We start from the raw sequence: 46,555 nt of genomic DNA, 5'->3' as shown, positions 1-46,555 counted from the left end.
GGACACAGCAGCCCTTGTGAAGGAACACGAGTCTTGGCGGACCCGAGAACCCCTACAAGGGCTGCACCCGTATCACCAGCCGAAACGCCGAGCATCGAACCTCTAACCGAACGGCATTGGCCCTAGGGGGTCTCTTACGGATCACTGGTGGAGGTTCGATCGCAGGGCCTGCTGGCGTCGGCAGAACTGCTGCCTGCGACGATGCGCCTGTGAGCTATGACCTTGCTGTGTGGGACGGCGACCGTCCACTCGACAACCACCAAGCTGGCTCGACCTACGACGAGCTCTACGAGCGCTACCTGGAGTCGGACGATGTCGTCGTGCCTCCGGCGCCGCGCATCACGGCGTACGTGGAAGCACTCGTCGCGCGATACCCGGACGACATCGACCTCAGTGTCGTATGGGCGTCGCCACCGGTCATCGATGAGGCATCGGGCCCGATCGTGTACCTGCTCATGTCATACGGCAAGGCTGAGGAGGTGTCCGAGTACGCAGCTTCGCTGGCTCGCGACCATGGGCTCATCTGCTTCGATCCACAGGGAGAGTGCCTCCGGCCGTAAGCGATCATTTCAGCAGGCGGACCAGAGGAAGATGGCCGCGACGAGGAGGCCGGCACGGTAGACCGTGGCGGTTTTCTCGTAACGGGTGGCCAGACCACGCCATTGCTTGATTCGATTGATGCAGCGTTCGACGGTGTTGCGTTGCTTGTATGCCTCGCGGTCGAATCCGGGTGGGCGCCCACCGCTGCGGCCTCTGCGCTTGCGGTTGGCGATCTGGTCGGCAGGTTGCGGGATCACGGCCCGTACTCCGCGCCGTCGCAGGTGGTCCCGGATGGCTCTTGATGAGTACGCCTTGTCCGCCAGCACCATGAAGGGCCTGGTCCTGGGCCTGCCAACCCGGCGAGGGATCCGAATGGCAGCCATCACGTGATCGAACGCCGGCGCGTCTCCGGCCTGGCCGGGCGTGAGTACGAAGCCCAACGGGCGACAGCGGCTGTCAGCAGCGAGATGGATCTTCGTGGTCAAGCCACCACGAGACCGTCCAATCGCGTGGTCTTCGGGTTCGTCAGCCGGAGCCCCTTTTTGCGGGCGCCGGCGCCGTTCTGGTGCACGCGCACGATCGTGGAGTCCACCGCGACTACCCAGTCCACGTCGCCTTCGGCATCGGCCTGGGCGAGAAGCGCGGTGAAGACCCGTTCCCATGTGCCATCGATGGCCCAGTTCCGCAGCCGCGTATAGACGCCCTTCCACGAGCCGTACTCGGCCGGGAGGTGCACCCACTGCGACCCGGTCTGGAACTTCCAGGCGATGGCATCGATCATCTGCCGGTGATCACGCCACCGCCCGCCTCGTCTTGGCGTCCGATCAGGCAACAACGGCTCTATCCGCGCCCACTGGGCGTCAGTCAACGGCACGACTAAACCAACGATCCGATGATCGGAAAGAAACGCCCTAGCCGAGGAGAGCGGCTGCTACAAGGTGCAGTTGCTGGCAGCGGATGAGGCGTACGTCCACACCTTCTACGAAGCGTGCGGCTTCAAGGCAGCGGCACAGGGCTTCCGCCGCTACGTTCCCTCGGACCGTCACTGACAGGGTGGGGCAACCCTGCGAAATTCGGCTGCGCGCATCACCTGGCCTCCGCATACTGGGCGAACTTCGACTTCCCAGCCACTAAGGAACTCCCCAGCGTGCAGGCCGCCGTCACCGTCACTCCCGCCCAGATCCCCGAACTGCTGCTGGGGCTCGCCACCGTGCGCCCGGTGTTCCTCTGGGGAGCACCGGGGATCGGGAAGTCGTCGCTCGTGCGGAAGTTCGCCGATTCACTGGGTATGGACTGTGTCAGCCTCCTCGGGACGCAGCTCGCACCGGAGGACCTGATCGGGGTGCCGCAGATCCGCGACGGGCGTTCCGTGTTCTGCCCGCCGGAGGCCATCGCCCGCGACGAGCCCTACTGTCTCTTCCTCGACGAGCTCAACGCCGCCACCCCCGACGTCCAGAAGGCCTTCTACTCGCTGATCCTGGACCGGCGGATCGGATCGTACGAACTGCCCGCCGGCTCGATCGTCATCGGCGCCGGCAACCGTGCCACGGACAACGCGCTGGCGAGGCCGATCGCGTCCGCGCTGGTCAACCGGCTCACCCACGTCCACCTGCGGGCCTCGGCAGCGGACTGGCTGGTGTGGGCGGGGGAGAACGGCATCCATCCGTGGGTGACGGACTACCTCGTCGACCGCCCGGACCACCTGTGGTCGCAGCCGCCCAAGAGCGAGGAGCCGTTCTCCACCCCCCGGTCCTGGCACATGCTCTCCGACGCCCTGCACTCCTTCGGCCCGGACATCGACGAGGAGACGCTGAAGGTCCTCGTGCACGGCACGCTCACCCCCGCGCACGCCGTCTCCTTCTGCGGCTACGCGAAGATCGTGCGCCACGCCTTCGGCATCGAGGCGATCCTGAAGGGCGATGCCTCCTGGCCCGCCCGGCTCGAGGACCGTGACCTGCTGTACTACCTGGCAGAGGCGTTCCGCGGACGGCTTGTGAAGGAGCTGCCGCGGCGCAAGGAGCACGTGTCGGCGTCGATGCGGCAGACGGCCTACCGGGCCAAGTCGCTGCTCGTTCAACTGGCCGAGATCTCCGTCGAGGTCGCGCAGACCGTCATCGCGGACGACGTCGACGGCCAGCCGGTGCTGCCCGCCTGGTTCCTCGTCGAGGCCGCACGCGACATGCCCAGGCTGGTGGAGGCCCGGCGATGAGGACCACGACGGGCCGTCAGGCCAACGGCAAGGGCGGAAAGGGAAGCAAGGGCCCCGCGTCCGACCCGGCCGCCGAGGCGTTCGCCGCCGGGCTCGCCATGGTCAAACGCAACCCCGCCTTCGCCGCCGTCGAGGCATCCGTGTGCCGGCAGACGGCATGCGAACTGACCCCGGCCGGGGGACTGGCCGCCGTCACCTCCAACGGCACCGTCCACCTCCACCCCGCCAAACGCGCCGATCCGGCCGAATGGGCATGGGTCCTCGCCCACTGCCTGCTGCACCTGGGCTTCGGCCACGTACCGGCCTCGGCGGACGAGCCGCGCGAGCAGCCCGACCGGTTCGACCTCGCGGCACGCTGCGTGGTCGTCAACCGTTTCCTGCTCACCCACCCGACCGGACGTGTCCCCACCGACCTGCCGGAGTCCTACCCAGGCGGTGACGAGGAGCAACTCGCCGCCCGCTGGCGTCGTGACGGGATCCCCGCCCTGTACGAACACTGCGGAACCGCGGGCGAGCACCCGGACCAGATCCTCACCACCTGGCGGACATGGAACAACTCCGCCGTCCCCGACTGGGAGACCTCCTTCGCCCGCGCCCTCACCCGCAGCGTCTCCGCCGCGATGGACGTGGCGGGCGGCCGCCGCGACAGCGTCACCGGAGTGCGCGCACCGCAGCAGCCCTGGGACCGGGCCCTGAACTGGTTCGTCTCCTCATACCCCTTGCTCGGTGGGCTCGCAGCCGGTCTCACGGTCGTCGCCGACGACGAACTGGCCCGGTCGCAGCGCATCGACATCGCCGCGGTGAGCTCCGTCGCGGGCGAGATCTACATCAACCCGCTGCGGACGTTCACCGACGAGGAATGGCGCTTCGTCCTCGCCCACGAGATGCTGCACGCCGCCCTGCGCCACGGCGAGCGCCGCGGTGGCCGCGACCCTTTCCTCTTCAACGTCGCGGCGGACTACGTCGTCAACGACTGGCTCGTGCAGATGCGTGTGGGCGAGATGCCCGAAGGGCTGCTGTACGACCCCGGCCTGCGCGGGCTGTCCGCCGAGGAGGTGTACGACCGCATCGCGGGCGACCTGCGCCGGCAGCGCCGCCTCGCCACCCTGCGGGGCAGGGGTACCGGCGACATCCTCGGCGAGCCGCTGCCGCACGCCGAGGCCCGCGCGTACACCGATCTGGACGAGTTCTACAGGCGCGGGCTGGTCCAGGGCTTCGACCTGCACCAGTACGGGGAGCGCGGCCTCCTGCCCGCCGGACTCGTCGAGGAGATCCGGGCGCTCGCCCACCCGCCCGTGCCGTGGGACGCGAGACTGGCCCGCTGGTTCGACGAGTACGTGCCCAGGCCGGAGCCCGTACGCTCCTACGCGCGCCCCGCGCGGCGGCAGGCGTCGACGCCCGACATTCCGCGTGCCGGCCGGTACTTCCCACCGCAGGAGACGGCCCGCTGCACTTTCGGCGTCGTCCTGGACACCTCCGGCTCGATGAACAGCGCCCTGCTGGGCAAGGCGCTCGGTGCCATCGCCTCGTACGCGGAAGCACGGGACGTACCCGCGGCGCGCGTCGTCTTCTGCGACGCGGCAGCGTACGACGCCGGCTACCTGCCACCGTCCGAGATCGCCGGCCGGGTGCGGGTCCGGGGCCGTGGTGGGACCGAACTCCAGCCGGGCGTCGACCTGTTGCAGCGGGCCGACGACTTCCCGCCGACGGCCCCGCTGCTCCTCATCACCGACGGGTGGTGCGACACCCTGCGGATCCGGCGCGAGCACGCCTTCCTGATCCCGCAGGGTGCCTCGTTGCCGTTCATGCCGCGCGGCCCGGTGTTCCGCCTGAGCTGAGACCGGGCCCGACGGGCCCGCCCGCGTACGTACGGGCGGGCCGGAGCGTCAGCCGACCTCGATGAGCAGATCACCGGCCTCGACCTGCTGCACCTTGCCGATCGCCAGGCGGCGCACCACCCCTGCTGCCTGAGCGGTGATGGAGGCCTCCATCTTCATCGCCTCGATGGTGGCGACCGTCTGGCCGGCCGACACCGACGTGCCCTCCTCGACCTGCAGCGTCACGACGCCGGCGAACGGTGCGGCGACGTGGCTCTCGTTGCCGCGGTCCGCCTTCTCCGCCGCCTTCACATCGGTCGCCACGGACCTGTCCCGTACCGAAACAGGCCGCAACTGCCCGTTGAGGGTGGCCAGTACGCTCCGGAAGCCGCGCTCGTCGGGTTCGGAGATCGCCTCCAGCTCGATCAGCAGGGTGACACCGGGGTCGAGCGTCACCGTGTGCTCGGTCTCCGTCTCCAGGCCGTACAGGAAGTCCTGCGTCGGCAGCACGGACGTGTCCCCGTACGCCTCGCGGTGCGCGTTGAACTCCTTGGTCGGGCCGGGGAACAGAAGCCGGTTCAGCGTCGCGCGAGGCGACTCGCGCAGCGCTTCGAGGTCCTCGTCCGAGAGGTGCGGCGTCTGCGCCTTCGCCGGCCGGCCCTGCAGCGCGCGGGTGCGGAAGGGCTCCGGCCAGCCACCGGGCGGGTCGCCCAGCTCACCCCGCAGGAATCCGATCACGGAGTCCGGCACGTCGAACTTACCGGGGTCCGACTCGAAGTCCGACGCCTCGACCCCCGCCCCCACCAGATGCAGGGCCAGATCGCCGACCACCTTCGACGACGGCGTCACCTTCACCAACCGGCCGAGCATGCGGTCGGCCGCGGCGTAGCAGTCCTCGATGAGCTCGAAACGGTCGCCCAGACCGAGGGCGATGGCCTGCTGGCGCAGGTTGGACAGCTGCCCGCCGGGGATCTCGTGGTGGTAGATCCGGCCCGTCGGCGAGGCCAGCCCGGACTCGAACGGCGCGTACACCTTGCGGGTCGCCTCCCAGTACGGCTCCAGGTCGCCGACAGCCTGGAGGGAGAGGCCGGTCGCGCGCGGGGTGTGGTCGGTGGCGGCCACCAGCGCCGACATCGGGGGTTGGCTGGTGGTCCCGGCCATGGAGGCGACGGCCGCGTCCACCGCGTCCACACCCGCGTCGATCGCGGCGATCAGCGTGCCCAGCTGCCCGCCGGCGGTGTCGTGGGTGTGCAGGTGGACCGGCAGGTCGAACCGTTCGCGCAGCGCGGTGACGAGGGTGCGGGCCGCGGGCGGACGCAGCAGCCCGGCCATGTCCTTGATGGCGAGGACATGGGCGCCCGCCTCCACGATCTGCTCGGCTAGACGCAGGTAGTAGTCCAGCGTGTACAGGGTCTCGCCGGGGTCCGAGAGGTCCGCGGTGTAGCAGAGGGCGACCTCTGCGACCGAAGTACCGGTGGCGCGGACGGCGTCGATCGCCGGACGCATCTGGGACACGTCGTTGAGGGCGTCGAAGATCCGGAAGATGTCCATCCCGGTGGACGCGGCCTCGGCGACGAACGCCTCGGTGACCTCGGTGGGATAGGGCGTGTAGCCGACCGTGTTGCGCCCGCGCAGCAGCATCTGCGTACAGATGTTCGGCACGGCCTCCCGGAGCTTGGCCAGCCGCTCCCACGGGTCCTCGGCCAGGAAGCGCAGCGCCACGTCGTACGTGGCCCCGCCCCAGCACTCGATGCTCAGCAGCTGGGGCACGGTCTGCGCGACGTGCGGGGCGACGGCCAGCAGGTCGCGGGTACGGACCCGGGTGGCCAGGAGGGACTGGTGGGCGTCGCGGAACGTGGTGTCGGTGACGGCGACGGCCGGCTGGGCGCGCAGCTCGGCGGCGAAGGCCTCCGGGCCGAGGGCCGCGAGGCGCTGCCGGGACCCGGCCGGCGGTGTTCCGGCCGGCAGGGCGGGCAGCTTGTCGGCGGGCTCGATGACCGAGGGGCGGGGGCCGTACGGCCGGTTGACCGTGGTCTCGGCGAGATAGCCGAGCATGCGACTGCCCCGGTCGGCCGAGGGGCGGGCCCGGATCAGTTCCGGATGCTCCTCGATGAAGCTGGTCGTGATGTGCCCCGCCCGGAAGTCCGGCTGATCCAGCACGGCTCCCAGGAACGGCAGGTTCGTCGCCACTCCGCGGATGCGGAACTCCGCGATCGCCCGGCGTGCACGGCGGGCCGCGTTGGTGAAGTCGTGCCCGTGACAGGTCAGTTTGACCAGCATCGAGTCGAAGTGGGCCGACACCTCGGCGCCGGTGTGGACGGTGCCGCCGTCCAGCCGTACGCCGGGCCCGCCGGGTGAGCGGTACGCGGAGATGGTGCCGGTGTCCGGCCGGAACCCGTTGGCCGGGTCCTCCGTCGTGATGCGGCACTGCAGCGCCGTGCCGTTGAGGCTGATGTCGTCCTGCGTGAGATGCAGATCGGGCAGCGTCATGCCGGCGGCGATGCGCAGCTGCGCGATCACCAGGTCGCGTCCGGTGACCTGCTCGGTGACGGTGTGCTCGACCTGGATGCGCGGGTTCATCTCGATGAACACGTGGTTGCCGCGCTCGTCGACGAGGAACTCGACGGTGCCCGCGTTCACGTACCCGATGTGGCGCGCGAAGGCGACCGCGTCGGCACAGATCCGGTCCCGCAGTTCCGGGTCCAGGTTCGGGGCGGGCGCGATCTCGACGACCTTCTGATGGCGGCGCTGCAACGAGCAGTCCCGCTCGTAGAGATGGACGACGTTGCCGTCGGCGTCGGCGAGGATCTGCACCTCGATGTGGCGGGGGTTGATCACCGCCTGCTCCAGGAAGACCGTCGCGTCGCCGAACGAGGAACGCGCCTCACGCATGGCCGCGTCGATTGACTCGCGCAGCTCACCGGGCTGCGCGACCCGGCGCATGCCGCGCCCGCCGCCGCCGGCGACGGCCTTCACGAAGACCGGGAAGCCGATGTCCTCGGAGGCCGCGACGAGCGCGTCGACGTCCTCGGAGGGTTCGGACGACTTCAGCACCGGAACGCCGGCCTCCCGTGCGGCCGCGACCGCCCGGGACTTGTTCCCCGTCAGGTTCAGTACCGATGCCGGCGGCCCGACGAACGTGATCCCGGCCTCGGAACACGCGGCAGCGAGGTCCGGATTCTCCGACAGGAAGCCGTACCCCGGGTAGACCGCGTCCGCGCCAGCCTTACGGGCGGCCTTGATCACCTCGTCCACCGAGAGATAGGCCCGTACGGGATGCCCGGGCTCCCCGATCCGGTAGGCCTCGTCGGCCTTGGCGCGGTGCAGGGAATTGCGGTCCTCGTGCGGGTACACGGCCACGGTGGAGATGCCGAGCTCGAACGCCGCGCGGAACGCCCGGATCGCGATCTCCCCGCGGTTGGCGACCAATACCTTGTCGAACATCAAACTCCCCAGTCGTGTCACGGGCGCGTGGCCTCAGGACAGGCGATGTCGCACGGGATGCACGGATGGCATCCGGTGGTCACGTGGCGGTGGCGAAGTGCTCCGTGGTTCTCGGGCCCGGAGCGTTCGACACCGTACCGGAGACCTTCCCAGAGATCGCGGGCGCAAAGGATGGCGTGCGTCACGTGCCGCGATCGAGGCCCGCCGTGCTGCCCAGGGCGCCCGGGACCGGGGGCCGGACGCGCCGAAGCGACCTCGAACGCATGACCCCGGACACCTCACGCCCCGTCACCCGCCCCCGGCCCCCGACGCTTCCACGACACCGAACATGGACAGGAAGGCCGTGGCAGCGGGGGAGGGCCGGCCGCTGCTCCAGACCAGGTGCTCAACCCGGACCGGCGCGTCACGGAGCCGGACGACGGGCAGGTCGGAGAACTCCTCGACGAAGGCGGCGGGCAGCATCCCGATCCCGAGCCCCTGCCGGATCAGACGGGCCATGGGCTCGGGCGCCGTCACCTCGAAGGCGACCTCGCGCCGCACCCCCGCCGCCGTGAAGGCATCGTCCGTCTGCACCCGCCCGGCTGTGCCCGCGGGGAAGTCGACGAACGGCTCGTCCGCCAGCCGCGCCAGGTTCACCTCCTCCTGGCTCGCCAGTGCGTGACCGGGCGGAACCACGGCGACGAGGTGACCTCGCGCCAGCTCCCTGCCACGCACCCCCTTGGGCCGCGGCCCCAGGGGCAGTCCGAGGAACGCGGCGTCCAGGGTGCCCTGCCGCACCCGTTCGACCAGTTCCTCGCTCGCGCCTGCGCGCAGGCTGATGCGTACCTCCCGATGACGCAGGTGGAACCGCTTGAGTGCGGCGGGCAGGTCGACTGCCGTCACGGTGGGAATGGCTCCGACGGCGAGCGGGCCCCGGATCTCCCCGGCAACGGCCGCCACCTCCGCCCGTGCCCGCTCGGCGGCGTCGAGGGACTGACGGGCCGCGGGGAGGAACGCCTCGCCGGCGGCGGTCAGCCGGACCCGGCGGCTGGTCCGCTCGAACAGCCTGGCACCCAGCTCACGCTCCAGCCGGGCGATCTGATGGCTCAGCGCGGACTGGACGACCAGGCACTGTTCGGCGGCCCGGGTGAAGTTCTTCGTCTCCGCGACTGCGACGACGTAGCGCATCTGCTGAAGGTCCATGGACCCATCGTGATTCACGATCGTTGGGATGCACAGCATGTGTTGGACTCATCGATGACCCGTCACTGACGATGAGGTCATGACAAAGACAAGACCGGGTGCGAGCGGTGGCTTATCGCGCGGGCTGCTCCTGCTCATGTCCGTGGCGACGGGACTGGCGGTAGCCGGCAACTACTTCGCGCAGCCCCTGCTCGATCTCATCGGCCGGGAACTGGGACTCGGGACCACGACGGCGGCACTGGTCGTGACGGTGGCCCAGGGCGGGTACGCGCTCGGCCTGATTCTGCTGGTGCCGCTCGGCGATCTGATGGAGCGCCGACGGCTGGCAGTGCTCCTCTACGCGGCGACGGCGCTGTTCCTGCTGGTGTCGGCCACCGCCGTCAACGGAGCCGTGCTGCTTGCCGGAACGGCCCTGACCGCGCTGACCTCCGTGGGAGCGCAGGTGGTGGTGCCGTTCGCGGTGTCACTTGCGGCCCCGGCCGAACGCGGCAAGGTGGTCGGCACGGTGATGACCGGTCTGCTGCTCGGCCTCCTGCTGGCCCGCACCGCTTCCGGAGCGCTGTCGGAGGTGGGCGGCTGGCGCACGGTCTACTGGGTGAACGCGGTCCTGATGGCGCTGATGGCCCTCCTCCTGCGGCTCTTCCTGCCCCGGCTCGGCGGGGGCGGCAGCGGCCTGACCTATCCCGGCTTGTTGCGCTCGACGGTCGCGATGTTCCGGTACGAGCCGCTGCTGCGGTGGCGCTCGGGCATCGGCGCTCTGAGCATGGCTTCGTTCAGCGTGCTGTGGACGGCGCTGACGTTCCTGCTGGTGCGGTCCCCGTACGACTGGCAGGAGTCGGCCATCGGCCTCTTCGGTCTGGTCGGCGCCGCGGGCGCGCTGGCCGCCACGGTCGCGGGGCGGCTGGCTGACCGCGGGCACGTCCAGATCGTGACCGGCGCCGGAACGCTCCTGCTGCTGGGCTCCTGGGCGGCCGTCGCAGCCGGCGCCGACTCCCTCGTCTGGCTGCTCATCGGCGTCATCGCGCTGGACCTGGCACATCAGGCGGTGCTCAACAGTACCCAGAACGTCATCTACGCCCTCCGCCCCGAGGCCCGCAACCGGATCAACTCCGCCTTCATGACCGCCTTCTTCGTCGGCGGTGCGGCAGGGTCCGCGCTCACCTCGGTGGTCTGGGTGCGCGGTGGCTGGAGCGGCGTGTGCGTCCTGGGCGCCTCCCTCTCGGCCGGGACCGTCGTGCTCTGGGTCCTGGAACGCATCACCCTCGGCGGGTCACTGCGGCGTACCGACGTCCCTGCCGGGCACGCGCCGACAGCCCGCCGGACACAGGTGTGACCGGCGGGCGCGAGCGCGGGGAGTCAGGCCGCGTACTGATGGGCCGGGTAGGTCAGGTAGCCCGCATCGCCGCCCTGGTAGTACGTGGCCTCGTCGACAGGGGCGATCGGCAGTCCGCGGCGCAGCCGCTCGACGAGGTCGGGGTTGGCGATGAAGGCGCGGCCGAAGCTGATCAGGTCGGCCCCGAGGCCGAGCCAGTGGTCGGCGTCGTCCCGTCCGGTCTGCTTGGGACCCATGGGAAGGGTGGGGTTGATGACCAGGGTGCCGGGCCACGCGCGGCGCAGCGTGAGGAGCGCCTCCTCCTCGACGGTGGCCTCGAGATGTACGTAAGCGACGTCGAGGCGGGCCAGTTCGGTCAGAAGCGCGGTGTAGAGCTCGATGGTCTCGCTGTCCTCGACCCCCCAGAACAGCCCGCCGGGCGAGAGGCGGATTCCGGTCCTGTCACCGCCGACGGCGTCGACGGTGGCGGCGGCTGCCTCGACCGCGAAGCGGATCCGGTTGGCGACGGAGCCGCCGTAACGGTCCGTGCGCAGGTTGGCGTTGGTCGAGAGGAACTGGGAGATCAGGTAGCCGTTGGCGCCGTGCAGCTCCACCCCGTCGAAACCGGCGTCGACGGCACGGCGGGCGGCCCGGGCGTACGACTGTGCGTGTTCGGGGACCTCGGCGGTGTCCAGGGCACGGGGCAGCGGGGCGGGCTGGGGCCCGGTCGGGGTGAACACGTCACCGACGGCGGGGACGGCCGAGGGGCCGACCGGCTGCAGGCCGGTGGTGTCGGGGTGCGAGACGCGGCCGCCGTGCATGATCTGGGCGAAGATCCGCCCGCCGTTGGCATGGACGGCCGCGGTCACGGGGCGCCAGGACGCGACCTGCTCGTCGGTGTGCAGCCCCGGAGTCCCGGGATTGGACTGCCCGATCGTGCTCGGCTGGACCCCTTCGCTCACGATCAGCCCGGCGCTGGCACGCTGGGCGTAGTAGGCGGCCATGGACGGTGTCGCCAGCCCGCCGGCAGCGGCCCGCACCCGGGTCATCGGTGCCATGACCACTCGGTTGGGCAGCGTCAGACCGGCAAGACGGTAGCCGGTGAATAGGGATGTCACGGCAGGACTCCTTCGCGTTCAGCGGTGCCCGAACCCCGGGCACGCAGTTACGCTAAAACCTCACATTGATGTCAGAGGCAAGTCCTGTGACGCAGGACACGACCGGGAGGCTTTCGTGCGCATCGGGGAGCTCGCGTCACGGGCAGGGGTCAGCGTCCGGTCCGTGCGCTACTACGAGGAGCAGGGGCTGCTCACCAGCACCCGCAGTTCCAGCGGGCAGCGGCACTACACGGACGACGACGTCGAGCGGGTCGCGTTCGTCCAGCGCCTCTACACCGCAGGCCTCTCCAGCCGGACCATCGTCGAACTGCTGCCCTGCGTCGACGCGCCCAGCAGAGAGAACTCCGACTCCGCGCTGGAGCGGATGGCGCAGGAGCGCGATCGGCTCTCCGCGCACATCGCCGACCTCGTACGGACCAGGGATGCACTCGACGCGCTGGCGGCGACGGCCCGGGCGTACCGGGAACAGCTGGGGTCGCCGGTGGCCGGCTGACTGCGACCGATCGCCCCCGTGCCCTCGTGAGGGTTTGAGTACGGCGGCACGCTGCCAGGTGCGCGCGCCGTCGCAGGAGGCGAGGCGCGCCAGCCATTCCCTCAGGAGCGCTGCTCCGAGGCGCTGAGGGTCGTCCGATCGGGGAGCGCCGCACGCAGGGTGCGTGCGACGCCGGCCGGGCCCGCGCTCCGCACCGCCGGTTCCTGGTCGGTGACGGCGGCGACCATGGATTCCCGCAGCGAGGTCAGCAGGGCCGGGTCGCGGCGGTCCTCCGGCACGGACGGCCAGGTGAGCACCGCTCCGTGCCCCGCGGCATGGATGATCATGGCCGCCGGTTCCTCGTCCACGCGGAGCCTGCCGCCGGTGGCCAGGCGCCGGATCGGCCCATCGGAATCTCCATCCCGGCCTTGAAAGCGGCCGATGCCGGGTCCGTGGGCTCGCTGTACATCAGCGTGTACCGGGCCGGGTTGGTCAGCCCGAACTCGACCGCCAGATCCCAGCCGGCCCGCAGGTCCTCGATGGGATCCCGGGGGTCGGGGTCGACGTGCTCGGCCGCGAGGAACCTGGCGAAGCCGTGCTCGGCCACCGCTTCGAGCAGCCCGTCCTTGTCGCCGAACAGCCGGTAGATGGCCGGCGGCTGGAGGCTCGCCGCGACCGCGACCGCCCGGGTGGTGACCGCTTCGCGGCCCTCGCGTGCCAGCAGGTCGGCGGCGGGCTCGATGACCCTCTGCCGTGGCTGCTCGGGATCGGGGGCCGAGTGTCGGACTCGGCGCCGGTGGCGCTGCGTGAACGTGATGGCGTGTATCGACGATACGGCAATGGTGGTTCCAGCGTTAGTATCGGTGTTACCGTTAAGGGGATTCCATTGGAACTGTACGGACGTGGGAGTGCATCATGATCATCGTTACCGGAGCCACCGGACAGCTCGGGCGGCAGATCGTCGAGAGGCTGTTGGTACGCGTACCGGCGGACCGGGTCGGCGTCAGCGTCAGGGACCCGCAGAAGGCGCAGGCGTTCGCCGACCAGGGGGTTCGGGTCCGGCGCGGCAGCTTCGACGAGCCCGCCGGTCTCGCCCATGCCTTCGAGGGCGCCTCGCAGGTCCTCATCGTGTCCGTCGACCGGATGGGTGAGGAGGCGGTGCGGCTCCACCGAACCGCCATCGACGCGGCCGTCGCCGCGGGTGCCCGTCGCATCCTCTACACCAGCCACATGGGTGCCCACGCCTCGTCGCACTTCCAGGCCTGCCGCGACCATGCCGCCACCGAGCAGGCGCTGAGCGCCTCGGGCGTGCCGTTCACCGCTTTGCGCAATGGCTTCCATGCCGCTGTCGCGGTGCAGTTCCTCGGCCATGCCGCCGAGTCCGGCGACCTGGTGCTCCCCGAGGACGGTCCGGTCAGCTGGACGACGCACGGTGACCTGGCCGACGCGGCCGCGGCCGTCCTGGCCGACGAAGGGCGGTTCGACGGCCCCACGCCGCCGCTCACCGCCGCGCAGGCGCTGACCTTCGACGACGTGGCCGGTATCGCCTCCGATGCTTCGGGCCGCACGGTCACGAGGGGCATCACGTCCGACGGCCGGTTCCGCGACCAACTGCTGGGCAACGGTGTGCCTGCCGATGCGGCCGACCAGTTGCTGGGCGTCTTCGCGGCCGCCCGCGCCGGCGAGTTCGCCGCTGTCGACCCGACTCTGGCCGGCCTGATCGCCCGGGAGCCGACGGCCCTGAGTGCGGTCCTGCGCGAGCGCCTTTCCGTCGGCGGCGGCGGCCACTGACGGGCGGCGCGGGACGGGTGCGGGACGGTGCGTCATCGCCCGCACCGGGGTGACGGGCGGCCGCGGGCGGGGTACGGCTCGGCTGCTCCGACTGGTTCACCGACCTGTCGGGCGCCGTCACGCTGATCCTCGGTGAACGCGCCATCCGGGTCGAGACGGGCCAGGCAGCTGAGTTCTCCACCATGATTTCCCACGCCATCAAGGCGCACGGCGGGCCGGTAGAGATCCTGTGCATCCTCGATCACGACGGACGGCGCACCCACCTCGACCCGTCCTCGGCGCCCCGCCGCCCGTAGCCGCGTGGCCCTGCGGAACTCCCTACCGTTGCGCCGAGGAATGACAGAGACTCCTTACGTGGCTGACATGGGGTTGTTCCGAGAGGCTGTCATCGCGTGGGCGGCCGGCGGCCCGGGTGAACCCGCGCGCGAACTGGCCGCGCGGCTGTCCGTCCGGGCAGCCGTCCTGCTGGAAGGGCCGAGCGACTCCGCGGCGGTCAACGCCCTGGCCGCGCGCAGGGGCCGGGACCTGGCGGCCGAGGGAATCTGCGTCCTGCCGATGGGGGGCGCCATGAGCGTCGGGCGCTTCGCCCGCCTGCTCGGGCCGCCCGGGCTGGACCTCCGGCTCACCGGGCTCTGTGACGAGGCCGAACGGCCCTACTACACACGCGGTTTGGAACGCGCGGATGCAGCCCGGGAGAAGTTCTTCGTCTGCTCGGCGGATCTGGAGGACGAGCTCATCCGCGCGCTGGGTGTGACGCGCGTGGAGGAGCTCATCCAGGCCGAGGGCGACCTGCGCGCCTTCCGTACCTTCCTGCACCAGCCCGCCCAGCAGGGCCGTACTCCGCAGCGGCACCTGCGGCGGTTTCTCGGGTCGAAGAAGGGGCGCAAGATCCACTACGGCCGCGTCCTCGTCGAGGCGCTCGACCCCGACCGCGTACCCGCCGCGCTCGACGGCCTGCTCGCCGCCCTCTGACCGCCGGGCTCCGGCGGCCCTGTTGCCGGCCGATCCCATCGACGACCGACGGAACGCGGCTCGTTCCGCAGAAGCGGCAGAACCGACGGACGCCCCTGTCGCAATGGCGTAATGGTTCAGCGCGGCTGCGCTGCACTCGGGTCCGGCCGACCGAACGGGCCGTCGAGGGCGGCCCATTGGAGCAGCAGGATGGTCTTCGCGTCGACGATCGTGCCGTTGCGCACCATGGCCAGCGCCTCGGTGAACGGGAGTTCGGCGGTGGGGAGCGGCCCCTCAGCCGAGCCGGTCGCTGGGGTCCGTAGCCGGGGCGCGGGTCGCCGCCAGGCTGGCGAGGAGCTTGAGGCGGTCCTCGGAGGTGCTGCCCGGCTCGGCGGTGTAGAGGGTCAGGTCGTGAACCGCACGCGGGGACACGGGAAGGTCCAGAGACCGGTAGGTCAGCTCCAGGTCGCCGACGTCCGGGTGCCGAAGCAGTTTGACCCCGTCGTGGCGGATGCGGACGTCGTGGGCCGCCCACACGGTACGGAAGTCGGGGCTGAGGGTGGACAGCTCGCCGATGAGATCGCGCAGCGCCCGGTCGTGCGGCTCCCGTCCGGCTTCGGCCCGCAGCAGGGCGGCGGTCGCGACAGCGGCGGCGTCGAAGTCGACGAAGAAGTCCTGAGCTCCGGGGTCGAGGAAGATGTAGCGGGCCAGGTTGGGTCGGCCGTGCTGGTCGGTCGTGCTGCTGTCGAGCACCGGGGAGTGCAAGGCCCTGCCGAGCGGGTTGGCGGCGACGATGTCCTGGCGGCCGTTGCGCACGAAGGCCGACGACAGCGTCACGGAGTCGAGCAGCCACTGGACCGGGGGCGGGACGTCGACGTCCTTGCGTCGCGACGGACGGCGGCGGGCGGGCCGGGCCGCACGGGCCAGATCGAACAGGTAGGTGCGCTCGTCGTCGTCCAGCCGCAGGGCGCGAGCGACCGCTTCGACGACGTCGTCGGACACCCCCGCGATGTGCCCCTTCTCCAGCCGGGTGTACCACTCGGTGCTCACCCCGGCCAGCACGGCGACCTCCTCGCGACGCAGCCCCGGCACCCGGCGCCGGCCGCTGGTCGGAAGCCCGGCCTGCTCCGGGGTGATCTTCGCGCGGCGGCCCGTGAGGAAGTCGCGGATCTCGGCGCGGTGGTCGGAGCGTTCGTCGGGGCGTGGGTCCATGCCTTCCACGGTAGCCACCGGCTCGCAAACAGGGAGGTTGAGCTTGTACCCCCCATAAACGCGACCTTCCTCAAGGGCGGGGCGGCCCCTTTCCTGGGAGACGTACCCCGATCACCACCCCCAGGGAGATGAAACCTTGAGTACGCGAGGAGCAGTCCTTCACGCCCCCGCCGAGGGACGTGCCGAAAGCGGCGCGCGGCCGCCGGCCACCCGGATGCCGCTCGTCGTCCACGTGCTCGCGCTCGGCACGTTCCTGATGGGCACGACCGAGTTCGTGGTGGCCGGCCTGCTGCCGGAGATCGCGGGCGACCTGCAGGTCAGCGTCGCGCGGACCGGCCTGATGATCACCGTCTTCGCCCTCGGGATGATCGTCGGCGCACCGTTGATGGCGATGCTCACCCTGAGGATGCCCAAGCGGCTGACGCTGATGCTGGCCCTGGGCGTCTTCGCCGCCGGGCACGTCATCGTCGCCCTCGGCTCGGACTTCACCCTCGTTCTGGCGGCACGGTTCCTCACCGCGATCGCCACCGGCGCGTTCTGGGCGGTGGCCAACGTGGCCGCTGTACGCGCCGCAGGCCCTGCCGCGGCCTCCCGTGCACTGGGGCTGGTCGGTGCGGGAGCGATGCTCGCGAACGTCGTCGGCGTGCCGGTGGGCGCGTTCGCCGGACAGCTCATGGGCTGGCGCGGACCGTTCTGGGCCCTCGCGGCCCTCGCCGCGGCGGCCATCGCGCTCATCGCCCGCACCGTCCCGCACGACAGTGGCGACCAGCAGCCGGCGTCGGTCCGGTCGGAACTGACCGCGCTGGGCTCCGGCCGCCTGTGGCTGGTGCTGGCGGCCTGTGCCACCACGACCGGCGGCGTCCTGGCGGCGTACTCCTACATCTCGCCGCTGCTGACCGAGCGGTCGGGGATCGCGTCCGGGATCGTGCCCCTGGTCCTCGTCGCCTTCGGCCTCGGCGCCCTGGCCGGTTCGCTCGTCGGAGGCCGTCTGGGCGACCGCCGCCCGCACATGGTGACCGTCACGGCCGCCGCAGGAGCCGCACTCCTGCTCCTCGCGCTATCCCTGCTGGCCGGCTACACGGTGCCCACCGTCATTCTGGTCGCTCTGCTGGGCTTCTTCGGCCTCGGCGCCAACCCCGTGCTGATGTCCCTCGCCGTACGCTTCGCCCGCCAGGCACCCGTCCTGGCCTCCGCCCTGACGGTCTCGGCCTTCAACCTCGGCACCGCGGTCGGATCCTGGATGGCCGGCCTCACCCTCGGCTCGTCGCTCGGGACCACCGGCCCGGCCGTGGTCGGCACCGCCATCGCCGCCCTCACCCTGATCCCGACCACCGCCATCGCCCTCACCGAGCGGCGCCGCTCCGCGACCGGATGAAGGCACAGGGCCGCGTCGAACGCCGCAGTGGCACGGCTGCGCCCGAAGCGCCGGACGCTCCCGGAACTACCGGGGCTCCGTCAGTCCAGGCAGAATTCGTTGCCCTCGGGGTCGGTCATCACGATGAGGCCGGCACCCATCGGGGGAGCCGGCTCGTCGCGACGTACCCGCTTCGCACCCAGCGCGACGAGCCGGTCGCACTCGGCCTCCAGCGCCGCCATCCGTTCCTCTCCCTGCAGTCCGGGAGCCGCGCGGATGTCGAGGTGGACGCGATTCTTGGCGACCTTGTCCTCCGGCACCTGCTGGAAGAACACGCGTGGGCCGTGCCCGGCCGGGTCCTCGATTGCCGATCTCGAGTTGCGCTGTTCCGCCGGTACGCCGATCCGTGCGAGGAAGTCGTCCCACGCCGCCAGCGGGTCGGCGCCCTCGGGCAGGTCGACTCCGGGCGGCCCGGGGTGGACGTAGTCGAGTGCGTCGCGCCAGAAGGACGAGAGCGCCCGCGGGTCGTGGGCGTCGAAGGTGACCTGGATGTGCCGGCTCATCGGGTTGCTCCGCTCGTAGCTGGACTCGTGTGCAGGAGGAGGTCGCGCAGTGCCAGGTTCCGGTCGCGTGCGTCCACGTCCATCCCCCCACCCTGGCACCTCTGGCGGACAGGATCGGTCCGCCATCTCTGGCAGGGTGAGGGGATGGACGTGGCAGACGGTGACGATCTGGGTACGACGGAGCGGGTGCTCACCCTGCTCGGGCTGCTGCAGCAGCGCCGGGTCTGGACCGGACCCGAGCTCGCCGGCCGGCTGGGGGTGACGCCGCGCACGGTACGACGCGATGTCGAACGGCTGCGCACGCTCGGCTATCCGGTGCATGCCGGCCAGGGTGTCGGCGGCGGCTACCGGCTCGGCCGGGGGCAGGATCTGCCGCCGCTGCTTCTCGACGACCAGGAGGCGATCGCCACCGCAGTCGCGCTGCTCGCCGGTGCGGATGGCGCGGTTGCCGGCGCGGGCGACGCCGCACTCCGGGCGCTGACCAAGCTCGACCAGGTGCTGCCCACCCGGCTGCGGCACGAGGTGCGCGCACTCTCCGGCGCGGTGGAATCCTTCGGCGGAGGCCGTACGCCGGTCGATCCCGAGGCCCTCATGACACTGGCCAGAGCCTGCCGCGACGAAGTCGAGGCCGGCTTCGACTACCGGTCGGGGGCCGAGGTGCGACGGCGACGGGTCGAGCCCTACCGCTTGGTCGCCTCCGACCGGCGGTGGTACCTCCTCTCCTACGATCTCGATCGCGACGACTGGCGCACCTTCCGCGTCGACCGGATGACCGACGTGGCCGCGCGGGCCTGGCGCTTTCGCCCGCGCACGGCGCCCGACGCGGCGACGTACGTACAGGAGGGTGTGGCCAGCCGGGTCTACGCGCACCGGGCGCGCTTCCTCGTGCACGCGTCGGCCGACACCGTGCGCGCGCAGATTCCGGCATCGGCGGCCGTCGTGCGAGGGCGGGGGAGCGAGCTCTGCGAGGTGCTCAGCGGCGCTGCCGACCTCGACGCCGTGCTCATGCACGTACTCCTGCTGGGACACGACTTCGAGGTACTCGACCCTCCGGAACTCGGCACGCGCTGCCGCGTGCTGGCGCAGAGACTGCTGTCGGCCGGCGCGGCGATCCCACCGGCGCCGGACATGGAGGAGCCAGGAGCCGCCGTCACGGAGCCATGAACCGTCTCCGGCCGAACGCCTCCACCGCCGCTCCCACCCGGTCGGAGCCCTTACGGGAACAGGGCCCTCACGGCCTGCCGTCCATGCGGGCGCTCAGGGTGCGTACCACCTCGGTCAGTACCTCCTCGCGCCAGTTCTTGTCGGACTCCGGGTACTCACCGACACCGTCCGCGGTCGAGGATCCACTCACCTCGAACTCGTAAGGGCCCTGATGGCACACCAGTTGGTCGGCCTCCTTGAGGAAGCACCCTGCAGGGCCGAGTGAGGCGCCGAGGTCCCGGTACTTCTCGGGGTCCTGGCCGCCGTCCTTCGCTTCGTACGCCCGGTCCTTCGCGTATGCCTTCGCCACGAGCGCGGGGTCCGCGACGCTCTGGAACACGATGCGGACCCTGCTGTTGTGCTTGCTCTCGTACTCGGCCGGCAGGCCGAACGAGGTCGTGCAGCCACCTTTCGGGACGTCGCCCGTGGTTCCCGGCTCCGACTCCGTGAGCGGGTTGAAGTTGAGGACGGTGACCTTGACGGGCTCGCGCTCGAAGTCCTCCGCCTGCGGCAGGATCGCGAGGATCTCGTCGTCGCCCAGCGCCTCGCACGCGTCCGGCCACTGCGCCACCGGCAGCGAACTTCCTTGGGGCGGCTGCGCGTCGAGCCGGGGGCCGGACGGCTTCGCCGCCCCGAACTCCAACGCCGGCACGTCGCTGCCGCACCCTGCCAGTACGGTCACTGCGGACGCCAGGGCCGCAGCGGCCAGGGCGGTCCGGTTGCGCTGCGATCTCGCTCGGCCGCCGCGTAGTCGGTCCATGAGCACCCCAGTGTGATCGGTGAGCACATCAATGTGAGCGCTGAGTACATCGGCCCTCGGGCGGGGTGTCAAGGTGTGGTACGACTGGCTGCATGAACACCCGGGCGGCCGGACGGCCCTACCACCACGGTTCCTTGCCGGAGGCGCTGGTCGCACATGCGGTCGAACTGCTGGACGAGGGCGGCACGGAGGCGGTGACCGTCCGGGAGGTCGCCCGCAGGGCGGGTGTCTCCGCATCTGCACCGTTCAGGCACTTCCCTGACCGGGCCGCCCTTCTCGCGGCGGTCGGCGAGGCGGTCGCGGCGGACTTCGGCGCAGCCCAGATGGCCGCCGTGGACTCGGCGGACACGCTCCCCTTCCGGGCCCTCGGGGCCGCGTTCGTGCACTACGCCCTGGCTCACCCGCACCGGTTCGCCCTGCTTCGCAGGGCCGTTTTCGCCGCGGACCGCACGCCCGCGATGGAGGAGGGGCATCGGGCGTTGACCGACGGCATCACCGATCTGGTCATTGCGGGGCAACGGTGCGGCGAACTGCGGCAAGGCGATGCCGAGATGATCAGGATCGCCGCTCAGGCCCTCGTCTACGGCCTCTCCCAGATGTTCGTCGACAACTACCTCGACGCCTCGCGGGCCGATGTGCTGATCAACCAGGCCGTCGACCTGTTCGGCCTGGGTGTCCTCGCACCCGGCAGCGACAGGCGGACGGCGGCCGAGAACGCCTGACCGACCAGGCGTTGCACCGGTAGGGGGCACCGGCCGGTCTGCCGGGCGCCCATCTCCGTAGTGCCCGTCGGCCGTCACGGGCCCGGGGTGGCGTGCACCGCCAATGTTCACAGACTTGATTATGTTTCAGATACATGTCCATTGACGTGAACATGATCGATGCTTAGGGTCTATAGAAAGCGCTTGCGCGGCACATTCGGAGGTTCCTCTCCGTGTGGACCGTTCATGAACTCGAACTGACACGGTGCCACGTCCGACGCCTCGACAGAAGGGGTGCTCACGTTCTCACCTGACGCGGACTCGGCCTTGCCCGTCACCGAAATAGCCATGCCCGCACCGCAGTTGGCCGACCCGCCGCCCCACACCCAGAGGCGGACCGAGTCACCGCACGACCTCGCTGCACGAACTCGTCGAACGAACCAAACCCCACCTGGAGTCGAACGATGCAGATCAAACCCGTCATCGCCTGTGTCACCCTGCTGGCCGGCTCGCTTGCCGCCGTGTCGGGCACGACCGCCCAGGCCGCGCCCACCCCGCACCGGGCCGGAGCGTCGTCCGCGGCCCCCGGCCACAGCGTCTTCGGCCGGGCGGCAGTCGTCTCCATGCCGCTGGACGCCACCGCTCTGTACGTAGCACCCGACGGCACCGACGGAGCGGCCGGAACCGAGGCGGACCCGACGACGCTCGCCTCGGCGATCAGCCGCGTCGGCTCCGGTGGCACGGTCTACCTGCGCGGCGGCACGTACCACTACGCACAGACGGTCACCATCCCGCCGGGCAACGACGGTTCGTCGAGTGCACGCACGACGCTGTCCGCGTACCCGGGGGAGGCCCCGGTGCTGAACTTCGCGGAGATGAGTGAGGACCCGGCCAACCGCGGGCTCGCCGTGAACGGCGACTTCTGGCACATCAACGGCATCACCGTCGAGCACGCCGGTGACAACGGGATCTTCGTCGGTGGCAGCGACAACATCGTCGAACGCGTCGTGACGCGCTTCAACCATGACTCGGGGCTGCAGATCTCACGGATCGCCTCGACCACTCCGGACGACGAGTGGCCCGCCAACAACCTCATCCTGAGTTCGGAGTCGCACGACAACGCCGACTCGGACGGCGAGGACGCCGACGGGTTCGCCTCCAAGCTCACTTCCGGCCCCGGAAACGTCTTCCGCTACACGGTGTCCCACAACAACATCGACGACGGCTGGGACCTCTACACCAAGAACGAGACGGGTCCCATCGGGCCGGTGACCATCGAGGACTCCCTCTCGTACAGCAACGGCACGCTCTCGGACGGAACCGTGAACGCCGACGGCGACCGCAACGGCTTCAAGCTCGGCGGCGACGGCATCGAGGTCGACCACATCGTGCGCCGCAACATCGCCTACGGCAACGGCCATCACGGATTCACGTACAACAGCAACCCGGGTTCCATGACGGTGTCGGACAACGTCGGCATCGACAACGAAGAGCGAAACTTCTCCTTCGACAAAGGCACTTCCGTGTACCGGAACAACACCTCCTGCCGCAGCGGCAGCGGGTCCAACGACAAGACGGTCGGCGACGCCGACGGTTCGAACCAGTTCTGGACCGGCTCGAACGGCTCCCGCTGCTCCGCGTACGACGGAGCCCTGGACTGGTCGTTCGCCGCGGACGGCCGCCTCGTCGTGACGTTCGGCGGCACCGTGGTGAAGCCGTAACCGATCAACGGTGCCGCCCACCGACGGGACGGTGACCCCGCCACCGGAGGCCGCACCTGCGGGCTCCGGTGGCGCCGTTGTCCGGACCGTTCCACGTCCCTCATCCAGGGGCGAGCAGACTGCCGTTGACGTTCAGCGCAGGATGCCGAGCTGCCGGGCATCCCTCAGCCAGGACGGGAACTCCGACAGGAGCCGGTCGTACAGCTCGGCATCGGGGACCTTCTCGATGTCGTCCGCGGCGAAGAAGCCGACGTTGTCGACCCGCCGGCCGGGCAGGGTGTCGAAGCGTTCCAGTACGCCGTACTGCGACCGGCCGAGACCGATGAACTGCCAGAAGACCGGCTCCTCCACCGCCGCACGCAACTCACGCTCGATCTCGTCGTTGCGGTACACGCCTCCGTCCGAGAAGAACAGGACCAGGGTCGGGTCGGGCACCGGATGGTCGCGCACGAAGGCACGCACTTCGGCAATGACCTTCTGCTCCTCGTTCTGGATTCCGACCGCCCGCATGTCGACCTGCCCGGGGCGGAGCCCCCTCGGCGGCTTCTTCCGGCCGAACAGGCCGACCTGTCCCACGCGCACGTGCAGCGCCAGCCATTCGGGCAGTTCACCGATCACGAGGTCGGGCAACCGGGCAGGGTTGCTGGCGAACGTCCACGCCTGCATCTCGCCGTCGTCGTCGAGCTGGGCCGCGACGGCCGCCATCCGCTCGGTGACGCCCGCCACGGTGCCGCGCGTGTAGAGGCCGCCCATCGATCCGGACGCGTCGAGGACGAGGATGACGCGTGCGGTCAGCTGGGTCAGACCGTGCTTGGTCAAGCTGACAGCGACCTGCTGCTTGCGCAGCGACAGGCGCTTGCGCATGTCGACCGGCAGATTCTCCTCGCCTTTGGTGAGCCGGATCGAGGGATCGTCCCGGCCGGCGGGGGAGCGGGCCGCCGAGGGGGACGGGGCGGCAGGCGCGGCGGGAGCGTGAGCGGGGCGTGGCGGCATCGGGACGGCGACGGGCGGGGGAGCGGCGGCAGGCTGTTCCTCGTCGACGCTGATCCCGAAGTCGGACGCCAGCCCGGCCAGCCCGTCCGCATATCCCTGGCCGACGGCGCGGAACTTCCACCCGCCGTCGCGCCGGTAGAGCTCGCCGCTCACATAGGCGGTCTCCGATCCGGCCTCCATGTCGAAGCGGGCCAACTCGACACCCGACACGGCTTCGAGCAGCCGCAGATGGAGTCCGGGCACCTGCCCGAAGGTCCCCCCGTCGACCGAAGCGCACAGGGCGACCCGCTCGATGTCCCCTGCCAGTACGTCGAGATCGACGTCCAGCGCGTCGGCTCCCGCCTGCTTGCCGAGGTGGCGGACTGTACCGGAAGCATGCCGCGGCTGGTTGTAGAAGACGAAGTCGTCGTCGGAACGGACCCGCCCGCCGCTGGTCAGCAGCAGTGCCGAAGCGTCCACATCCGGCACGCCGGACCCCGGCGACCAGCCCAGGACAGCTCTGACGGCGGATGCTGTCACCGGCATGTTGGCACCCTTGCTCAGTGTCGTCACAAGGACAGTCTGCCTGCCCTCGGAGGGCGTGGCCCTCCGAGGTACGGCGACGACCGTGACCGACGTCCTCGGCCCGGTGACCCCTGGCCTTCTCGGCCACCTGACTCAGCGGGACGCCGTTGGCGCCGGAGTGCTCGTCAGCCGGGGCGCAGGCTCGTGATCAGGTCACGAGGCAGACCATGGGTGTCGTGGAGGAAGTCGAAGTCCTCTTCGGTGAGCCGGCCGCGGAACCGTGGGCGGGCGAGCACCTGCCGGCCGCGCTCCATGAGGAGCTCGAAGCGGCGCTCCTCGTCGAGCAGCGACTGACGTACGTCGGCCGGCGGCATGTCCTGCCGGAAGTGGTCCAGGGTGTGCCGGACCAGGTCGTCGGGCAGGTCGCCGAGACCGTACGAGGGATCCTTGCGCCACAACACGGTGAGGGCCCTGCGCACCAGACGGCGCAGTACGTAGCCCCGCCCGGTGTTGGCAGGGCGTACGCCGTCGCCCAGCACCACGACGGCTGAGCGCAGATGGTCGAAGACCAGACGCAGCGATGGCTCGTCCAGACGCCACAGGGGCGGAACGAGCCGGCGCCACGGCTCGAAGAGGTCGCCATCGAACACGGACGACTTGCCCTGGAGCAGGGAGGCCAGCCGTTCCAGGCCGAGTCCGGTGTCGACGTTCCGTTGGGGGAGAGCCACGAGGGAACCGTCGTCGAGCCGGCGGTGCCTCATCATCACGTGGTTCCACACCTCCACCCAGCGATCGTCCTGGGTGGGAGTGGACCGGGGCGGGCCGTCACCGTTCCACAGGAAGATCTCCGAGTCGGGACCGCACGGTCCGACGGATCCGTTGGACCACCAGTTGTCCTCCAGGGTGAGCTCGACGGGAACCCCGCGGTCCTGCCACAGCTGAAGAGAAGCGGTGTCCTGCTCGCACCGGCTGTCACCGGCGAAGACCGTGGCGTGCAGCAGGCTGCGATCGACGCCCAGGCCCTCGGTGAGCAGGCCGAATCCCCAGTCGAGGCTGAGCGGGCCCTCGTAGTCGCCCAGTGACCAGGTGCCGAGCATCTCGAAGACCGTCAGGTGAGTGGCATCGCCGATTTCCTCCAGGTCGGTGGTGCGCAGGCAGCGCTGTACGTTGACCAGCCGCCGGCCCAGTGGATGGGTGCGTCCCTCCAGGTACGGGGTGAGCGGATGCATGCCGGAGGTGGTGAACAGCACGGTGTCGCCCGGTGGCGGCAGCAGGGTCGAGCCGACGATCCGCTGGTGACCACGCTCTTCGAAGTACTCGACGAACGTACTGACCAGCTGTTCCGTATGCATGGGATGGGCTCCTTCGCGACGCAGCGGGGAGGCGCCGGAGAACGGAACCGTTCAGTGACCCGGCCGGGGCCAGAGGCGCCACGGCACTGCCGACGGACCGTTTCCGGTCGCCGGGGGAGAGAAGGTCAGGCGGCGGCAACCGGCGAGCTGGTCGCTCGCGCGGTCGCGGTGGTGCTGAGGCCGGTGACGTTCATGTGATCGACGTTAGCGCGCCCTGCTCGCCGAAGCACGCCAATTGTTCCCGGGACGTGCCCCCGCACGCGGTATCGTCCGGTCTCCCACCCCACCCGTACCCATGACCACGTTCAGAGAGCGAGCAACGCGGATGACCGGCCGGCCGGAAACGACGACCCTTTGGCGCCCCACCGGACCCAAGGAGCTGGATCTGGTCCGGGAGCTGAACTGGCGTGCCTGGCCGCCCCGGCTGCCCGAGCAGCCGATCTTCTACCCGGTCCTCAACGAGGACTACGCGGTCAGGATCGCGCGGGACTGGAACGTGAAGCACGACGGTGCCGGCTTCGTCACCCGATTCGAGGTCGAGGCGGAGTTCCTGAGCCGGTATCCCGTCCAGCAGGCCGGCGGGCGGACGATTCTCGAACTCTGGGTTCCGGCAGAGGAGCTGGACGACTTCAACGCCCATATCGTCGGCGAGATCCAGGTGGTCCGCGAGTTCCGCCGAGGCGGGGAGCCCGCCTGAGGGGAGCCGGACCGCCCCGGTCCCCCGGCGCCGGTTCCGTGATCAGCCGTCAGCGGCAGTGCCCTCGGGCGGACGGGCCGAGGGCGTGTTTCGAAAGTCCCGTCTGCCGGGCGGCGTCTGGCACTTCTCCGAGCTCTCGGCTTCGCTCGAGCAGGGGAGACCCCATTGCTCGCGGCGTTGCCGAAAAGTCCTAGTAGCTCCGCTACGAGGGCTTCCCGGCGCCTTGCGATCGCACGCACCAGACGCCGCCCGGCCCGCCCTCCGGGCGGACGGCGCTACTTTCGAAACACGCCCCAGCCACACCGGCCCGCGGTAGACGGAGGCGTCGAAGACCCGTCGCCGCGGTCGCCGGAGTCGAGGGGCCACGCCGTGATGTCGCGGTAGTGGATCGGCCCGCTGCTCCGGGCGGCGTTGCTGCCGACCAGGTGCAGACGTTCGGCAGCCCATGGGCGGCCGGTGAAGCCGGCGAGCCCCGCCGCGATCTCCGCCGCCGAGGACAGATCTCCTCGGCGGGCGCGGGCCAGCGTCAGATGCGGTCGAAGGGGCCGTTCCTCGAACGCGATTCCGCAGCCCCTGACCGCGCTGCGCACGGCGGTGGCGAGCGCGTGCAACGCGGCCATGTCTCCGTCGATCCCTGTCCACAGCACCCGGTCGTCGAAGTCTCCGCCGCCCCGCAGCGCGAGGCGCGGCGAGGTGTGTGCCGCTGCGACGCCGGCGAGCGCCGGGCGCAGGAGGGGAACCGCTTCGGCAGACAGCTCCCCGAGGAACGCCAGGGTGATGTGCCAGTCCTCGACACGATTCCACCGCATGCGCGGATGGGTGTCGTAGGCAGGGCGAAGTTCCCGGACCAGTTCCTCTTTCGCGGGGTCGGGCGGGGCGAGGGCGATGAACACGCGAATGGTCGCGGGCGGCGTCTGATCGTTCACGTCGGGCTTCGTGCCGTATCCGGGTCCTGCGGAGACCGTCAGCCGCACTCGCTGTCCGTAGCCACGGGGATCGTGCTGTCCGTGCCGTGGCGGAGCCCGTTGACGAGCAGCGTGATCATGCGCTGCGTGTAGCCCTGGTCGTCGGGTGAGACGAGATCGCCGATGGCGCGCAGCAGGTCGTACGGGGGGATGTCGGCGCGGACCCCGCCGGTTGTGGCGGCCGTGTCGAGCAGCTCCGTCACGACGGGGAGGAAGCGCTGCTGGAAGTAGGCGGGCAGGCTCTCGTAGGCGGGGTCGCCGGAGTGCAGAGCGGTCTTGAGGCCGCGTTTGGTCGCGACGAACTGCGCGAAGCGCTGCAGCCACAGGGTGAGAGCCTCGACCGGCTCGTGCTCCGCCGCGAGGGCGGGTGCGGCCTCGGCGCAGGCGTCGACCTCGTGGCGGAAGACTGCGGTGATGAGGTCGGAGCGCTGCGGAAAATGGCGGTAGAGGGTGCCCGCGCCCACCCCGGCCCTGGCGGTGATCCGTCGCACGGGGGCGTCCACGCCGTCCGACGCGAAGACCTCGGCGGCTGCGGTCAGCAGGGCGTCCAGGTTGCGTTGGACGTCGGGTCGCACGCGGCGGGCGACCGGCTCCTCGGTGGGGCGATCAGACATGGAATGGGTTCCCTTTGCGCTCCGGAACGATGTTCCGTATTGTGATTGCTGAACGGCGTTCCGGTTTCATTCTAGCCGGACCCGCGACCGGCAGCCCACGCAGGGAGAAGACTCATGCAGTACCGCACGCTGGGCCGGACCGGCATCAAGGTCAGCCCCTACTGTCTGGGCGCCATGATGTTCGGCGCCCTCGGCAACCCGGACCATGGCGACTGCGCCCGGATCGTCCACACGGCGCTGGATGCGGGCATCAACTTCATCGACACCGCCGATGTCTACGGACACGGTGAGTCCGAGGAGATCCTCGCCAAGGCGCTGAAGGGCCGCCGCGACGACGTCGTCCTGGCGACCAAGGCGCACCTCGCGATGGGGGACGACCCCAACCAGCAGGGGAATTCCCGGCGTTGGATCATCCGCGCCGTGGAGGACTCGCTGCGACGCCTGGAGACCGACTACATCGACCTCTACCAGATGCACCGCCCCGACCCGGAGACGGACGTGGAGGAAACGCTGTCCGCGCTCACCGACCTGATGCGGGCGGGCAAGATCCGGGCCATCGGCTCCTCGACCACGCCGGCCGCCGAGATCGTCGAGGCACAGTGGGTCGCCGACCGGCGCGGCCTGCAGCGCTTCCGTACCGAGCAGCCGCCCTACTCGATCCTCGACCGCGGTATCGAACGCGATGTGCTGCCGGTGTGCGAGCAGTACGGCATGGGCGCCCTGGTCTGGAGCCCGCTCGCCCAGGGCATGCTCACCGGCCGCTACCGCAAGGGCGCGGCCCCGGACAGCCACCGGGCCAGGTTCGGCTTCAAACACCTCAGCGACGAGCGTCGTCTCGACGCCGTCGAGCAGCTCATCCCCCTCGCGGACGAGGCCGGCATCAGGATGTCGCACCTGGCGGTGGCCTTCGCGATCGCTCACCCCGGCGTCACCTCCGCGATCATCGGCCCGCGCACCATGGCCCACCTCCAGGATCTCCTCGAAGGCATCGGAACCACGCTCGACGACGAGATCCTCGACCGGATCGACGCCATCGTGGCCCCGGGGACCGGCATCGGCGCCCTCGACATGGCGTACGACCCGCCCGCTCTCACCGAGACCGCCCGACGCCGCCGGCCCGCCACCACCCGCAGCGCGGCCTGACCCCGCGCAGCCCCGGAGCGCGCGGAAGCAGGCTCCGTCGGCAGCCCCGCTCATCCGTTCTCAAGCCCCGAACCCAAGCCCCGAACTTCAGCCCGAATTGAGTCCCGAAGTGGGTACCCCCATGTCCGAAACACTGACGTCCGTCGGGAAAGCCGACGCCGGCCCCGACCCGAGGCGCTGGAAGGCGCTCATCTTCATAGCCCTGGCGCAACTGATGGTCGTACTCGACGCGACCATCGTGAACATCGCGCTGCCCTCCGCCCAACAGGACCTGGGCATCTCGGACGGCAACCGGCAATGGGTCATCACCGCCTACGCCCTCGCCTTCGGCGGTCTGCTCCTCTTCGGCGGCCGTATCGCCGACCTCTGGGGCCGGAAGCGGGCCTTCCTCGTCGGCCTGACCGGCTTCGCCGCCGCCTCCGTGCTGGGCGGCGCCGCCCAGGGCGAGGCCATGATGCTCGGCGCCCGTGCTCTGCAGGGCGTCTTCGGCGCGCTGCTCGCACCCGCCGCGCTCTCGCTGCTCGCGGTGACGTTCACCGAGGCCAGGGAACGCGCCAAGGCGTTCGGAATCTACGGTGCGATCGCCGGTGGCGGCGGCGCCGTGGGCTTCATCCTCGGCGGCACCCTCACCGAGTACCTGAACTGGCGCTGGACCTTCTTCGTCAACGTCCCCTTCGCGATCGTCGCGGCCCTGGGCGCGTACTTCGTGATCCGCGAGCCGGCCGGTGGCCGTAACCGCGCTCCGCTCGACATCCCCGGCGTCCTGCTCTCCAGCCTCGGCCTGGTCTCCCTGGTCTACGGCTTCACGCACGCCGAGTCCGCAGGTTGGTCCGACGCGCTGACGATCGGGATGTTCGTCGCCTCCGCAGTGCTGATCGGCGCGTTCCTGGTCACCGAGGCCAAGGTCAAGGCGCCGCTGCTGCCACTGCGCGTACCCGCCGACCGCAATCGCGGCGGTGTGTACCTCTCCCTGGGCCTCGCGGTCATCGCGATGTTCGGCACCTTCCTCTTCCTCACCTACTACCTGCAGGTCGTCCAGGGCTACTCGCCGATCAGGACCGGTCTGGCCTTCCTTCCGATGGTCGCCGGCATGATCACGGGCTCCACCCAGATCGGCGCCCGGCTGATGACGAGGGTTCCTCCGCGACTGCTCATGGGCCCCGGCTTCCTGGTTGCCGCGGCCGGAATGCTGTTCCTGACCCGGATGGACATCGGCAGCTCGTACGCCGGTCTGGTACTGCCCGGACTGCTGCTTCTCGGCCTCGGAATGGGCACGGCGTTCATGCCCGCGATGTCGCTCGCCACGTATGGCGTCCAGCCGCGCGACGCGGGGGTCGCCTCCGCGATGGTCAACACCTCGCAGCAGGTGGGTGGCGCCATCGGGACCGCGCTCCTGAACACCATCGCGGCCTCGGCCACGACCGCCTACCTCACCGCCCACGCGGCAGGTGCGACGACTCCGGCCGCACAGAAGCTGGTTCAGGCACGGGCCATGGTCGACGGATACTCCAGTGCCACCTGGTGGGCGGTCGGCATTCTGGTGCTTGCCGCGGGCATTGCCCTGACCATGATCAAGGCCGGACACCAGGGCGGCCCCGCGGCCGCGTCGCGCACCACCGAGGACACCCGGGACGAGGTGAAGGTCCCGGCCGGCGCGCACTGAACCGCCGGAGTCCCCGGCAAGGTGCGTTCCCGGGGACTCCGTACGGACAGGGAACCGGCAGAACGTGCCGACCACCGGAATCCGGTTTACGCAGGCGGCGGCTTGAGGGCGGAGTAGGTTCCCGCGGCCGCCGCCAGCAGCATGACGCAGCCCGTGAAGATCAGCCCGGCCTCGCGCAGGCCCAGCCACGTGGCCAGGGCGCCGACGCCGACGACCGGCACCGAGATTCCGGTGTACGCGACGACGAAGAACGCCGAAATGGTGCCGCCCCGATGCGTGGCCGGAGCGGCGTCGCTGACCAGGGTGAGCGCCGCACGGAAGGACAGGCCCTGGCCCGTTCCGCCGCACAGGGCGCCGAGGACGAGCAGCGGCAGGGATTCCGCGATCAGCGACGACGCCACCAGCAGCAGGCCGACGACGAGAGCGCCGCACCCGAGCGGCAGCGCGAGGCGCGCGCCGATGCGCCGGGTCAGCGACTGTCCGACGGTCGAAGCCAGAAAGACCGAGAACACGACGGCTCCGGTCACCGCCAGATTGTCCACGCCCAGTGTCTGTGTCGCGAAGCTCGGAGCGACCGCGGTGAACAGCCCGAGCAGGGCGAAGCCGGCGAACGCCGCCAGCGCGGCGCGTGCGAACACGCCCTTCACCTCGGGCGGCACCGCCACGCCCTGAGGCTCCGGCCGCGGCCAACGCCGGGTGTGCGTCACGGTCTCCGGCAGACGCCAGGTGATCCCGCACGCCACGGTCACCAGGCCCAGGTGAACCCAGAACGGCAGCGTCAGCGGCCACGGGGTGTACTGGGCGAGGAAACCGGAGAGCAGTGGCCCGCATCCCAGCCCTCCCATGTTGGCGGCCGTGGCGGCGAACCCGGCCCGCGCCTTCTGTCCCGGGCGGGCGAGTTCCAGGACCGCCGCGGTCGCCGCTCCGCTCAGCAGACCGGCTGCGCCGCCGGACAGCAGACGGCCCGCGAAGAGCAGCGGCAGTCCGCTCTCAAGCAGGAAGCAGCCCGCACTCGCCGCCGACAGTGCCATGGCGCAGAGCAGCACGGGCCTGCGACCGACCTTGTCCGAGTAGTTGCCCGCCACCATCAACACGGTGATCACCGCCAGGGCGTACACGGCGAACACGACGGTCACCATCAGCTCGGAGAAGCCGATCTGTCGCTGGTAGAGCCCGTACAGGGGAGTGGGCAGCGTCGTCCCGGCCATCCCGATGGCGAACACCACAGCCGCAGCCGGATAGCCGGGCCGTCGGCCATCGCCTGCCTTCACCACACCCTCGCGAACGATCACCCGCGTCACCCTACGATCGGCCACCCGCCCGGACCGTGCATGGCGCGAGGCACTGCCGGGGTGAGTCGTGACCGGCGGCGGGGACCGGCACGGAGGCGGGCGCTCGTACCCGTCCTCGCCGGTGTGATCCGGGGCTCAGCGGCCGGTCCCTAAAGCGCCGAGCAGCATCGGCAGCGAGGAGTGCAACTCACGCTGCCAGTACGCCCAGCCGTGAGTGCCCGGTCCGTAGAAGTGTGTGACCACGTGCCGTGCGCCGCTGCGTTCGAGTTCGCTCGCGAGGGCCTGGTTCTGCCGGTTGAAGTCGGCCTCCAGCGCACTGGTGCTTCCGGGCGCGTCCAAGGGGCCGGTCGTGCCGTCCCCGCAGGACAGGTAGACCGGGATCGACCTGAGGCGCTTGGCCAGGTGGAACGGGTCGTGGGCCGCCCAGACATCGCGCTGCGCGACCGGGTCGCCCCAGACCCTCAGTGGGTCATTGCCCTGACCGGCGAAGAACCCCATGATGCGGTTCACCGACTCGTCGTTCAGCAGCGGGTGCACGGAGCCGGAGTACGCGGCGGCTGCCTTGAACATTCCGGGGTGCCGGGCCGCGTACAGGAGAGCGCCCTGGCCGCCCATCGAAAGCCCCGCCACGACGCGATTACTGCCGGCCCCCCAGCCGTGTTCGAGCAGGAGACGCAACTCCTTGGTGTGGAAGGTCTCCCACGCCGGGTCACTGCCCTGACCGTAGTTCCACCAGTCGCTGTACCAGCCGTTCCAGCCGGCCTCCGGCATGACCACGAGGACGTCGCGCAGGCTCTCCGTTCGCGCGACGTCGGTCTGGGCGGTCCACGACGTGTAGTCCCCGCAGCAGCCGTGCAGCAGCCAGAGAGTCGGCCAGTGCCGGCTCCGGTCGCCCGGATCCCAGCCGTCCGGCGTGAGCAGCCGCACGTTCACCGTCCGGCCGCCGAGCGCCGGTGAACGGACCGACAGGTCGACCTGTCGGTCGGCGACCCGGGTGACCCCGACGACCTCAGCCCCCGTCGACGAGGCGGGCCCGCCCGCTTCCGCGGCCTGCGGCACGGCCGAAGCGGCAGCCGGGGTGGGCGGATTCGACACCAGTGTGAACAGCAGTGCGCCAACGATGAGCAGGAGGCGGGCTCTTCGGGTCGGGACGGCGGCCATGGCGACTCCTGGTGGTGGGCGGTGAGCGGTGGGCGGTGGGCTGTGGGCGGTCGAGGGATGGGGGCCTTCTCGGCCCGGGGCGGGTCAGCCCCGGTCGGGCAGTATGAGCAGTGCGTCGCCGACGGGGCGTTCACCGGCCGCGTCGGACGGATCGTTGATCACGTCTCCGTCGACCACCATGGTGGTCGACCCGCCGCCATCGAGATTGACCGCGTCGCGCAGGCCGAGAGCCCTGGCCACCGCGGCGGTCTCGGGGATGCTCAGCCCGAGCGCGTCCGTGCTGCGTCCGTCGGCCGTGACCAGGACGGTCCTGCCTGCGGCGTCGACCCCGGCGAACGTGCGTGGATTGCGCTTGTGCATCCAGCCGTAGTAGAAGCTCGGGTTGCCGGACTGCACCATCCCGTCGGTGGCAGGCGTGACGTGCAGGCGTCCGTTGCGGACGAGTTCGGGGCCCCCATTGAGAATGCTGGTCGTCGGTGACGGCGAGACCTTGCGTCCGTCGCCGTCCCGCAACGTCTTCTCGACGCGCAGGGGCTGGCCGGCCTGTGCCAGGGCGGTCAGCTCGGCGACGCGGCTGCCGGTCGCCTGGACGGAGCTGCCGCCGTCCGGGAGCGGCCCACCGCGTGGTGACCGCAGTTCCAAGACCCGGCCGCGGCTGTCCAGCACGGCCTCGATGCCGTCGCCACGTGGCGTCTGCCGCCCGTAATCAGGTGTGAAGGCGACGAGCTCGTCGTGGTCGGCGCAGGTCACGTCGTGCAGGGGCAGTGAGGTCGGAGTGTCGTCCGCGGTGCCGCCACAGTTCCTGATCAGGCCCGGAACACGGTCGATGCCGTCCAGGGGCTGCGAAGTACCTCGGCCGAGGACACGCCCCTCCCAGGTGAGCCTGGCTACCGTGCTGTGCCGGCCGCTGTCGCGTACCACCAGGCCCGGGCGCCCACTGACCGGCTCGCTCAGCAGCCGGCCGCCGTAGACACCGACACCGGCCGGATCACCGGGTGCGCCGGCGTTCGGGTCGAGTACGAAGAACCCGGCGTTGATCCCCGCGGTCGCGCCGGCCGCGGCCGCCAGCTCACTGGTCTTCTCGCGGTTCTCCAGATCGGGACCGTACGACGCCTCGAGCCCGCCGCGGAACCGGCCCGGGTCGATGGTGAGCACGTCGATCCGCCACGGGCCACGGTCTGCGGGGTCGCCGTCCCAGCCGGTGTACACGGCGGACCCGGTGTACCCCGCCTTCCGCAGCCGGGTGAGCTCGGCCGCAGCGGCGGACTGTGAGGCGAACCGCCCGACCCGGACCCGCCACCCGAGCGACCCGCCGGCGTAGTCGGCGACGGCCGGCGTCACGACGTCCTCGGCCCGGGCGTCGAAGCCGTCCGCCTCGATGCCGGCGGTCAGCTCATCGGCGCTCGCGCGGTCCTTGAGCGCGGTCGGCGGCGCGTCGGGGTCCGGTGAGGTGGCGCCGCCGGGTATGGCAATCTCGATCGTCCACGCCAGCGCCGGAGCGTCGGCACCGCGCACGATCCGTGTGAGGGTGACACCGGGCTGCAGCGTCCGCGTGCTGCGCGTCTCGCTCAAGCCGACGGCACCCAGCGGCAGGGCGCGCGCCGGCGCCGGACGCGGCCCGGATGACGCAGGCGCCGGCGAGGCGCCCATCACGGCCAAAAGGGCCAGGACCGTCGCCGCGCCGAGGACCTTGCTGTTCATGTACCCCCCTGGGAAAGATCCACCCAGCAAAGGTGCGTGCGACGGTGGCCACCAGTCAAGACGTGTGCACGTCAAACCGGCGAGGGGTGGCGCGGTCCCTGCACCGAAACCTCCGGAGCAGGGACCGCGCATGATTCGGGAAGGACCGACTCTCGTCAGGAGCCGACCCGCGCGTAGCGGAGAGAGGTGTAGCCGCTGTCGTCGGAGTAGATCTGGCTGATGGTCGCGGCCCCGACCGCATCGATCCGCCGGGCCTGCAGCCGGATCGTCGTCGACTTCCGCACCCTGATCAGCTCGTTGATCGGTGCGGTCTGATTGCCACCCAGTTCGGCATCGCCCGCATTGGCGTCGATGATCTGGTTGACGAGTCGCTCGCTGTCCGGCACGGCGGTGCCGGTGGTGACGTTCCACAGCCGCGCGGTGATGAAGGTGTTGACCGGGGGAAGTCCTTGGAGGCGCCCGCGGACGTCTGCGTCGAGTTCGTAGGTGCCGTTCCTGGGGAGAGTGACCTCCAGGGGAGTGTCGGTCCAGGCGTCGGCCGGCAAGTCGACCTGAGTGTGCAGGTGCTCGATTCCGGTGGCGGCTGATGGTGCGGGCGAAGTCGCACTGGTGTCGCTCTGCGCAGCTCCCGCGGTAGTCGTGCCCACAAGCAGTGCGGTCGCCGCGAGGGCGGTGAATCCGGTACGCCTGGTCAGCATGCCTTCTCCTGAACGTAGGTGGGGTGAGATGCTCCTCCACAACGTTCGGAATGCGCATATGCCGGAAATAGCCACTGAAGGAGTGACAGGAGATCGCGGTGGTCCGAAGCGACTTTTTCCGCGGCGTGGGCATAACCCGGACGCGCGCCGGTTCGTGAAGTCGTCGCCCGGGGGGAATTTAGTGGCAGAGAGCAAAGAGCCTGCCGACGTTGCTGGCCGGCCATGCCTGCCCGTGCGCGGCGCCACCACTTCGCGAGACGTGCGTCATGTCCGGCGGGCGGCGCAAGGCAACGGCAACGGCAACGGCAACGGCAACGGCAAAAGCGAGGAGATCGCTCTCCTCGCCACTCCTAACGTATAGCGCACTGGGGGGCTTGCGGCAAGGCCCCGGTGGTGACGCAGAATCATCGGCCGAGGCCACAACCTGCGGAAATGAGGGCGCGACGTGCGTGAGCCGCCCGAGACGCCAGAGGAGAGACAGCCGGTGACGCGTACGCGGCCGACAAGAGGTTCGACAGAGCTGGAGGCGCCGGTGATCGGCTCTGCCGGCGCAGTGCGACGGGACACGACTGCCGCGGAGGCATCACGATGATTGAGCAGTACGTGCGGGATCTTCAAGAGGTCGACGAGACACAGGTGGCGGTCGTCGGTGGCAAGGGCGCCCACCTCGGCGGGCTGTCGCGGATCGACGGCATCCGCGTCCCGGCCGGCTTCTGCGTGACGACGGACGCCTTCCGTCGGATCGTGGCGGAAGTACCGGCGGTCGATGATCAACTCGATCAGCTGTCGCGCCTGAACCCTGACGACCGGGCGACCATCCGCACGCTCAGCGCACAGATCCGCCGGACCATCGAAGGGATCACCATCCCTGCCGATCTCGCGACGGCGATCACCCGCGCACTCGCCCCACTCGGCGAGCATGCCGCCTACGCGGTCCGGTCCAGCGCGACAGCAGAGGATCTGCCGACGGCCTCCTTCGCCGGCCAGCAGGACACGTACCTGAACGTCGTCGGGCCGTCGGCGATCCTCCAGCACATCAGCCGGTGCTGGGCCTCACTGTTCACCGAGCGGGCCGTGACGTACCGCCGGCAGAACGGCATCGACCACCGTACGGTCCACATGGCCGTCGTCGTGCAGCAGATGGTGTTCCCGCAGGCGGCCGGCATCCTGTTCACGGCCGACCCCGTCACGGGCAACCGCAAGGTCGCCACCGTCGATGCCGGCTTCGGCCTCGGTGAGGCGCTGGTCTCCGGCCTGGTGAACCCGGACGTCTTCAAGGTGCGCGACGGTGAAATCGTCGCCAGGACGATCGCTGCCAAACAGCGTGCCGTTCACGCCCTCCCGGCCGGCGGCACCGAGGAGGTGACGATCGACGCGCAGCGGCAGGAGCAGCCCGCGCTGACTGATGCCCAGGTCGTGCGTCTCGTACAGCTCGGGCGACGGATCGAAGCGCACTTCGGCCGCCCGCAGGACATCGAATGGTGCCTGGCCGATGACGGCTTCCAGATCGTTCAGAGCCGCCCGATCACGACACTGTTCCCCATCCCCGTCGCCGAGACCGGCGACCAGGAGAACCATATCTACGTCTCCGTCGGACATCAGCAGATGATGACCGACCCCATGAAGGCTCTCGGGTACTCCATGTGGCAGCTGACGGCCATGGTGGCGATGCACGAGGCCGGCGGAAGGCTGTTCGTCGATGTCACCCGGCGCCTGGCAGCGCCCGCGAGCCGATCGGTCCTGCTGGACGTCATGGGGAAAGGCGATCCGCTGGTCAGGGACGCCCTGGAGACCGTCCTCGACCGCGACGACTTCATCCCCTCGCTCCCGGACACGGCTCCCGGCAGGCCGCCGGCCGGCAGCGCGCCCGCCCCGATCGAGACCGATCCGGCCATCGTCACCGAGCTGGTCGAGCGCAGCCGGGCGTCCGTCGCCGCGCTGGAGCGCGACATCCGGACGAAGACCGGACCGGCGCTGTTCGACTTCCTGCTGGACGCGTTCAAGGAACACAAACGAGTCCTCGCCGACCCGGCGAGCATGCAGGTGATCATGGCGGGGATGGAGGCCACGTGGTGGCTCAACGACAAGCTGCTGGAGTGGCTGGGCGAGAAGAACGCGGCTGACACGCTCACGCTGTCCGCCCCCGACAACATCACGTCGGAGATGGGACTGGAACTGCTCGCCGTCGCGGACGTGATCCGCCCGTATCCGGAGCTGGTGGCGTTCCTTCAGGGCGTCGAGCACGACAGGGACGAAACCCTCCTGGACGAGCTGGCCAAGCTCACGGGCGGGACCGCAGCACGCGACGCCGTCGAGACCTACCTCGACCGGTACGGCATGCGCTGCGCGGGCGAGATCGACATCACGAGGCCACGCTGGCGCGAGCGCCCTGCCACGCTCGTCCCCGCGATTCTCGACAACGTCAGGAACTTCGGGCCGGGCGCCGCCGAGCATCGCTTCGAGCAAGGCCGGCAGAAGGCGCAGAAGAAGGAACAGGACGTGCTGTCCCGTTTGCGGGCCCTGCCGGACGGGGACCGCAAGGCCGACGAAGTCAAGCGCATGATCGACCGGGACAGAACCTTCATCGGGTACCGGGAGTACCCGAAGTACGGCATCGTCAGCCGCTACTTCGTCTACAAGCAGGCCCTGTTGGAGGAGGCGGAGCGCCTCGTACAGGCCGACGTGCTTCCCGAGAAGGAGGACGTCTTCCACCTCACGTTCCAGGAGTTCCACGACGCCGTACGTTCACATCGGGTGGACGTCCGGCTCATCCAGCAGCGCAAGGACGCGTTCAGGGCGTACCACGCGCTCACCCCGCCCCGGGTGCTCACATCGGAAGGTGAGGCCGTCACCGGCGCGTACCGACGCGACGGCGTACCGGCCGGCGCCCTGACCGGCCTTCCGGTCTCCGCCGGGACCGTGGAGGGAAGGGCGCGCGTCATCCTCGACATGGCGGAGGCCGACCTCGAAGCGGGCGACATCCTGGTCACGCCCTTCACGGACCCCAGCTGGTCGCCGCTGTTCGTCGGAATCGCCGGCCTGGTCACGGAGGTGGGCGGCATGATGACCCACGGTGCGGTGATCGCCCGGGAGTACGGCTTGCCGACGGTCGTGGGCGTGGAGCGGGCCACCCGGCTGATCCGCGACGGGCAGCGGATCCGTGTGCACGGGACCGACGGGTACGTCGAACTCCTGCCCTGACCGGGCCCGCGGCCGCCTCCTGTCACCCCGGGGCCGATGGACACGTCACCGCGCGTCGCGCAGCTGAAGAAGGTACGCCGCGGTCAGCGCAACGGCCCGGTCCTCGTCATGCGACAGCTCCACGAGGGCATGCGATGCCGTCGCCCCCGGGACGGCGGCCAGCGCCTGGGTCAGCCGCCCGCGGGCAGGTGCTCCAGCGGTGGCGAGGGTGAGGTGGCCGACGAGCCCGGTGGCGATCCGATCCGCCATCGCCGTGTCGCCCGCCAGCACGCTCAGCGCGTCGGCGGCATCGGTGTCGTTCCGTCCTTCGACGATCATCTCGATGAGGGTCGGGACCGCATCGGCCGCCCCACGTGTCCCGAGGGCCAGAGCCGCATACCCGCGAACCGCGGCGTCCGGGCTCGCCAAGGCCGTCCGCAGCTCCGCAACCGCATCGTCACCGGGCATCTCGGCGAGGGACCGCACAGCACGTTCCCGTACCGCGGCCACCGTCGAGTCGAGGCCCCGCGCCAGCAGGGCGGGGCCGCCGCCGCCCGATCGTGCCAGCGCCCACCGAAGGGCTCCGGCAACGTTCGGCTCCGTCTCGCTCAGCGCTGCCTCCACCAGGGCTTCCACCGGCACCGGAACGTCGTCCACCGAGGCAAGGGCCGCGCGTTGGCGCGCGACGGCGCTCTTCGACCCCAGTGCCTGGAGGAGCGCAACAACCTGGAGGACGTCCTCCCAGCGGGCAGGCTCCGCCGCATCGATCCGGCGCAGCCGCGTGAGCAGGTCGGTCTCGGCCGCGATGCGTTCGCGCGTCTGACGGACGAGGTCGCCGACGAGCGCCGAGGGGGTGAAGCCGGGGTCGTCGAGCGCGCGCCCGATCTCACGCAGTGACAGCCCCAGCGACCGCAGACTCTCGATATGGAAGATCCGCCGGATGTCCTCCCCGGAGTACTCCCGATAGCCGGAACCCGTACGACCGCAGGGCCGTACCAGACCGAGCGACTCGTAATGCCGGAGCATCCGGGCGCTGACCCCGGACCTTCGCGCCACCTCACCGATCAACACGCCCTATCCTCCCTCCTCGCCGGGCCCGCCGAGGGCCACGACGCGCTTCGCCTCCTCGATCGCGAACTCGAAAGCGGTGTCCGGGTCGCGCAGCAGGCGCTGTGTGGCGAGCGCGTGTACGCGCACACGCGGGTCAGGAACCACCGTCGCACCATGCAGAACCGGCACGACGACCTCACCCAGTGCGACCAACGCGCGGCTGAGACTCAACTGCGTCTCCCGCTCACCGCGCCCGAGCTGCGTCGTCAGCACCCCGGCCAAGGCGGACTCCTCACCTTCCGGTACGAGCACGACCGCCGCCCGCCAGGCGGTTCGCGCCACCTGGTCATCCGCGTCGGACAACAGAGTCCGAGTGATGGCCGGCCAAGCCTGCCGGTCCCCGATCTTGGACAGCGTGTGCAGCGCCTGGCTCCGAGCCGGAGCACGCTCCGAGCGGACTTCGCGGACCAGCCGGGGGAGCGTCATGGACACCGGATGGCGGGTGAGCGCCCAGGTCAGCATGTCGCGGACGAAGAAATCGGGCTCGACTCCACAGCGCTCGACGAGCTTGTCGACGAAGCGCGGGTCGGGTGCCGAACCGACCGCCAGAGCAGCCCGCAGCCGCACGGATGAACGGCTGTCCGCCAGCCCCTGGAGCGCTCGCATCGTATCCGCGCTCTGTCCCGTGATCGTCATCTCGACCACCTCCTTGGCAAGCAGTGAAGGCCTTGTCACTGTGTCAAGGTCAAACCGGGACTGCTGCGCGTCCACTGATTCCGTACCGCCGCCCGCGCGGGCCCTGCGCTGGACGCAGGAGAGACCGATCGTGGTTACGCGCCCGTACTCCGAGCAGCACCCCTCGACGTTGGCGGTCGCCTTCGGGATCGACGAGTGGTCGGTGGACGTCGCACCCGAGGACGACGACATCGAACAGGCCGCCGTCTTCCCCCTGCCGGACGCGTTGAAGCTGCTCGGCGAGTTGGACAGCGCAACGCAGCTGGACCCCATCGTCGGTTATCCGGCCGGGGCCATAGCGCCGGGGACCACCTGGCTGTATCGCAACCGGAGCAGGGAGGAGACGCGCGTCGCCCGCTGGTGACGCCAGACAGCGACATCCCCCTGTAGTTCGCGATCGGTTCGCGATCTGCAGGGGGAGTGCGGTCCTGTCTCTCCGACCACGGCCGGAGAGACAGGAAGTGACCGACCGAGCGACGCTCAGTTCTTGCGTGCTGTTATCAGGGCGAAGGAAAGCAATTCTCCGCCGTCGGCGGTGAGCATGTCGATGACAGGCTGGTTCGTGCTCCGCCCGTCCTCCTGGTGCTCGGCGCACGCCTGCGCCCACAGCAGCCAGTCCTGCCAGGCGCCTTGCTGCAGCCGCGCGGACGTGACCTCCACCATTTCGGTGACCGCCCACTGGAAGCGCCACCATTCCGCCGTGTGCCAGGCGATCGCTTCCCAGCCGACCAGCGCCTTGATGTGGGGCGGGACCGCCCCGAGCTCACGGACCTCCCGCGTCATGGCCGGAGTCGCCATGCCCAGTTGTCCGCCAGGGCGGATATACCGGACCAAGTAGGGCAGGTAGCTGTCCGCCGTACCGAAGTACTCGAACGCGTCGACGCTCACAATGGCGTCGAAGCTCTCCTCTTCGAACGGCAAGGCGTGCGCCTCCGCTCGCACTGCCTCCACTTGGCCGCCGACATCTGCGTCGGCGAAGACAGCCGCCGCCTCCTCGGGGGCGACCCACAAGTCGGCAGCGACAACCTGGACGCCGTACTCGCGGGCAAGGAACACCGACGTCGCGCCCTTGCCGGAGCCGAGGTCGAGAATCCGCATCCCCGGGCACAGATCAAGGTCCCGGGCGAGGTCCTCCAGCAGCCACAACGGGTTCGGACCCATGTCAAGGCCGAGTAGCCAGGCTGGGTCATAGCGGGAGGCGCGCGGATAGCGGTCCGGACGTACGAGATCACTCAAAGCAGTCACGAGCACGGACCCAAGCCGACTATCGCCCCCGTCGCAACCACATTTCGCTCGGCAGCCCCACCTCTCTGACCGGACAGACGTCGAGCCTGCCCGCGCTGAAAAGGGAGCAGCAGAGCCCCCCCGGGGCTTCCCGCGGCCGGCCAGTGCCCGGTAGATGCCGGACAGGTCGGGGCCTCCACTCCTCGCGACGGGTTGATCAGTCCTGCGCCACGTTCGCCGCGGTCACATTCTCGATCACGCGGCCGAGTTTGGTCTTGGCGCGGGTGAGGTCCTGGATGCGTGCGGCGATGCGGTCGCGTTCGATGGTGAGCTGGTCGAGCATGGCGGGGGTCGCGACGCCGGTGCTCACGCACGGCAGGAGTTCGACGACGGTACGGCTGGAGAGGCCGGCCGCGAAGAGGTCCTGGATGAGCTGGACCCGCTCCAGGGCTTCGTCGGGATAGTCACGCTGCCCACCGGGCGTCCGCGCCGATTCCAGGAGTCGCTGTTCCTCGTAGTAGCGCAGGGCCCGCACGCTGACCCCTGACCGCCTCGCAAGCTGTCCGATGCGCATGACGCGGTTCACTCCCTTCGCGCTCATACCTCACGTTGACGTCAGGTTCAGGCTAGCAGTACCGGCTCCGGGGGCAGGTCTGGGGCCGATCGATCCGTTGCGGGCACCGAGATTGATCGTGACCCGGTGGCGGACCCGAGGGCATTCACGCGGTTCACGTACGCACGGCGGTCCTCGCGTCGTGCCGGGATCGCAGCAGCCTGCCGAGGGTGCATGGGCGTCGACCGTGACGGGTGGCGTGATCCCCGTAGTGGCGCAGGCCCCCACGCTCCCCCCGCCCGATCGGCAACCTCACCCATCCGCGCCTGCCCTCCTCCGGCCGGGCGGCAGTTGCGGCTTGCACCTCACGTCAACGTCAGGTTCTAGAGTGGCGGGCGTCGGATGAACACATCGTTCCGGCCCGTCAAAGTAAGGCAGACCATTATGCGCGCAGCCCGGTTCCACGAATACGGCGGAGCGGAGAGCCTGGTGATCGAGCAGGCCCCCGACCCGCACCCCGGAGTTGGTGAGGTCCGTGTCCGCGTCGCGGCGGCCAGTGTCAATCCCATCGACTGGAAGCTGCGCGCCGGCGCCCTGCAGCAGCTGATTCCCCTGGATCTGCCCGCCATTCCCGGGCGCGACGCCGCCGGGGTGGTCGACGAGATCGGTGACGGAGTGCAGGGGGTGAGCATCGGCGACCGCGTCTTCGGGCTGGGCGGTGTCACCGGCGCAACCGCGGAGCTGGTCATCCTCTCGGCCTGGGCCCACGCCCCCGACGCGTGGAACGACGAGCAGGCCGCGGGCGCCGGTCTCGCGTCCGTGACCGCGATGCGCGGCCTGAACGCGCTCGGCCCCCTCGCGGGGCGCACCCTTCTCGTCGAGGGAGCCTCCGGTGGCGTGGGCAGCGCGGCGGTCGAGATCGCGGTAGCGCAAGGTGCCACTGTGATCGGGACAGCCAGTGAACGCAACCACGAGTTCGTCACCGCACTCGGCGCCGTTCCCACCACCTACGGCCCCGGCCTCGCACAGCGTCTGTCCGTTCTCGCCCCGCGCGGAGTCGACGCGGCGCTCGACACCGCGGCCTCCGGATCGCTGGACGACCTCGTCGCGATCACAGGTGACCCGACGCGCGTCGCGACGGTCGCCGACCATGCGGGCGGGCAGCGCCTCGGCACGCATGTGGTCAACGCGGAGAACGACTCCACCCTCCTGTCCGCGGCCGCGGAACTGGGCCGGCAAGGCCGCTACACACCCCGTATCGAACAGGCCTACCCCCTGGAGCGGATCGCCGACGCCCACGCGCACGCCGAGCGCGGACGCACCCGAGGAAAGCTCGTGATCTGCATCTGAACAGACCGATCTGTATCTGAAACAGGCCCACGAGGTAGGTAACCCGCAACGTGCGGGGCCGTAGAGCTTGTCCTTGGTCAGGTCCAGGGCGGCGAACAGGTGGCGTACTCCGCCGTAGCGGTTGTCGCCCGGCGCCGTCGGCGGGGCTCGCGGTCGGGGTCCTTGTGCTTGCCTCCGCGGTCGGCCCACTGCCGGCCCGGGTGCGGCATCAGATTGAGCGGCCCGAACTCGTCCATGCAGAAGACGATTTCGGGCTCGCTGTCCTCGGGTATGACCTCGCCGTCAGCGATGGCGTAGAGGTGCTCGACCCGCGCTTTCTTGGCCGCGTAGTCCGGGTCGCTGGAGGTCTTCCACGTGTTCAGGCGTTGAAAGGAGACGCCTTCCTCGCGGAGCAGGATGCGCAGGACCTCGTGGCTGATGTCGTCGACCACCCCCTCGGCGACCAGGAAGTCCGCCGGCTTGGTCAGGCTCCAGGTCGAGAACGGCAGCTCTCGATCTCACGAACCTGCACACGTCCAGCCACGTGATCATTCTGGCCCCGTCCGCCGCGCAGGGAAGCACCCACGCGGCAAAACGTCACGAGGCAGACGTTGTCAGCGCGCGGGTCAGTTCGGCGTCGTATTGATCGGCGTCGAAGTGAAAAGTCGGAGGGCGTGCTTCATCAACGGGCACCTGCCAGTCGGACCACTTCACGATCCTGCCGTGACGCTGCACAAACACGGACAGGTAGCCACAGCATCCGCCCGTGCACTCGGGCTCACCCAGCACTACACGTCGTCCCCCGCCGGTTGCCCAGAGGGGACCCTGGCCATCGGCCGGCAATGCCTCCTCGGTAAACGGGCCGCGGCCTCCCTCTCCGATCGCGGCTGCCACCACTTCCGCGCCATCGATCCGGAAAGACAACTGGGCAGCCCATCGGGGGCCTGGTGGCAACACGCTGATCTCAAGCCGATTGAACACCCAAGCACCCTACGGGAGCACTGGCAGCCTCAGTTCCGTTCCTATGGTCGGAGGCGGGCATCTGGCTGACCATCAGGCAACGTCCGAAGAGGCGAACGTTGCCTGATGCGGCACCAGCACGTTCCCGCAGACGGGAAGCAGGAGTGGCCGGCGCCGAATGAACACGCACCCAACCCGCCTGCACCGTCATGTACTTAGTGGAGGCAGACCATCTGGACGCCGACACCCGCCAGCCGCACGCCGCGACCGTGATGGGCGGTGGATCCTCCGTCTCCCTCGGCAGCGGGCGCGGCGTCATCGCCCCACCGACGGCAGCCCGCACCATTACAGCGCACTGAACATCGACGCGAAGCAGCTCGACACGATCGACTTCACTGCCCGTAGGACCGCCGATGCCGCGCTCCTGGCGCACTTCGAGCGTTGGGACGAGAGCCTCCCGCAAGCTGATCGCCAACGGGGACACCCTCACCCCACGCCGCATCCACGCGCTGCCGGTGGGCCACCACCGGGAACGCGTGCCCGGCGTCACGCCGCTCGACGACGCAGCCCACCTCATGTCCCCCTTCTCCGGCGAGGGTCCAACCTGGTCATGCTCGGCGGCGCCGAACTCGCCCAGGTCATCGCCACCCACCCCGGTGACAGCGAAACAGCCCTGGCCGCCTACGAAGGGGCCCTGTTCCCACGCAGCGCAGAAGCCGCCGCAGAAAACCTCAAGACGACGCGGTCCGCTCCGTCGGGTGATCAGGCGGTTCGCCCTACCCGGAACGTCGTCGTGTACAGGCGTTCCTCACCCGGCTCCAGGAACGTCATGGACCCGTCCTCCCGGGCCGCGGTCTCGCCCTGCACGTGGTGCGTGGAGGGCTCGAAACCCACGGCGTAGGCGCCCTCGCGCAGGTGCATCCACTGGAAGAAGGACGGGAACTGCGCCTGGTCGTATTCCAGCTCGAAGTACATCCCCAGGCGGTCGTTCACCAGCCGGGGCCGTACCGAGCCGTCGGCGTCCGGTTCCAGTTCGTGCTCGTAGACCTGCTCGACGAATCCGGACAGCGGTCCCGGCATCTCGGTGTTCGAGACGCCCTGTTCGGTGACACTGTCGCTCTGCCACACCGTGCGGCGCAGCGGCATCTCGTAGCGCGCGCCCTCGTCCAGGAAGGGCCAGCCGACGTTGATGTGGTACAGGAACATGTGCGGTGTGGGGTCGAAGCCGGCGTTGCGCACCCGGTCGATGAGCCGGATCTCCGTGCCGCCGAGATCGGCCTCGATGCGGCGGGTGAGCCGCAGGTGCTCGCCGAAGATCGCGGCCTGGCGGACCTCGCCCTCCGCCCAGAGGACGCAGTGGTCCTCGTCCTGCCACTGCTCGCCGTAGCCGGTGAGCCGGGCGGGCAGGTTGCCGACCCGGCCGTGCAGGGCGTGGGAGGCGGAGAAGGAGGCCGCTCGTGCAGTTCGAAGGGATCGACGACGAAGCGGCTTCGTCGCTCGTGGTGCTCGCGGACGACCTGTCCGGTGCGGCGGAGTGCGCTGCCCTGCTGTCCTGCTGCCGAACGATCGAACTCGGCCAGGCCGCCTCGGGTCCGCCCGGGCGGACCCGGGTCATCGACCTCGATTCACGGCGGAGCAGCGCCGCCGGGGCGGCGCTGCTCGTGGCACACGCGGTGCGCCGCCACGAACCGGCCGGCGCACGGCTGGTGAAGAAGGCCGACTCGCTGCTGCGGGGCCATTTCGCCGCGGAGGCCCGGGCGTTCGGGGAGGGGGCGGAAGGTCTCCTGGTGATACCCGCGGTCCCCGCCGCCGGCCGGACCGTCCGCGACGGGGTCGTACGCCTGCACGGAGTCCCGCTGCACCGTACCGAGGCCTGGCAGGCGGAACCCGGACCGCCGCCCCGGTCGGTGGCCGAGGCACTCGGCGCTGCCCGCACCGTCGCCGTACGCCTGGACGACGTACGGGCCGGAGCACGGAGGCTGGAACACCGGCTGCGCTCCGGTCTCGCCGCCGGCACGGCCCTGGTGTGCGACGCGGATACGGACGCCGACCTGGACGCCCTCGCAGGAGCCCTGCTCACGCTGCCGCGGACCGTACGGACCATAGGAGCCGGCGGGATCGTCGCCGCCCTGGGACGGCGGTCCGTCAACGGGGGACAGCGCACCGACCCGGGGGGACAGTGCACCGTCCCCGGCCGGCCGGCACCGGAGACCCTCCGTTCGGTCGCTGTCGTCGTCGGCACCGCACACCGCGGCGCGGCTGCGCAGATCGCGCAGCTGTCGGCCGTGGTGCCCAGCATCTGCTCCTTCGAGAAGGAGGCCGTGCTCGGATACGAACACAACACCGTCCGGCTCATCCAGCGGGACCGCGGCGGCACACTCCAGGAAGCCG

At 70.3% G+C, this 46,555-nt stretch carries 42 protein-coding genes and 3 pseudogenes; 19 read left to right on the top strand and 26 right to left on the bottom strand.

What is annotated here, in order from left to right:
* Positions 1-209 precede the first annotated feature (209 nt).
* Complete coding sequence (locus ACIBJG_RS37035) at positions 210-560, top strand: hypothetical protein (RefSeq protein WP_371629236.1); 351 nt, start codon at positions 210-212, stop codon at positions 558-560.
* 9 nt (positions 561-569) lie between these two features.
* Here ACIBJG_RS37035 and ACIBJG_RS37030 read toward each other — a convergent pair.
* A protein-coding gene (locus ACIBJG_RS37030; RefSeq protein WP_399314512.1) for an IS5 family transposase occupies positions 570-1,414 on the bottom strand; the annotation gives its coding sequence in 2 pieces (ribosomal slippage) (positions 570-1,072 and positions 1,072-1,414; 846 coding nt in all).
* Positions 1,415-1,687: 273 nt separating this feature from the next.
* On the opposite strand from ACIBJG_RS37030, the gene ACIBJG_RS37025 reads away from it, so the two are divergent.
* Together ACIBJG_RS37025 and ACIBJG_RS37020 are read left to right on the top strand one after the other, a co-directional pair.
* Complete coding sequence (locus tag ACIBJG_RS37025) at positions 1,688-2,749, top strand: ATP-binding protein (RefSeq protein ID WP_399314510.1); 1,062 nt, start codon at positions 1,688-1,690, stop codon at positions 2,747-2,749.
* Positions 2,746-4,587, top strand: a complete 1,842-nt coding sequence (locus ACIBJG_RS37020; RefSeq protein WP_399314509.1) for a hypothetical protein — start codon at positions 2,746-2,748, stop codon at positions 4,585-4,587. Before ACIBJG_RS37025 ends, ACIBJG_RS37020 begins: the two co-directional genes overlap by 4 nt.
* A gap of 48 nt (positions 4,588-4,635) precedes the next feature.
* On the opposite strand, the gene ACIBJG_RS37015 is transcribed toward ACIBJG_RS37020, so the two are convergent.
* Positions 4,636-8,010 carry a pyruvate carboxylase gene (locus ACIBJG_RS37015; protein WP_399314507.1) on the bottom strand — a complete coding sequence of 1,125 codons (3,375 nt, stop codon included), beginning with the start codon at positions 8,008-8,010 and terminating at the stop codon, positions 4,636-4,638.
* A gap of 288 nt (positions 8,011-8,298) precedes the next feature.
* On the bottom strand, positions 8,299-9,192 hold the full coding sequence (locus ACIBJG_RS37010; protein ID WP_399314505.1) for a LysR family transcriptional regulator: 894 nt from the start codon (positions 9,190-9,192) through the stop codon (positions 8,299-8,301).
* A gap of 79 nt (positions 9,193-9,271) precedes the next feature.
* Here ACIBJG_RS37010 and ACIBJG_RS37005 point away from each other — a divergent pair, with 79 nt between their 5' ends.
* Positions 9,272-10,525 carry an MFS transporter gene (locus tag ACIBJG_RS37005; RefSeq protein ID WP_399314504.1) on the top strand — a complete coding sequence of 418 codons (1,254 nt, stop codon included), beginning with the start codon at positions 9,272-9,274 and terminating at the stop codon, positions 10,523-10,525.
* Positions 10,526-10,548: 23 nt separating this feature from the next.
* Here the strand turns inward: ACIBJG_RS37005 and ACIBJG_RS37000 are convergent, their stop codons facing one another.
* Positions 10,549-11,622, bottom strand: a complete 1,074-nt coding sequence (locus tag ACIBJG_RS37000) for an alkene reductase (protein WP_399314503.1) — start codon at positions 11,620-11,622, stop codon at positions 10,549-10,551.
* A gap of 115 nt (positions 11,623-11,737) precedes the next feature.
* Here ACIBJG_RS37000 and ACIBJG_RS36995 point away from each other — a divergent pair, with 115 nt between their 5' ends.
* Positions 11,738-12,115, top strand: coding sequence for a MerR family transcriptional regulator (locus ACIBJG_RS36995; RefSeq protein ID WP_399314501.1), 378 nt, complete (start codon positions 11,738-11,740; stop codon positions 12,113-12,115).
* 101 nt (positions 12,116-12,216) lie between these two features.
* Here ACIBJG_RS36995 and ACIBJG_RS36990 read toward each other — a convergent pair whose 3' ends face one another.
* From ACIBJG_RS36990 to ACIBJG_RS36980, 3 genes and pseudogenes are all read right to left on the bottom strand, one after another.
* Positions 12,217-12,441 carry a hypothetical protein gene (locus tag ACIBJG_RS36990; RefSeq protein WP_399314500.1) on the bottom strand — a complete coding sequence of 75 codons (225 nt, stop codon included), beginning with the start codon at positions 12,439-12,441 and terminating at the stop codon, positions 12,217-12,219.
* Positions 12,438-12,701 (bottom strand): hypothetical protein, encoded by a 264-nt coding sequence (locus tag ACIBJG_RS36985; RefSeq protein ID WP_399314498.1) that lies wholly within the window; start codon positions 12,699-12,701, stop codon positions 12,438-12,440. Before ACIBJG_RS36985 ends, ACIBJG_RS36990 begins: the two co-directional genes overlap by 4 nt.
* A gap of 57 nt (positions 12,702-12,758) precedes the next feature.
* Positions 12,759-12,815 (bottom strand): annotated as a pseudogene (locus tag ACIBJG_RS36980) (hypothetical protein); the annotation flags it as partial.
* A 194-nt stretch (positions 12,816-13,009) separates the two neighbouring features.
* Here ACIBJG_RS36980 and ACIBJG_RS36975 point away from each other — a divergent pair.
* Together ACIBJG_RS36975 and ACIBJG_RS36970 are read left to right on the top strand one after the other, a co-directional pair.
* On the top strand, positions 13,010-13,885 hold the full coding sequence (locus tag ACIBJG_RS36975; protein ID WP_399314496.1) for an NAD(P)H-binding protein: 876 nt from the start codon (positions 13,010-13,012) through the stop codon (positions 13,883-13,885).
* Between the two features lie 354 nt (positions 13,886-14,239).
* Positions 14,240-14,857 carry a TOPRIM nucleotidyl transferase/hydrolase domain-containing protein gene (locus ACIBJG_RS36970; RefSeq protein WP_399314494.1) on the top strand — a complete coding sequence of 206 codons (618 nt, stop codon included), beginning with the start codon at positions 14,240-14,242 and terminating at the stop codon, positions 14,855-14,857.
* A 116-nt stretch (positions 14,858-14,973) separates the two neighbouring features.
* On the opposite strand, the pseudogene ACIBJG_RS36965 reads toward ACIBJG_RS36970, so the two are convergent.
* A pseudogene (locus ACIBJG_RS36965) lies at positions 14,974-15,114 on the bottom strand (GDP-mannose pyrophosphatase); the annotation flags it as partial.
* 16 nt (positions 15,115-15,130) lie between these two features.
* Positions 15,131-16,048: a helix-turn-helix transcriptional regulator gene (locus ACIBJG_RS36960; protein ID WP_399314491.1), complete on the bottom strand. Its 918-nt coding sequence runs from the start codon at positions 16,046-16,048 to the stop codon at positions 15,131-15,133.
* A gap of 136 nt (positions 16,049-16,184) precedes the next feature.
* Between ACIBJG_RS36960 and ACIBJG_RS36955 the strand changes: the two genes are divergently transcribed.
* Entirely contained in the window at positions 16,185-17,423 is a 1,239-nt protein-coding gene (locus ACIBJG_RS36955) for an MFS transporter (protein WP_399314489.1), read from the top strand.
* Between the two features lie 80 nt (positions 17,424-17,503).
* Here the strand turns inward: ACIBJG_RS36955 and ACIBJG_RS36950 are convergent, their stop codons facing one another.
* Positions 17,504-17,965: a VOC family protein gene (locus ACIBJG_RS36950; protein ID WP_399314487.1), complete on the bottom strand. Its 462-nt coding sequence runs from the start codon at positions 17,963-17,965 to the stop codon at positions 17,504-17,506.
* A 144-nt stretch (positions 17,966-18,109) separates the two neighbouring features.
* Between ACIBJG_RS36950 and ACIBJG_RS36945 the strand changes: the two genes are divergently transcribed.
* The gene (locus ACIBJG_RS36945; protein WP_399314485.1) at positions 18,110-19,129 is read left to right on the top strand and encodes a helix-turn-helix transcriptional regulator; all 1,020 of its coding nucleotides are present in this window, start codon (positions 18,110-18,112) and stop codon (positions 19,127-19,129) included.
* A 67-nt stretch (positions 19,130-19,196) separates the two neighbouring features.
* Here ACIBJG_RS36945 and ACIBJG_RS36940 read toward each other — a convergent pair whose 3' ends face one another.
* Positions 19,197-19,928: a hypothetical protein gene (locus tag ACIBJG_RS36940; RefSeq protein ID WP_399314484.1), complete on the bottom strand. Its 732-nt coding sequence runs from the start codon at positions 19,926-19,928 to the stop codon at positions 19,197-19,199.
* A gap of 92 nt (positions 19,929-20,020) precedes the next feature.
* Between ACIBJG_RS36940 and ACIBJG_RS36935 the strand changes: the two genes are divergently transcribed.
* Both ACIBJG_RS36935 and ACIBJG_RS36930 read left to right on the top strand, forming a co-directional pair.
* A complete protein-coding gene (locus ACIBJG_RS36935) occupies positions 20,021-20,650 on the top strand; it encodes a TetR/AcrR family transcriptional regulator (protein ID WP_399314482.1) in 630 nt (209 codons plus the stop codon).
* A 443-nt stretch (positions 20,651-21,093) separates the two neighbouring features.
* On the top strand, positions 21,094-22,350 hold the full coding sequence (locus ACIBJG_RS36930; protein WP_399314481.1) for a right-handed parallel beta-helix repeat-containing protein: 1,257 nt from the start codon (positions 21,094-21,096) through the stop codon (positions 22,348-22,350).
* 132 nt (positions 22,351-22,482) lie between these two features.
* Here the strand turns inward: ACIBJG_RS36930 and ACIBJG_RS36925 are convergent, their stop codons facing one another.
* Together ACIBJG_RS36925 and ACIBJG_RS36920 are read right to left on the bottom strand one after the other, a co-directional pair.
* Positions 22,483-23,895, bottom strand: coding sequence for a VWA domain-containing protein (locus ACIBJG_RS36925; RefSeq protein ID WP_399314478.1), 1,413 nt, complete (start codon positions 23,893-23,895; stop codon positions 22,483-22,485).
* Positions 23,896-24,032: 137 nt separating this feature from the next.
* Positions 24,033-25,199, bottom strand: a complete 1,167-nt coding sequence (locus ACIBJG_RS36920) for an alanine--tRNA ligase-related protein (RefSeq protein WP_399314476.1) — start codon at positions 25,197-25,199, stop codon at positions 24,033-24,035.
* Positions 25,200-25,524: 325 nt separating this feature from the next.
* Here ACIBJG_RS36920 and ACIBJG_RS36915 point away from each other — a divergent pair, with 325 nt between their 5' ends.
* Complete coding sequence (locus ACIBJG_RS36915; protein WP_399314516.1) at positions 25,525-25,896, top strand: hypothetical protein; 372 nt, start codon at positions 25,525-25,527, stop codon at positions 25,894-25,896.
* Positions 25,897-26,171: 275 nt separating this feature from the next.
* Here ACIBJG_RS36915 and thpR read toward each other — a convergent pair whose 3' ends face one another.
* Both thpR and ACIBJG_RS36905 read right to left on the bottom strand, forming a co-directional pair.
* Positions 26,172-26,822: an RNA 2',3'-cyclic phosphodiesterase gene (gene thpR, locus ACIBJG_RS36910; protein WP_399314474.1), complete on the bottom strand. Its 651-nt coding sequence runs from the start codon at positions 26,820-26,822 to the stop codon at positions 26,172-26,174.
* A gap of 38 nt (positions 26,823-26,860) precedes the next feature.
* The gene (locus ACIBJG_RS36905) at positions 26,861-27,475 is read right to left on the bottom strand and encodes a TetR/AcrR family transcriptional regulator (RefSeq protein WP_399314471.1); all 615 of its coding nucleotides are present in this window, start codon (positions 27,473-27,475) and stop codon (positions 26,861-26,863) included.
* A gap of 114 nt (positions 27,476-27,589) precedes the next feature.
* On the opposite strand from ACIBJG_RS36905, the gene ACIBJG_RS36900 reads away from it, so the two are divergent.
* The gene (locus tag ACIBJG_RS36900; RefSeq protein ID WP_399314470.1) at positions 27,590-28,618 is read left to right on the top strand and encodes an aldo/keto reductase; all 1,029 of its coding nucleotides are present in this window, start codon (positions 27,590-27,592) and stop codon (positions 28,616-28,618) included.
* Positions 28,619-28,739: 121 nt separating this feature from the next.
* Positions 28,740-30,281 (top strand): MFS transporter, encoded by a 1,542-nt coding sequence (locus tag ACIBJG_RS36895; protein WP_399314469.1) that lies wholly within the window; start codon positions 28,740-28,742, stop codon positions 30,279-30,281.
* Positions 30,282-30,367: 86 nt separating this feature from the next.
* Here ACIBJG_RS36895 and ACIBJG_RS36890 read toward each other — a convergent pair whose 3' ends face one another.
* The 4 genes from ACIBJG_RS36890 to ACIBJG_RS36875 form a co-directional block, all read right to left on the bottom strand.
* Positions 30,368-31,570 carry an MFS transporter gene (locus ACIBJG_RS36890; protein ID WP_399314515.1) on the bottom strand — a complete coding sequence of 401 codons (1,203 nt, stop codon included), beginning with the start codon at positions 31,568-31,570 and terminating at the stop codon, positions 30,368-30,370.
* 138 nt (positions 31,571-31,708) lie between these two features.
* A complete protein-coding gene (locus tag ACIBJG_RS36885; RefSeq protein WP_399314467.1) occupies positions 31,709-32,734 on the bottom strand; it encodes an alpha/beta hydrolase in 1,026 nt (341 codons plus the stop codon).
* Between the two features lie 84 nt (positions 32,735-32,818).
* On the bottom strand, positions 32,819-34,435 hold the full coding sequence (locus ACIBJG_RS36880; protein ID WP_399314466.1) for a phosphodiester glycosidase family protein: 1,617 nt from the start codon (positions 34,433-34,435) through the stop codon (positions 32,819-32,821).
* A gap of 155 nt (positions 34,436-34,590) precedes the next feature.
* Positions 34,591-35,133: a hypothetical protein gene (locus ACIBJG_RS36875; RefSeq protein ID WP_399314464.1), complete on the bottom strand. Its 543-nt coding sequence runs from the start codon at positions 35,131-35,133 to the stop codon at positions 34,591-34,593.
* Positions 35,134-35,721: 588 nt separating this feature from the next.
* Here ACIBJG_RS36875 and rph point away from each other — a divergent pair.
* Positions 35,722-38,334, top strand: a complete 2,613-nt coding sequence (gene rph, locus ACIBJG_RS36870) for a rifamycin-inactivating phosphotransferase (protein ID WP_399314463.1) — start codon at positions 35,722-35,724, stop codon at positions 38,332-38,334.
* A gap of 45 nt (positions 38,335-38,379) precedes the next feature.
* Here the strand turns inward: rph and ACIBJG_RS36865 are convergent, their stop codons facing one another.
* Together ACIBJG_RS36865 and ACIBJG_RS36860 are read right to left on the bottom strand one after the other, a co-directional pair.
* Complete coding sequence (locus ACIBJG_RS36865) at positions 38,380-39,384, bottom strand: MerR family transcriptional regulator (protein WP_399314461.1); 1,005 nt, start codon at positions 39,382-39,384, stop codon at positions 38,380-38,382.
* 3 nt (positions 39,385-39,387) lie between these two features.
* Entirely contained in the window at positions 39,388-40,059 is a 672-nt protein-coding gene (locus tag ACIBJG_RS36860; RefSeq protein ID WP_399314460.1) for a HEAT repeat domain-containing protein, read from the bottom strand.
* Between the two features lie 130 nt (positions 40,060-40,189).
* On the opposite strand from ACIBJG_RS36860, the gene ACIBJG_RS36855 reads away from it, so the two are divergent.
* Positions 40,190-40,462, top strand: a complete 273-nt coding sequence (locus tag ACIBJG_RS36855; RefSeq protein ID WP_399314458.1) for a hypothetical protein — start codon at positions 40,190-40,192, stop codon at positions 40,460-40,462.
* A 116-nt stretch (positions 40,463-40,578) separates the two neighbouring features.
* On the opposite strand, the gene ACIBJG_RS36850 is transcribed toward ACIBJG_RS36855, so the two are convergent.
* Both ACIBJG_RS36850 and ACIBJG_RS36845 read right to left on the bottom strand, forming a co-directional pair.
* Positions 40,579-41,349, bottom strand: a complete 771-nt coding sequence (locus ACIBJG_RS36850) for an SAM-dependent methyltransferase (protein ID WP_399314456.1) — start codon at positions 41,347-41,349, stop codon at positions 40,579-40,581.
* A gap of 190 nt (positions 41,350-41,539) precedes the next feature.
* Positions 41,540-41,896, bottom strand: coding sequence for a MerR family transcriptional regulator (locus ACIBJG_RS36845; RefSeq protein WP_355765801.1), 357 nt, complete (start codon positions 41,894-41,896; stop codon positions 41,540-41,542).
* A 423-nt stretch (positions 41,897-42,319) separates the two neighbouring features.
* On the opposite strand from ACIBJG_RS36845, the gene ACIBJG_RS36840 reads away from it, so the two are divergent.
* The gene (locus ACIBJG_RS36840) at positions 42,320-43,225 is read left to right on the top strand and encodes an NADP-dependent oxidoreductase (RefSeq protein WP_399314454.1); all 906 of its coding nucleotides are present in this window, start codon (positions 42,320-42,322) and stop codon (positions 43,223-43,225) included.
* Between the two features lie 57 nt (positions 43,226-43,282).
* On the opposite strand, the pseudogene ACIBJG_RS36835 reads toward ACIBJG_RS36840, so the two are convergent.
* Together ACIBJG_RS36835 and ACIBJG_RS36830 are read right to left on the bottom strand one after the other, a co-directional pair.
* Positions 43,283-43,713: pseudogene (locus ACIBJG_RS36835) on the bottom strand (IS630 family transposase); the annotation flags it as partial.
* A gap of 88 nt (positions 43,714-43,801) precedes the next feature.
* The gene (locus ACIBJG_RS36830; protein ID WP_399314453.1) at positions 43,802-44,185 is read right to left on the bottom strand and encodes a hypothetical protein; all 384 of its coding nucleotides are present in this window, start codon (positions 44,183-44,185) and stop codon (positions 43,802-43,804) included.
* 197 nt (positions 44,186-44,382) lie between these two features.
* Between ACIBJG_RS36830 and ACIBJG_RS36825 the strand changes: the two genes are divergently transcribed.
* Positions 44,383-44,523, top strand: a complete 141-nt coding sequence (locus ACIBJG_RS36825; RefSeq protein ID WP_399314450.1) for a hypothetical protein — start codon at positions 44,383-44,385, stop codon at positions 44,521-44,523.
* A gap of 403 nt (positions 44,524-44,926) precedes the next feature.
* Here the strand turns inward: ACIBJG_RS36825 and ACIBJG_RS36820 are convergent, their stop codons facing one another.
* Positions 44,927-45,592: an aldose 1-epimerase family protein gene (locus ACIBJG_RS36820; RefSeq protein ID WP_399314513.1), complete on the bottom strand. Its 666-nt coding sequence runs from the start codon at positions 45,590-45,592 to the stop codon at positions 44,927-44,929.
* Positions 45,593-45,621: 29 nt separating this feature from the next.
* Here ACIBJG_RS36820 and ACIBJG_RS36815 point away from each other — a divergent pair.
* A partial coding sequence (locus ACIBJG_RS36815) for a four-carbon acid sugar kinase family protein (RefSeq protein WP_399314448.1) occupies positions 45,622-46,555 on the top strand: 934 nt, incomplete at its 3' end.

Source organism: Streptomyces sp. NPDC050422 (assembly GCF_044458665.1).
In the GTDB taxonomy this organism is placed as follows: Bacteria; Actinomycetota; Actinomycetes; order Streptomycetales; family Streptomycetaceae; genus Streptomyces.
This window is presented reverse-complemented; position numbering and strand designations above follow the sequence as displayed.

Excerpts from the sequence above, each read along its gene's own strand:
- ACIBJG_RS36905 (WP_399314471.1), bottom strand. The coding sequence starts at position 27,475 with ATGTCTGATCGCCCCACCGAGGAGCCGGTCGCCCGCCGCGTGCGACCC.
- ACIBJG_RS36900 (WP_399314470.1), top strand. The coding sequence starts at position 27,590 with ATGCAGTACCGCACGCTGGGCCGGACCGGCATCAAGGTCAGCCCCTAC.
- ACIBJG_RS36945 (WP_399314485.1), top strand. The coding sequence starts at position 18,110 with ATGGACGTGGCAGACGGTGACGATCTGGGTACGACGGAGCGGGTGCTC.
- ACIBJG_RS36935 (WP_399314482.1), top strand. The coding sequence starts at position 20,021 with ATGAACACCCGGGCGGCCGGACGGCCCTACCACCACGGTTCCTTGCCG.
- rph (WP_399314463.1), top strand. The coding sequence starts at position 35,722 with ATGATTGAGCAGTACGTGCGGGATCTTCAAGAGGTCGACGAGACACAG.
- ACIBJG_RS36880 (WP_399314466.1), bottom strand. The coding sequence starts at position 34,435 with ATGAACAGCAAGGTCCTCGGCGCGGCGACGGTCCTGGCCCTTTTGGCC.
- ACIBJG_RS36915 (WP_399314516.1), top strand. The coding sequence starts at position 25,525 with ATGACCGGCCGGCCGGAAACGACGACCCTTTGGCGCCCCACCGGACCC.
- ACIBJG_RS36990 (WP_399314500.1), bottom strand. The coding sequence starts at position 12,441 with ATGATCATCCATGCCGCGGGGCACGGAGCGGTGCTCACCTGGCCGTCC.
- ACIBJG_RS36930 (WP_399314481.1), top strand. The coding sequence starts at position 21,094 with ATGCAGATCAAACCCGTCATCGCCTGTGTCACCCTGCTGGCCGGCTCG.
- ACIBJG_RS37015 (WP_399314507.1), bottom strand. The coding sequence starts at position 8,010 with ATGTTCGACAAGGTATTGGTCGCCAACCGCGGGGAGATCGCGATCCGG.
- ACIBJG_RS37020 (WP_399314509.1), top strand. The coding sequence starts at position 2,746 with ATGAGGACCACGACGGGCCGTCAGGCCAACGGCAAGGGCGGAAAGGGA.
- ACIBJG_RS36845 (WP_355765801.1), bottom strand. The coding sequence starts at position 41,896 with ATGCGCATCGGACAGCTTGCGAGGCGGTCAGGGGTCAGCGTGCGGGCC.
- ACIBJG_RS37005 (WP_399314504.1), top strand. The coding sequence starts at position 9,272 with ATGACAAAGACAAGACCGGGTGCGAGCGGTGGCTTATCGCGCGGGCTG.
- ACIBJG_RS36885 (WP_399314467.1), bottom strand. The coding sequence starts at position 32,734 with ATGGCCGCCGTCCCGACCCGAAGAGCCCGCCTCCTGCTCATCGTTGGC.
- ACIBJG_RS36860 (WP_399314460.1), bottom strand. The coding sequence starts at position 40,059 with ATGACGATCACGGGACAGAGCGCGGATACGATGCGAGCGCTCCAGGGG.
- ACIBJG_RS36960 (WP_399314491.1), bottom strand. The coding sequence starts at position 16,048 with ATGGACCCACGCCCCGACGAACGCTCCGACCACCGCGCCGAGATCCGC.
- ACIBJG_RS36940 (WP_399314484.1), bottom strand. The coding sequence starts at position 19,928 with ATGGACCGACTACGCGGCGGCCGAGCGAGATCGCAGCGCAACCGGACC.
- ACIBJG_RS37010 (WP_399314505.1), bottom strand. The coding sequence starts at position 9,192 with ATGGACCTTCAGCAGATGCGCTACGTCGTCGCAGTCGCGGAGACGAAG.
- ACIBJG_RS36895 (WP_399314469.1), top strand. The coding sequence starts at position 28,740 with ATGTCCGAAACACTGACGTCCGTCGGGAAAGCCGACGCCGGCCCCGAC.
- ACIBJG_RS36975 (WP_399314496.1), top strand. The coding sequence starts at position 13,010 with ATGATCATCGTTACCGGAGCCACCGGACAGCTCGGGCGGCAGATCGTC.
- ACIBJG_RS36920 (WP_399314476.1), bottom strand. The coding sequence starts at position 25,199 with ATGCATACGGAACAGCTGGTCAGTACGTTCGTCGAGTACTTCGAAGAG.
- ACIBJG_RS36875 (WP_399314464.1), bottom strand. The coding sequence starts at position 35,133 with ATGCTGACCAGGCGTACCGGATTCACCGCCCTCGCGGCGACCGCACTG.
- ACIBJG_RS36840 (WP_399314454.1), top strand. The coding sequence starts at position 42,320 with ATGCGCGCAGCCCGGTTCCACGAATACGGCGGAGCGGAGAGCCTGGTG.
- ACIBJG_RS36950 (WP_399314487.1), bottom strand. The coding sequence starts at position 17,965 with ATGAGCCGGCACATCCAGGTCACCTTCGACGCCCACGACCCGCGGGCG.